57 protein-coding genes and 1 pseudogene (1 of these 58 cut by a window edge) are annotated in these 53479 nt (G+C 64.8%); 12 read left to right on the top strand and 46 right to left on the bottom strand.

All coding sequences use genetic code 11. The features are described from left to right. From AC1ZQA_RS00290 to AC1ZQA_RS00280, 3 genes and pseudogenes are all read right to left on the bottom strand, one after another. A protein-coding gene (locus tag AC1ZQA_RS00290; protein WP_482677860.1) for a thiol-disulfide oxidoreductase DCC family protein crosses the window boundary here: on the bottom strand, positions 1–291 show its 5' portion. The gene continues 123 nt to the left of window position 1, outside the view; the window shows 291 of its 414 coding nt (coding positions 1–291); it begins with the start codon at positions 289–291; its stop codon lies beyond the left edge, outside the window. Positions 292–362: 71 nt separating this feature from the next. Then, positions 363–683: an antibiotic biosynthesis monooxygenase family protein gene (locus tag AC1ZQA_RS00285; RefSeq protein WP_482677859.1), complete on the bottom strand. Its 321-nt coding sequence runs from the start codon at positions 681–683 to the stop codon at positions 363–365. A gap of 211 nt (positions 684–894) precedes the next feature. Continuing rightward, a pseudogene (locus AC1ZQA_RS00280) lies at positions 895–1278 on the bottom strand (SDR family oxidoreductase); the annotation flags it as partial. Between the two features lie 330 nt (positions 1279–1608). On the opposite strand from AC1ZQA_RS00280, the gene AC1ZQA_RS00275 reads away from it, so the two are divergent. Together AC1ZQA_RS00275 and AC1ZQA_RS00270 are read left to right on the top strand one after the other, a co-directional pair. Next, the gene (locus AC1ZQA_RS00275) at positions 1609–3423 is read left to right on the top strand and encodes a diguanylate cyclase domain-containing protein (protein WP_482677858.1); all 1815 of its coding nucleotides are present in this window, start codon (positions 1609–1611) and stop codon (positions 3421–3423) included. 95 nt (positions 3424–3518) lie between these two features. After that, on the top strand, positions 3519–3875 hold the full coding sequence (locus tag AC1ZQA_RS00270; protein WP_482677857.1) for a c-type cytochrome: 357 nt from the start codon (positions 3519–3521) through the stop codon (positions 3873–3875). Between the two features lie 8 nt (positions 3876–3883). On the opposite strand, the gene AC1ZQA_RS00265 is transcribed toward AC1ZQA_RS00270, so the two are convergent. Genes AC1ZQA_RS00265 through AC1ZQA_RS00250 form a run of 4 tightly spaced genes read right to left on the bottom strand, consistent with a single transcriptional unit; the run spans position 3884 to position 6503 of the window. Then, a complete protein-coding gene (locus AC1ZQA_RS00265) occupies positions 3884–4321 on the bottom strand; it encodes an ExbD/TolR family protein (protein ID WP_482677856.1) in 438 nt (145 codons plus the stop codon). A 12-nt stretch (positions 4322–4333) separates the two neighbouring features. Beyond that, a complete protein-coding gene (locus AC1ZQA_RS00260; RefSeq protein WP_482677855.1) occupies positions 4334–4987 on the bottom strand; it encodes a MotA/TolQ/ExbB proton channel family protein in 654 nt (217 codons plus the stop codon). An 8-nt stretch (positions 4988–4995) separates the two neighbouring features. Beyond that, positions 4996–5820: a 4-hydroxy-tetrahydrodipicolinate reductase gene (gene dapB, locus AC1ZQA_RS00255; protein WP_482677854.1), complete on the bottom strand. Its 825-nt coding sequence runs from the start codon at positions 5818–5820 to the stop codon at positions 4996–4998. 14 nt (positions 5821–5834) lie between these two features. Continuing rightward, the gene (locus AC1ZQA_RS00250; protein WP_482677853.1) at positions 5835–6503 is read right to left on the bottom strand and encodes an outer membrane protein assembly factor BamE; all 669 of its coding nucleotides are present in this window, start codon (positions 6501–6503) and stop codon (positions 5835–5837) included. A gap of 75 nt (positions 6504–6578) precedes the next feature. On the opposite strand from AC1ZQA_RS00250, the gene fur reads away from it, so the two are divergent. Further along, positions 6579–7073, top strand: a complete 495-nt coding sequence (gene fur, locus AC1ZQA_RS00245) for a ferric iron uptake transcriptional regulator (RefSeq protein WP_482677852.1) — start codon at positions 6579–6581, stop codon at positions 7071–7073. Positions 7074–7084: 11 nt separating this feature from the next. On the opposite strand, the gene hprK is transcribed toward fur, so the two are convergent. From hprK to AC1ZQA_RS00135, 22 genes are all read right to left on the bottom strand, one after another. Further along, a complete protein-coding gene (gene hprK / locus AC1ZQA_RS00240) occupies positions 7085–8038 on the bottom strand; it encodes an HPr(Ser) kinase/phosphatase (protein ID WP_482677851.1) in 954 nt (317 codons plus the stop codon). Between the two features lie 63 nt (positions 8039–8101). Continuing rightward, the gene (gene ptsN / locus AC1ZQA_RS00235) at positions 8102–8572 is read right to left on the bottom strand and encodes a PTS IIA-like nitrogen regulatory protein PtsN (protein WP_482677850.1); all 471 of its coding nucleotides are present in this window, start codon (positions 8570–8572) and stop codon (positions 8102–8104) included. Between the two features lie 132 nt (positions 8573–8704). Beyond that, positions 8705–9037 carry an HPF/RaiA family ribosome-associated protein gene (gene hpf / locus AC1ZQA_RS00230; protein ID WP_482677849.1) on the bottom strand — a complete coding sequence of 111 codons (333 nt, stop codon included), beginning with the start codon at positions 9035–9037 and terminating at the stop codon, positions 8705–8707. A 357-nt stretch (positions 9038–9394) separates the two neighbouring features. After that, complete coding sequence (locus AC1ZQA_RS00225) at positions 9395–10429, bottom strand: substrate-binding domain-containing protein (protein WP_482677848.1); 1035 nt, start codon at positions 10427–10429, stop codon at positions 9395–9397. Positions 10430–10460: 31 nt separating this feature from the next. After that, complete coding sequence (gene tetH, locus AC1ZQA_RS00220) at positions 10461–11045, bottom strand: thiosulfate dehydrogenase (protein ID WP_482679358.1); 585 nt, start codon at positions 11043–11045, stop codon at positions 10461–10463. A gap of 62 nt (positions 11046–11107) precedes the next feature. Then, positions 11108–11656 carry a hypothetical protein gene (locus AC1ZQA_RS00215; RefSeq protein WP_482677032.1) on the bottom strand — a complete coding sequence of 183 codons (549 nt, stop codon included), beginning with the start codon at positions 11654–11656 and terminating at the stop codon, positions 11108–11110. Beyond that, positions 11653–13248: an IS66 family transposase gene (tnpC, locus tag AC1ZQA_RS00210; RefSeq protein WP_482676861.1), complete on the bottom strand. Its 1596-nt coding sequence runs from the start codon at positions 13246–13248 to the stop codon at positions 11653–11655. The genes AC1ZQA_RS00215 and tnpC (AC1ZQA_RS00210) overlap by 4 nt, the downstream gene beginning before the upstream one ends. Positions 13249–13310: 62 nt before the next feature. Further along, entirely contained in the window at positions 13311–13658 is a 348-nt protein-coding gene (tnpB, locus tag AC1ZQA_RS00205) for an IS66 family insertion sequence element accessory protein TnpB (protein WP_482676862.1), read from the bottom strand. Then, the gene (tnpA, locus tag AC1ZQA_RS00200; RefSeq protein WP_482676863.1) at positions 13658–13996 is read right to left on the bottom strand and encodes an IS66 family insertion sequence element accessory protein TnpA; all 339 of its coding nucleotides are present in this window, start codon (positions 13994–13996) and stop codon (positions 13658–13660) included. Before tnpA (AC1ZQA_RS00200) ends, tnpB (AC1ZQA_RS00205) begins: the two co-directional genes overlap by 1 nt. A gap of 75 nt (positions 13997–14071) precedes the next feature. After that, positions 14072–14305, bottom strand: a complete 234-nt coding sequence (locus AC1ZQA_RS00195; protein WP_482677847.1) for a hypothetical protein — start codon at positions 14303–14305, stop codon at positions 14072–14074. A gap of 121 nt (positions 14306–14426) precedes the next feature. Beyond that, positions 14427–14759, bottom strand: coding sequence for a DMT family transporter (locus AC1ZQA_RS00190; protein ID WP_482677846.1), 333 nt, complete (start codon positions 14757–14759; stop codon positions 14427–14429). 42 nt (positions 14760–14801) lie between these two features. Continuing rightward, on the bottom strand, positions 14802–15848 hold the full coding sequence (locus AC1ZQA_RS00185; protein WP_482677845.1) for a sensor domain-containing diguanylate cyclase: 1047 nt from the start codon (positions 15846–15848) through the stop codon (positions 14802–14804). Between the two features lie 73 nt (positions 15849–15921). After that, complete coding sequence (locus AC1ZQA_RS00180; protein ID WP_482677844.1) at positions 15922–16998, bottom strand: diguanylate cyclase; 1077 nt, start codon at positions 16996–16998, stop codon at positions 15922–15924. A 187-nt stretch (positions 16999–17185) separates the two neighbouring features. Further along, a complete protein-coding gene (gene gloA, locus AC1ZQA_RS00175; RefSeq protein WP_482677843.1) occupies positions 17186–17575 on the bottom strand; it encodes a lactoylglutathione lyase in 390 nt (129 codons plus the stop codon). Positions 17576–17672: 97 nt separating this feature from the next. After that, positions 17673–18584, bottom strand: coding sequence for a M48 family metallopeptidase (locus AC1ZQA_RS00170; RefSeq protein ID WP_482677842.1), 912 nt, complete (start codon positions 18582–18584; stop codon positions 17673–17675). After that, positions 18571–19308: a lysophospholipid acyltransferase family protein gene (locus AC1ZQA_RS00165; protein ID WP_482677841.1), complete on the bottom strand. Its 738-nt coding sequence runs from the start codon at positions 19306–19308 to the stop codon at positions 18571–18573. Before AC1ZQA_RS00165 ends, AC1ZQA_RS00170 begins: the two co-directional genes overlap by 14 nt. Before the next feature lie 11 nt (positions 19309–19319). Further along, positions 19320–19883, bottom strand: a complete 564-nt coding sequence (gene gmhB / locus AC1ZQA_RS00160; RefSeq protein WP_482677840.1) for a D-glycero-beta-D-manno-heptose 1,7-bisphosphate 7-phosphatase — start codon at positions 19881–19883, stop codon at positions 19320–19322. 20 nt (positions 19884–19903) lie between these two features. After that, on the bottom strand, positions 19904–22030 hold the full coding sequence (gene glyS / locus AC1ZQA_RS00155) for a glycine--tRNA ligase subunit beta (RefSeq protein ID WP_482677839.1): 2127 nt from the start codon (positions 22028–22030) through the stop codon (positions 19904–19906). Between the two features lie 90 nt (positions 22031–22120). After that, entirely contained in the window at positions 22121–23065 is a 945-nt protein-coding gene (gene glyQ, locus AC1ZQA_RS00150; RefSeq protein WP_482677838.1) for a glycine--tRNA ligase subunit alpha, read from the bottom strand. 60 nt (positions 23066–23125) lie between these two features. Next, complete coding sequence (locus AC1ZQA_RS00145) at positions 23126–25708, bottom strand: penicillin-binding protein 1A (RefSeq protein ID WP_482677837.1); 2583 nt, start codon at positions 25706–25708, stop codon at positions 23126–23128. Positions 25709–25822: 114 nt separating this feature from the next. After that, the gene (locus tag AC1ZQA_RS00140) at positions 25823–26374 is read right to left on the bottom strand and encodes a hypothetical protein (protein ID WP_482677836.1); all 552 of its coding nucleotides are present in this window, start codon (positions 26372–26374) and stop codon (positions 25823–25825) included. Positions 26375–26411: 37 nt separating this feature from the next. Further along, positions 26412–26819 carry a hypothetical protein gene (locus AC1ZQA_RS00135; RefSeq protein WP_482677835.1) on the bottom strand — a complete coding sequence of 136 codons (408 nt, stop codon included), beginning with the start codon at positions 26817–26819 and terminating at the stop codon, positions 26412–26414. A 235-nt stretch (positions 26820–27054) separates the two neighbouring features. Here AC1ZQA_RS00135 and AC1ZQA_RS00130 point away from each other — a divergent pair, with 235 nt between their 5' ends. Then, a complete protein-coding gene (locus AC1ZQA_RS00130) occupies positions 27055–28080 on the top strand; it encodes a YncE family protein (protein WP_482677834.1) in 1026 nt (341 codons plus the stop codon). A gap of 10 nt (positions 28081–28090) precedes the next feature. Further along, the gene (locus tag AC1ZQA_RS00125) at positions 28091–29155 is read left to right on the top strand and encodes a sterol desaturase family protein (RefSeq protein ID WP_482679357.1); all 1065 of its coding nucleotides are present in this window, start codon (positions 28091–28093) and stop codon (positions 29153–29155) included. Between the two features lie 19 nt (positions 29156–29174). Here AC1ZQA_RS00125 and AC1ZQA_RS00120 read toward each other — a convergent pair whose 3' ends face one another. After that, on the bottom strand, positions 29175–30152 hold the full coding sequence (locus tag AC1ZQA_RS00120; protein WP_482677833.1) for a cation diffusion facilitator family transporter: 978 nt from the start codon (positions 30150–30152) through the stop codon (positions 29175–29177). After that, positions 30153–30476 carry a DUF1840 domain-containing protein gene (locus AC1ZQA_RS00115; protein WP_482677832.1) on the bottom strand — a complete coding sequence of 108 codons (324 nt, stop codon included), beginning with the start codon at positions 30474–30476 and terminating at the stop codon, positions 30153–30155. It lies immediately after the preceding gene. A gap of 367 nt (positions 30477–30843) precedes the next feature. Here AC1ZQA_RS00115 and AC1ZQA_RS00110 point away from each other — a divergent pair, with 367 nt between their 5' ends. From AC1ZQA_RS00110 to AC1ZQA_RS00095, 4 genes are all read left to right on the top strand, one after another. Further along, positions 30844–32481 (top strand): cytochrome ubiquinol oxidase subunit I, encoded by a 1638-nt coding sequence (locus tag AC1ZQA_RS00110; protein WP_482677831.1) that lies wholly within the window; start codon positions 30844–30846, stop codon positions 32479–32481. Positions 32482–32487: 6 nt separating this feature from the next. Beyond that, a complete protein-coding gene (cydB, locus tag AC1ZQA_RS00105) occupies positions 32488–33621 on the top strand; it encodes a cytochrome d ubiquinol oxidase subunit II (RefSeq protein ID WP_482677830.1) in 1134 nt (377 codons plus the stop codon). A gap of 14 nt (positions 33622–33635) precedes the next feature. After that, complete coding sequence (locus AC1ZQA_RS00100) at positions 33636–33845, top strand: hypothetical protein (protein WP_482677829.1); 210 nt, start codon at positions 33636–33638, stop codon at positions 33843–33845. A gap of 84 nt (positions 33846–33929) precedes the next feature. Then, positions 33930–34151, top strand: coding sequence for a hypothetical protein (locus AC1ZQA_RS00095; RefSeq protein WP_482677828.1), 222 nt, complete (start codon positions 33930–33932; stop codon positions 34149–34151). Here the strand turns inward: AC1ZQA_RS00095 and AC1ZQA_RS00090 are convergent. From AC1ZQA_RS00090 to AC1ZQA_RS00075, 4 genes are all read right to left on the bottom strand, one after another. Next, complete coding sequence (locus tag AC1ZQA_RS00090; RefSeq protein ID WP_482677827.1) at positions 34143–34850, bottom strand: MgtC/SapB family protein; 708 nt, start codon at positions 34848–34850, stop codon at positions 34143–34145. The genes AC1ZQA_RS00095 and AC1ZQA_RS00090 overlap by 9 nt on opposite strands. Positions 34851–34865: 15 nt before the next feature. Further along, positions 34866–35957: a carbohydrate porin gene (locus tag AC1ZQA_RS00085; RefSeq protein ID WP_482677826.1), complete on the bottom strand. Its 1092-nt coding sequence runs from the start codon at positions 35955–35957 to the stop codon at positions 34866–34868. A 153-nt stretch (positions 35958–36110) separates the two neighbouring features. Next, a complete protein-coding gene (locus tag AC1ZQA_RS00080) occupies positions 36111–36308 on the bottom strand; it encodes a hypothetical protein (protein WP_427944404.1) in 198 nt (65 codons plus the stop codon). A 3-nt stretch (positions 36309–36311) separates the two neighbouring features. Then, on the bottom strand, positions 36312–37694 hold the full coding sequence (locus tag AC1ZQA_RS00075) for an NRAMP family divalent metal transporter (protein ID WP_482677825.1): 1383 nt from the start codon (positions 37692–37694) through the stop codon (positions 36312–36314). Between the two features lie 733 nt (positions 37695–38427). Here AC1ZQA_RS00075 and AC1ZQA_RS00070 point away from each other — a divergent pair. After that, the gene (locus AC1ZQA_RS00070; RefSeq protein ID WP_482677102.1) at positions 38428–39885 is read left to right on the top strand and encodes an IS5 family transposase; all 1458 of its coding nucleotides are present in this window, start codon (positions 38428–38430) and stop codon (positions 39883–39885) included. Positions 39886–40141: 256 nt separating this feature from the next. On the opposite strand, the gene AC1ZQA_RS00065 is transcribed toward AC1ZQA_RS00070, so the two are convergent. The 7 genes from AC1ZQA_RS00065 to AC1ZQA_RS00035 all read right to left on the bottom strand — a co-directional run bounded on the left by AC1ZQA_RS00065 (position 40142) and on the right by AC1ZQA_RS00035 (position 45602). Then, a complete protein-coding gene (locus tag AC1ZQA_RS00065) occupies positions 40142–40336 on the bottom strand; it encodes an alpha/beta hydrolase (RefSeq protein ID WP_482679356.1) in 195 nt (64 codons plus the stop codon). A gap of 45 nt (positions 40337–40381) precedes the next feature. Continuing rightward, positions 40382–40930: a hypothetical protein gene (locus tag AC1ZQA_RS00060; RefSeq protein WP_482676860.1), complete on the bottom strand. Its 549-nt coding sequence runs from the start codon at positions 40928–40930 to the stop codon at positions 40382–40384. Beyond that, positions 40927–42522, bottom strand: a complete 1596-nt coding sequence (tnpC, locus tag AC1ZQA_RS00055) for an IS66 family transposase (protein WP_482676861.1) — start codon at positions 42520–42522, stop codon at positions 40927–40929. The genes AC1ZQA_RS00060 and tnpC (AC1ZQA_RS00055) overlap by 4 nt, the downstream gene beginning before the upstream one ends. Positions 42523–42584: 62 nt before the next feature. Next, positions 42585–42932 (bottom strand): IS66 family insertion sequence element accessory protein TnpB, encoded by a 348-nt coding sequence (gene tnpB, locus AC1ZQA_RS00050; RefSeq protein WP_482676862.1) that lies wholly within the window; start codon positions 42930–42932, stop codon positions 42585–42587. Next, entirely contained in the window at positions 42932–43270 is a 339-nt protein-coding gene (gene tnpA / locus AC1ZQA_RS00045) for an IS66 family insertion sequence element accessory protein TnpA (RefSeq protein ID WP_482676863.1), read from the bottom strand. Before tnpA (AC1ZQA_RS00045) ends, tnpB (AC1ZQA_RS00050) begins: the two co-directional genes overlap by 1 nt. Positions 43271–43345: 75 nt before the next feature. After that, entirely contained in the window at positions 43346–43990 is a 645-nt protein-coding gene (locus AC1ZQA_RS00040) for an HNH endonuclease (RefSeq protein ID WP_482677824.1), read from the bottom strand. Positions 43991–44702: 712 nt separating this feature from the next. Further along, a complete protein-coding gene (locus AC1ZQA_RS00035) occupies positions 44703–45602 on the bottom strand; it encodes a LysR family transcriptional regulator ArgP (RefSeq protein ID WP_482677823.1) in 900 nt (299 codons plus the stop codon). A gap of 72 nt (positions 45603–45674) precedes the next feature. Between AC1ZQA_RS00035 and AC1ZQA_RS00030 the strand changes: the two genes are divergently transcribed. Both AC1ZQA_RS00030 and AC1ZQA_RS00025 read left to right on the top strand, forming a co-directional pair. Further along, a complete protein-coding gene (locus AC1ZQA_RS00030) occupies positions 45675–46325 on the top strand; it encodes a LysE/ArgO family amino acid transporter (protein ID WP_482677822.1) in 651 nt (216 codons plus the stop codon). Between the two features lie 9 nt (positions 46326–46334). Continuing rightward, positions 46335–47000, top strand: coding sequence for an FMN-binding negative transcriptional regulator (locus AC1ZQA_RS00025; protein ID WP_482677821.1), 666 nt, complete (start codon positions 46335–46337; stop codon positions 46998–47000). 73 nt (positions 47001–47073) lie between these two features. Here AC1ZQA_RS00025 and AC1ZQA_RS00020 read toward each other — a convergent pair whose 3' ends face one another. The 4 genes from AC1ZQA_RS00020 to dnaA form a co-directional block, all read right to left on the bottom strand. After that, positions 47074–47658, bottom strand: coding sequence for an RBBP9/YdeN family alpha/beta hydrolase (locus AC1ZQA_RS00020; RefSeq protein ID WP_482679355.1), 585 nt, complete (start codon positions 47656–47658; stop codon positions 47074–47076). A gap of 355 nt (positions 47659–48013) precedes the next feature. Then, positions 48014–50497, bottom strand: a complete 2484-nt coding sequence (gene gyrB / locus AC1ZQA_RS00015; RefSeq protein ID WP_482677820.1) for a DNA topoisomerase (ATP-hydrolyzing) subunit B — start codon at positions 50495–50497, stop codon at positions 48014–48016. A gap of 75 nt (positions 50498–50572) precedes the next feature. Beyond that, positions 50573–51688, bottom strand: a complete 1116-nt coding sequence (dnaN, locus tag AC1ZQA_RS00010; protein ID WP_482679354.1) for a DNA polymerase III subunit beta — start codon at positions 51686–51688, stop codon at positions 50573–50575. 277 nt (positions 51689–51965) lie between these two features. Beyond that, a complete protein-coding gene (gene dnaA, locus AC1ZQA_RS00005; RefSeq protein WP_482677819.1) occupies positions 51966–53429 on the bottom strand; it encodes a chromosomal replication initiator protein DnaA in 1464 nt (487 codons plus the stop codon). Positions 53430–53479 lie beyond the last annotated feature (50 nt).

Here is a 53479-nt window from a genome sequence, read left to right as displayed (position 1 = left end):
GCCGAGCCAGCGCCACCCCGGCATGGTCAGCCACAGTGCGACAAAGGCCTGCGCACCACTGAGCATCTGGCCGTCTGGCTTGCGCACATGAAAACGCGCCAGGTAGCGCGACCGGTCCTCTGGGCACAGCGGCACTGTGGCGTCGCTGACGTCCAGCCAGTCCACGGGCGCGGACAGGGTCAGCGACCGGTACAGACCCACTTCGCGACGGCACAGCGGGCAGGCGCCATCGAACAGGACGGTCAGTCGCTCGCCTGGCTCGGGCGGGGTTTGCGTGGGGGGCGGTTGCATGGCGGCGGGGTGGTATACCTCAGGATCAGGCGTGAGCTTGCCATGTCCGGAACTGGCCCGCAGGGCGGGGTTCAGATGCCCTTGCCTGCGGCCATGATGACCTCGTGCTGCTCGATGCCGCCGCCCTCGCCGAAGGCTTCCCTGGGCAGCGGGTTGGGTTGTTGATGTGTGCGCTTGAAATCGTCGCTGCGGACCCAGTTCTGGAAGTCCTCGCGGCTTTCCCAGTGCGTCAGAATGACATAGAGGCCATCGTCCTGCGCCGGGCGCAGCACTTCCATGCGCACAAAACCCGGCTGCCTTTCCACCTCGCCAGCGCGCTGGCGGAAGCGTTCCTCAAAGGCTGCACGAAATTCCGCATGCACCGGCACACGATTGGCAACGACATATTGCATGGCAGGAGTCCTGGTGGGGTGTGAGCGCTCCGCACGGCCGCTCCGAGGGAGCGCTCAACTCCCTCGGGGAGTCGCGCACAGCGCGGAGGGTCATCAGTGAGAGCAGAAGGAAATCAGGTCGACCTGAGTCATCGTAGACCGAACGCAGCGATCAGGCGCTGCGTCAATTCAGCCTGCTTGGGCTTGTTGTCGGCGTGCAGTGGCGCGTGACCGGCTGCGCGACGGCGATGCCGTAGAGCACACCCTTGAGGTTGACGTCGATCATGCGGTCCCAGTCGGCGATCTTGCGGCGCTCCAGCGGGGAATGCGGCATCAGCCCGGCGTTGTTGAGCATCACGTCGATGCGGCCGAAAGTCCGCACCGCGGCGTCCACCAGCGCCTGTACCTGGGCGGCATCGGTCACGTCGGTGGTGACGGCCAATGCTTGCGCGCCGTTGGTTTTCAGCTCGGTGGCAAGCGCCTCGATGCGCTCGCTGCGCCGCGCGCCCAGCACCACCCGCGCGCCCTGCGCCGCGAGCAGCCGCGCCGTGGCTTCGCCCAGGCCGCTGCTGGCGCCAGTGATGACGATGACTTCGTCTTGGATGGGGTGTTGCATGATCTGAGATCTCCGTGGGGTATTGCAGCTTGGTGAAGGTTCATTGTGGAGCCAGTTCGCTGAACCTGCACGACGCGATGACGCCGCCGTCTTGCGCCCCAGCACCAGCGCGCCGTCTGTAGCCAGCGTGGGCACGCAGGGATTGGCCGTGTACATCAGGCACGGGGTCGATGATGAGATCGAGGCGCCGGGCGCTGCCGGTCGTGGTCGAGGCCCTGCGGTATCGCCCCCCTGCAGAGAGGGATTGAGGCCGTCCGGGGCGCTCCCTACACTGGGTTCGCCCTTGCCGTCTCCGTCAGCCGTGGAACCCATTGCCGTCAGGCTCACACCATGTCCCGTCAGCCACTGCCTCCTCGTCGACGCGACTCGTTGCGCGGCCTGGTCATGGCGCTGGCGGCCCTGCTTCTGGCGCTGCTGACATCGGGGCGCGTCTGGGCCGCCTTGGCCCCCGATGCGACGGCGGCCCCGCTGGTGGTTCTGGTGCCACAGGATCTCGTCCATCAGGGCCTGAAGCAGTCGCTGCAGATCGTTCAGGAGCCCGGACGAAGGCTGGAACCCAGCGCGGTGGCGCAGTTGCCAGATACGCAGTTCCAGTGGGTGAAGGATGGCAATCTGGGCATCAGCGACAGCGCCCAGTGGGTGCGCATCCGGCTGTTTCGCAGCATGCTGTCGCCCGAGCATCTGGTGCTGCAATTGGGACGGCCCGTCTGGCGCGAGGCCGAGGCCTATCTTCTGCCCTCCGACCCAGCGCACCCCGACAGCATGCGTGCGGCGGGCATCGGTCGGCTCAGTGCCCTGCATTCCCGTTACACCGCCTATGCATTCGAGCCGCCCGAAGGCGCCAGCACCCTGCTGATCCGCGTGGCGCAATACGGCGCGCTCACGCCGGAATTCCACTTGTGGGACGCAGCAGCCTTCCGCCATCACGCGGTGGACGACGCGCTGCTTCAAGGCCTGTTCTACGGCATGACCGTGGCGCTGCTGATCTACAACGCCTTTCTGTTTCTCAGCACCCGCGACAAGGCCTACTTCGCCTACATCCTGTGGCAGGCCGCCACCGTGTTATACATCCTGACGCTCTCCGGCGTGGGGCAGCACCAGTTCTGGCCCAGTTCCAGCCCCTGGAACAGCATCGGGCTGATCGGCGGACTGTCGCTGATGTGCGCCGGCGGGCTGTATTTCATCCGCGCCTACCTGCTGCTGCCGCGCACCGCGCCGCGCACCGATCTGGCGCTGCAGATCGTGCAGTGGCTGGCGATCACCCTGGCTGTGGCCGCGCTGCTGCCGGCCAGCGGCTGGATGCTGGTTCCGGCGCAGATCATCGCGGCGGCATCGCTGTTTCTGATCGCCCTGGCCGCTGCGGTGCGGTGGCGGCAGCGTTTCATTCCGGCAATGATCCTGTTGCTCAGCCTGTGCCCGTTGCTGCTCGTGGGATTTGCCAACATCGGCCGCACCCTGGGCTGGCTGCCGGAGACCTTTCTCACCTCCGACGCGCTGCAGTGGGTGATGGTGTTTCTCGCGCTGGTCCTCACCTACGGCCTGTCCGTGCGCGTGGCGCAGCTGCGCGAACGCGCGACCAAGCTGCAGGACTTGCTGCTCAAGGATCCGCTCACCGGCCTGCTCAACCGCAACGGACTGTTCGACGCTGGCCAGCGTGCGCTCGACCGCACCCACGACAGCCATGCCTACTCTGCCGTGCTGTGGATCGACCTCGATGGCCTCAAGCGCATCAATGATCACTTCGGCCATGCCGCGGGAGACGCGCTGATCCAGGCCACCGCTGCGCGCCTGCGCGAAGCCTTCGGCCCCGACGCGGTCTGCGCCCGGCTGGGCGGCGACGAGTTCGCCATCGTCCTGCCCAATCTGCCGTCACCGCGCTTGGCCGAAGACCTGGCGCGGCATGTGCTGGAGCGCCTGCGCGCGCCCTACGCGCTGTCGGGGCAGGAGTTCCGCGCCTCGGGCAGCATCGGCGTGGCGCTGTACCCGCAGCACGCGCAGACCCTGGAAGAGTTGCTGCGCCTGGCCGATGTGGCGATGTACCGCGCCAAGGAACTCGGGCGCGACACCTCTGTGCTCTGGGAGCCCGAGATGGACGCCGATGTGCAGGCCTCGCTGTTCCAGTTCACCCGACCGGCACGGTCCTGAACCACCCGACCGGTGCCCCTGCGCGCGACAGGGGTGTTATGGACAAGCAGTGCGCGGCCCCTGCACACTGCGCGCACAGAACCAGGGAGACATCGATGACCTCGACCATGCAACGGATGCGACGTCTCGTCGGCAGCGGGATGTTGTTGGGCTTGTTGGCCTTGCCCTCCATGGCCCATGCGGCAGACGGCCTGCCTCACGAATTTCAAGGGGCCAATCTGGTGAAAGGGCAGCAGTACTACACCGACCTCAAATGCGCCGCCTGTCATGCCGAGCGCATGATGGGCTCCACCTCGGCGATGTACACCCGCCCGGACCGCAAGGTGCACAACCCCAAGCAATTGCTGGCATTCACGCAGATGTGCGTCACCCAGCTCAACCACGACCTGTTTCCGGAAGAGGTCAAGGACATCGCCGCCTACCTCAACCAGACCTACTACAAGTTCAAGTAGGGGAACGCTCAGCGCGCGGCAGACGCCGCGCCTGTGGGCGGCTGGGTGATCAGGCCAATGCGGCTCAGCCCCGCACTCTGCGCGGCGCCCATGACGCGGGCGACATCCCCATAGGGCACGGCGGCATCGGCGCTGATGTGCACCTCGGTCTTGGCCGACTGTTGTGCACTGGCGGCGAAGCGTGCCGCGAGTTGCGCCAGGGTGATGGCCTGACCGGCGAGGTAGAGCTGCCCGTCCTTGCGCAAGCCCACGTCGAGCACGGTGGGTGTCTGTTGTGACGGCGGGGCATCGACCTTGGGCAGATCGAGCTTGAGGCTGCCGGTGAGCAGCGGCGCGGTGATGATGAAAATCACCAGCAGCACCAGCATGACGTCGATCAGCGGCGTCATGTTGATGTCGCTCATCGCCTCGCCGTCATCCCCCTGATCGAAACTGCCGAAGCTCATGGTGCACCGAACTCAAGTCACCGGGCTGGTGGCCAGCAGACGCTGCAGATCGTGGGCGAAGCCTTCGAGCGCGCCCTGCACCCGACGGGCGCGCTTGCTCAGCGCGTTGTAGGCCAGCACGGCCGGAATGGCCACGGCCAGACCGGCGGCGGTCATGATGAGGGTTTCACCCACGGGGCCTGCCACCTTGTCCACGCTGATCTGGCCACTGGCGGCAATGGCGGTGAGGGCGTGATAGATGCCCCAGACCGTGCCGAACAGACCGACGAAGGGCGCGGTGCTGCCTACACTGGCCAGCAGCACATGCCCGGCCTGCAACCGACGCTGCGCCGCCTGCAGTGCGTCGCGCAGCTCGCGGGTGACGCGGTCTTCGTGCGACTGCCAGCGGTGCACCGTGTCGGGCCGCGCCAACCGCGATGCGGTGTCGGCCAGCAGGCTGGCCAGCCCGTCCTTGTCGGCCGCCTGCACGGCGGCAGCCGCCTGCAGCGCCGAAGGCGCGCCCCAGTAAGCGGAAATGCCAGCGGGCACGCGGCGCACGGCGCGCCACAGCAGCGCCGCCTTCCACAGAATGACGAACCAGCTCGCCAGCGACATGACCAGCAGCACCAGCGCGACCAGATGACTGAGCGCGTCGCCCTGCTGCCAGAATTGTGCAAGCCCTCCCATGCGCGCAATCAGTCCTTGATGCCCAGCACGTCCTGCATGTCGTACAGGCCCTGCGCACGGGAGGCAAGAAACCGCACGGCGCGCAGGCTGCCCTGGGCATAGGTGGCGCGGCTGCTCGATTTATGGGTGATCTCGATGCGCTCGCCCGTGCCGGCGAACAGCACGGTGTGGTCGCCGACGATGTCGCCGCCGCGCACGGTGGCGAAACCGATGGTGGACGGGTCGCGCTCGCCGGTGATGCCCTCGCGGCCATAGACGGCGCACTGCTTCAGATCGCGGCCCAGCGCACCCGCCACGATCTCGCCCATTTTCAGCGCGGTGCCCGACGGCGCGTCCACCTTGTGCCGATGATGGGCTTCGATGATCTCGATGTCATAGCCCTGCGCCAGCGCACGCGCGGCCTGATCGAGCAGCTTGAACACCACGTTGACACCGATGCTCATGTTCGGCGCCATGACGATGCCGATGCGCTGCGACGCCGCGCGGATGCGCGCAAGCTGCGCGTCGTCGAAACCCGTGGTGCCGATGACCATGGCCACGCCCGCTGCCTCGCATGCGGCCAGATGCGCCATGGTGCCCTCGGGCCGGGTGAAGTCGATGAAATAACGCGCGTGCTGCAGGGCGGCGTACAGATCGGAGCGGATGGGCACGCCGGTGTGCGCCCCGGCAAAGGCCCCGGCGTCCTGCCCCAGCGCCGGGCTGCCGGGCATGTCGAGCGCCGCAGTGACGCTGCAGTCCGGCGCGGCCAGCACGGCTTCGATCAACGTGCGGCCCATGCGGCCACTGGCGCCGGCAATGGCGATGCGGTGCGTCTCAGCTTGCGAAGTGCTCATGGCGAGGGCGGCGTTCAGTTGCCGACGGGTGCGGAGGCTGCGGGAGCTGCGTTCTGCAGCGCGGCGATTTCGGCGGGCGGCGCGTACACCGTCAGATTGCCTGGCTGCGACGCAGGCGCGGCGGGACGCTTGGTCTCTGCGAACTTCTTGTCCGCCGCGGCAACTTCCGCCTGCAGCTGCGCCTCGGTCAACGACTTGGGTTTCTTGCCGCCGTCCCGCAGGGAGTTGATCTGGGCAACGAATTCCTGCTCGGAAGGCAGCGGGTCGCCGTCTGCGCGCTCCATCTTGCCGTCCTTGTCGAAATACACGGTGAAACGGCGCACGATGGGGGCTTGATAGCCCTGGCGCAGGCTGAACACATATTCCCAGCGGTTCTGGTTGAAAATGGTCTTGAGCAGCGGCGTGCCCATGATGGCCTGCACCTGTTCCTTGCTCATGCCGGGCTTGAGCTCCGCCGCCATTTCGCGCGAAACGAAGTTGCCCTGAATCACATCGGCGCGATAGGGCTTGAAGATCGAGGTCAGATCGTGCTGGGTTGCCGTGCTGCTGCAACCGCCCAGCAGCGCCAGACTGCACAGCGCAGCAACTGCAATGGCGGGTCGCCAGCCCACCCAGGAAAACGGCAGCAAAAATGGCCGCGTGGCAGCTTGTTCGGGGGAGTGCAAAACTGGGGAAAACCGCATCGGGTCTCTCGCGTCGTCAACGCGGCCGGGGTCGTTTAACATCGGCGCATTCTACTGAATACGGCCCTCTTCCCCATGGCTCAGAGCAACGCACAAGGTTTGCGCAATACCGGCCTGAAAGTCACACAGCCACGCCTGCGCATCCTGGAAATTTTCCAGAAAGGCACGCAGCGCCACATGACGGCGGAAGACGTGTACCGCGTGTTGCTCGACGAGCAGCAGGACATCGGTCTGGCCACGGTGTACCGCGTGCTGACCCAGTTCGAGCAGGCCGGCATCTTGCTGCGCAGCAACTTCGAGTCGGGCAAGTCGGTGTTCGAGATCAACGAGGGCAAGCACCACGACCATCTGGTGTGCCTGGACTGCGGGCGGGTGGTCGAGTTCTTCGATGCGGAAATCGAGCGGCGACAGAAAAAGATCGCCAGCGAACACGGCTTCGAATTGCAGGAGCACTCGTTGTCGCTCTATGCGAGCTGTGCCAAGAGGGCCGAGTGCCCGCACTACAACAAGGCCGATCACACTCCGCTGGCCGCGCGCACACACGGGCACGGGCACGGGCACGGCGAGTAGCCTTCCGCCTTTCAGTCGTCGCCGTCCTGCATGGCCTGACGCTGACGTTCCTGAAATTCGCGCAGGGTGTCGATGCCCCGCAACTGCAGAATGGTGTTGCGCACGGCGGATTCCACCAGCACCCCGAGGTTGCGCCCGGCTTCCACCGGAATCATCACCTTGCGGATGGGCACGCCGAGCACATCCTCTTCCAGGTTGCCTGCAGGCAGGCGGTCGAAGTTGCGATCGAGCACGTCGCGACGAATGAGATGGCAGATGAGCTTGAGCCGCATCTTGCGGCGCACCGCAGTTTCGCCAAAGATGGTCTTGATGTCGAGCAGCCCGATGCCGCGCACTTCCAGCAGGTTCTGCAGCAGCGGCGGGCAGCGGCCTTCGATGGTGTTCTGCGCCACGCGCAGCAGATCGACGCAGTCGTCGGCCACCAGACCGTGACCGCGGGTGATCAGATCCAGACCGAGTTCGCTCTTGCCCAGACCGGATTCACCGGTGATCAGCACGCCCAGCCCGAGGATGTCCATGAACACGCCATGCTGGGTGATGCGGTTGGCGAAATGCTTGGACAGAAACGCGCGCAGCACGTCGATGGTGAAGGCCGCGGTCTCGGCGGTCTGGAACAGCGGCACCTGGGCGGCATTGCATTCATCGACCAAGCCGGGCGGCGGCTCCTTGCCGTCGGCCAGCACCAGCGCCGGCGGCTCCAGACCGATGATGCGGCGAATGCGTCGCAGCCGGTCTTCCGCCGTGGAGTTGTTCAGGTAATCCACCTCGCGCCAGCCCAGAATCTGCACGCGAAACGGGTGGATGTAGTTGAGGTAGCCGACCAGATCGGCGCCGGAGGTGGCGCCTTCGACCGCGGCCAGGTCGAAACGGCGCTCGGGATTGTTCTGCCCGGCAATCCACTGCCACATCAACTGCGGCGCATTGGCGTCGAAAAGACGCTCGGCGGCGAGTGTGGAGGCTTTCAACTCGGGGTGGCTCGGGCGAGGCCAAGAGGCACCGCGGCACGCGCGGCGATCGGGCGCAGCATCTCAGGCGGCTGAATGCAGCGGCGCCCACTCGCTGACTCGGCGGTGCAGCGCTGCCGCGTCGGTCTCGCCGAGGAGCTGCGCACGCAGGTCGGCATCGGAAAGCATTTCGGCGATGGTCGACAGCAGTTCCAGGTGTTTGGCCGTGGCGTTTTCGGGAACCAGCAGCACCACGAGCAGTGACACCGGTTGATTGTCCGGCGCCTCGAACGCGATGGGCTGGCGCAGGCGAATGACCGCGGCGCTGGGCTGCTTCAGGCCCTTGATGCGCCCATGGGGAATGGCCACCCCCTGTCCCAGTCCGGTGGAGCCCAGCCGCTCGCGTGCAAACAGGTTGTCGGTAATTTGCGCGCGGTTCAGGCCGAGGCTGTGTTCGAACAGCAGTCCGGCATATTCGAATGCGCGCTTTTTGCTGCTGACGTCGACATCGAGCTGCACATGCGCGGGCGGCAGGATCTGGGCAAGGCGGTTCATGGGATCACGCGGGGACCATCGAGGCGACGCAGTGTAAACGGGTTTTGCGGCAGATCGGCGCAGGCACAGACCGCCCGGAGACAGCCGGGCCGGTCTGCGCCTGCGCTGAAAAGCGAAGGAACGCGCCAGCGCTCAACTGGCCAGATGCTTGCCCGCGGTGGCCTGATGGTCACGCAGTCGGTTCTTGTGCTCGACCACCTGACGGTCGAGCTTGTCCACCAGGGTGTCGATGGCGGCGTACAGGTCTTCATGCTGACTTTCCGCAAAAATCGACTTGCCCTTGACCATCAGATTGCATTCGGCGTGCTGGCGCTTTTCCTTTTCCTTGAGTTTTTCCACACTGAGTAGCACGTTGACATTGACCACCTGATCGAAATGTCGCACCACGCGATCGAGCTTGGTCTCGACGTAGCTGCGCAGGGAGGGGGTGACATCCAAATGGTGGCCGCTGATGGTCAGATTCATAGTGAGGCTCCTGATTTTCGGAAAAATGGACATGGCAAGGCGCAGCGCCGTGCCGACAGGCTGTGATGGTGTGGGACCTCCTCTGTTGTTGCCGTCCGACGGGACCCGGAAGGCGTGTGTTGTGATGGAATTGTCAGGTTCAGTGTGCTACTGCCCCCCACCAAAATCAAGCCCTGACCTGACCAGATCAGCGGGCTTTTTGATCTGCACCGCCAAAACGTGCAATGGTTCACAGCGGCTCACCCGGCACCTGCCTTGCGAGGACGAAAAAAATCGCCCGGCCTTGCGGCGGGGCGAATGAAGAGCCAAACGAAGGCATCACGCAACGGCGCTGCCCAGACGCAGCGAAGCGGTCGATCAGGCGGCGGGCTTGGCGGCCGCGGGCTTGAAACCATAGCCCTCGAATATCTTGAGCGCCGTGGGCGAACCCAGGAACTCCGCCCACATCAGCCCGGCCTGCGGATGGGCCGCGCCCTTGACCACGGCTGCGGCATAGACCGCGGTGGTGTTCTGGTCAGCGGGAATGTCCACATTGCTGATTGGGTGACCGACTTTTTCCTGGAAGATGGCCTCGGACTTCCAGGTCACCCCGGCCTGCGCCAGGCCTTGCATCATGAACAACGGCGTCTGACGGTGGTGGATGTGGGTGAGGATGGTCTCGCCATTCTTCACCTTGGTGTTGTAGACCGACTGCTCCAGCGCCTCGCCGCCTGCCTTGCGCAGAGAAGCCTCGATCTGCCGCGCCACGCCTTCCCATTGCGGGTTGGGCATGGACAGCGTCACCCCCGGCTTGCCCAGATCGGCCAGGCCGGTGATGTGCGCCGGGTTGCCCTTGGGCACCATGATGGTGAGGTCGTTGCTCACATAGGGAATGGCCTTGCCGGTGAGCACGCCGTCATGGATGCCGGCCTCGATCTTTTTCAGCCCGGCGGCGAACACATCGGGCTTGACCGTCCAGGTCATGTTGCCCACTGTGATCACGCCGCCTTCGTGCATCTGCTTGAGCAGAATGCCCGGGGGCAGGGTTTCGTAGAACACCCGGCCCTTGTAGTCTGGATGTTCCTTCTCGAAGGCCTGCACCAGCGGCGCCATGGCGAAGTAGTAATTTCCGGCGACGAAGATCACCAGCTTGGGGTGATCGAGGTTGCCGTGAAAGTCGGGCAGGTCGTTCACCTCGGGGACGGTGAATTCCAGCCCTTTGTCGAGCGCAGGATTGTTCGCGCCGTGCTGCCATGGCGGAAAGATGGTTTCCTTGTACTGTGGGGGCTGCACCTTGCCGTTCCAGCCACTGTCGGTCGGTTGGGCCTGTTGGGCCTGGGCCAGGACGGGCAGCGCCAGCAGCAGGGCGGCGAGCAAGGGGGTGCGCAGCAGCGCGCGGGAGGTGCGGGGCATGGAGGTCTCCAGTCTTGATGGGGTGTGCGAATCAGGCGGTGTAGCGGTAGCCTGCGTCCTCGAGTTCCACCAGCGTGGCGACGATGCCAGGGGTGAGCACCACGCCGGGGATGAGGTGATTGGTGAATTCAGCGGCCATTTCGCCGTGGGTCTTCTTGTCCGGGTTGACGCCCTTGGCATGCAGATGCCCGGTCAGCTCCCAGATCGCGTTGTGGCAGGCCAGGAAGACCGCGCCACGCTCCTGCAGCACGGTGATGCTGTTGTTCGCCGGGGAGTACACGCCCTTGGAATCTTCCACGGCCTTGGGATCGGCATCGGCAGCAGGCGAGGTCTTGATCCACACGTTCGTCTTGGCCTTGCCCTTGGTCAGGCTGCCCAACTGATATTTGGCCCAGAGCGCGTCATCGAACAGCGCCAGGTGCGCCGGGCCGTGGGTGGCTGAGAGCGCCAGAAAATCCGGGTGCCTGAACGACCAGATCTGCGCGTTCATGGAATTGCGCATCAGGTTGAGCCAGGGGCCTTCGAGCTGGGTGTTGTCCCACACCTGCCTGGGCTTGCCGCCGTAGGTCAGCAGCAGATCGAGCGCCGCGCTGTCCCATTCGTCGGGATGCTCCAGGGTAAGCGTTCAGCCAGCGGCGTGATTGCGCTCGAGCTATTGGGTGGGTAGATGCAGCAGCATCAGGCAGCAGTCTTCACGCGTCGGGCAGTGCGCCGCTGCACCGCCTTGGTGGTGTGCGATGGGCATACTGCTGCGACGCACTCGGTGAGGTTCACCGCTGCCAGAAGCATGAACTTGATCGCATCGGTTTTCACGTCCAGCAGGTCGTGATCCTGCAGGCGGCTGTAGACGAACGCCAGCAGGTTGGGCTCGGCGTGGGAGTCGATCTGCTGCTGCAGCGCCTGCGCCTGCTGCAGCGTGGTCAAGCCGTCGAGGAAGAGCATCTTCGCCACGAGGCGGTCGAGGCAGCGATCTTGCAGATCCTCGCAGACCATCGGCCATGCATGTCCGCTGATCTTCATCGCCTGGTACACCACGAAGAGGATGTTGAGGATAATCTCGACCTGCTCCAGCCTGGCGCCCAGGCGCGGCAGGACCAGCACACTGGCAAGCAGCGTGGGCTGGTGCGCATGGATCTCGTCGGCGAGCGCCTCGCGCGCGCGCAGATCCATGCGGTCGACGGTGAGGATCGCCTGGGCAACAATGCGCGTGGAGATCCGCTGCGTCATCGGGGCGCGGCCCTGTCCAGGTCCGAGCACAGCGGGTCCTGCCCGAAGTGCTGCGTCCACAGCCTGGGGGTGAGTTCGACCACCCGGGACTGGGGATGTCGGCCCACGCGCTGCAACACGTCGACCAGATAGGTGTACGGGTCGATACCCTGCAGCACGCAGGTGGCGATGAGGCTTTGCAGGATGCCCACATGGCGTGCGCCGACCTCGCTCCAGCAGAACAGCCAGTTGCGCCGCCCCATCGGGATCGGACGCAGCGCGCGCTCGATGTGGTTCGTGTCGATGGGCACCGCCGGGTCATCGATGAACACTGACAGCGCTGCCCGTCGCTCTCGCACGTAGGCCAGCGCTTTGGTCAACGGATTGCTCGGCAGCAGGCCCTGCTGCGCGAACTGCTGCTCGACCCAGGCGAAGAACGCCTGCACCCGCGCCCGGCTGTGGGTGGCGCGATGCGCCAGCTTGGCCGCACCCTCCCACCCGGCGGCGCGGATCTCGGCCTCGATACGGTACAGCGCGGTGATGTGCTGCAAGGCTTGCGTGGCCGCCCGCGGCTCGGCGTCTTGCGCCTCGAAGAACAGGCGCCGCGCGTGCGCCCAGCACTGCGCGTGGGTGACTCCGGTCTGCCTCGCATAGCGGGCATAGGCCGCGTAGCCATCGCTCAGCAGCACCGTGCCACTGGGCAACTGTCCAAGAACTTGGCTCACATGCTCATGGCGGCGCGAGGCGAAGTGGGGGAAGCACACCTCGTCGTGCTCGCCATACACCGGCCAGAAGTACGTGCCCTTCATCTTCCCCGGCCCGGCGCGGCCGGCCTTGATCGGGGTCTCGTCCATCGTGATCACATGCCCGCCCAGGATCGAGGCCAGCTGCGCATCCACGATGGGCTCGAGCAGCGCCGCAGTCTGCTGCATGAGCTGGGTCAACCAGGCCCGGCTGAGCTTGAAGCCGGCATCGGCCAGCCGCTGATGCTGGCGGTACAGCGGCAGGTGGTAGCGGAACTTGTCCACCGCCATGCCGGCGACGAAACTCACGTCGGCGCGGCTGCCCTCGAACACGCTGGCCGGCGCCGGCGCGCAGTGCAGGGTCGCGGTGTCGAGCCGCTTGATCACCGGGCGCACGTACTTGAGCGCCACATAGGCGCCCGGGCGCTGCGCCAGGCGGTAGCTGACCTTCTCGCCGATGACCTCGTACTCCTCGGCACGCAACCCCTGCGCCTGGGCGCACGGCAGGTGGATGACCTGCACCTCGACCCGCTCGGCGTCGAAGAACGCCGTCGCGTCCTGGTCGCCAGCACAATCTGTCGTGCGTGCGCGCCGCGTGTGCCCGGCCACTTGGCGTCCAGCCTCGGGGGCTTGTGGCGGGATCGGCAGATCACCCAGAATCTGGCCGAGATGAAGTTGCTGCGCATCGGCCACGCTCTGCAGCCGTTCGCTCTTGCTGCCGAAGATCTGTCGCCTGAACCACGCCAGTTGCCGCTGCTGCTCAACGATGGTCTGCGCTTGCGATTGCAGCAACCGCACGAGAGCCTCAACCGCCATGCCCGCCACGATCTGGGCGGTATAGGTCTGCACTTGAGCGGGGTCTGCACGCATGAAAGCATTGTGCCCATGGCAAAGCCCGAAGGGAATCGGGCTTTGCCACATTGCAAAACCCGTTATCGCCACTCCACGTGTCGATGCCGCTTGAACTGCCGCGTCACCTGCAGCCCCTCGAGCAGGAGCTTGAGCGCGGTGAAGTCGATCTCGGCGCTGCGCTGCCCGCCCCAGTCGCGCACAAAGCGGCCGGCCTCCAGCCGTTTGCTCCACACGCACCAGCCGCTGCGATCGAAGTACAGCACCTTGATCTGGTCAGCCCGACGGTTCGCGAACACGAACAGATGCCCGCCCAGCGGGTCGACCTCAAAGCCCTGGCGCGCCAGCGCGTACAGCCCGTCGTAGGACTTGCGCATGTCGGCAGGCTGCCCATACAAGAAGACCCGGATGCGCCCCTCAGGAAAGAACATCAGCGGCGCACCAGATGCAGGCTCATGCCGCCGCCCAGGTCCAGCCGCAACTCCATGGGCGCATGCATGCCGCCGGTACCGACTTCGCCCAACTCGATGAACCCCGCGGCACGCTGCTCCATACGCCCAGTCTTGGCCGTCACGGGCGCAGCCTTCACCTTGCCCGACAGCCGCTCACGCCAGCGCCGATAGCTGCTCACACACACTCGCTCCTGCCGACAAAAGCTCTTGAGCGTCAGCCCCGAGGCCGGGAAACGCTCAATCACGTCGCGCCAGCACGCCTCGTCCAGGTGCCGCCGCCGCTTGACCTCGGCCACCTCTGCCGCGTCGTTCTCCATCTCGAATGTCTCCTCATCCCTGCGATGGGAAACATTCTTCGTGGGATCCGAAACGAACGAAAGAACGCCGCTGGCTTACCGGTTACGCTCCAGGATCATCTGCGTGGTCTTGAAGTCGCGCCGACGCGGCGCAGCGGCGAGCTTCTTGCCCAGCTCGGCCAGGGTGGTGGCGCCAGCGGGCAGCATGCGCGCCTGCGCCGAGGCGGCCTGCGCGGCGCGACTGCCGAGCGCGGTCAGGCCAAGGCCTGCGACCAGAGTGGACTGCAGCGCCAGGCGGCGCGAAGCGAGGGGGGAACCGGAGACTGACATGACTGAACTCCTGTAGGGGTGCGCAACACGCATACGCGTTAACCCTGAGCAGGATAGGACGTCAGCTCATACAAGACAAACGGATATTTGCAATAAGTTGAATCGAACGAATCGATCGATTTCAGTGTGCCACCGACCGGGAGAACAGGTGAATCACCAGCACGCCCGCAAGGATCAGCCCCAGGCCGATGAGCGCGGGCAGATCGAGCGTCTGGTGATACACAACTAAGCCGATCAGGGTGATGAGCACGATGCCCACGCCGGACCACACCGCATACGAAATGCTCATCGGGATGGTCTGCATGGTGCGCGACAGCAGGTAGAACGCCAGCGCATAGGCCACGACCACCACCAGCGAGGGCGCCAGCCGGGTGAACCCCTGCGTGGCCTTGAGCGCAGTGGTGCCGATCACTTCGGCGACGATGGTGCCGAACAGGAAGAGCCAGGATTGCATGTCCCCAGCATAGCGGGCGGGCATGTCAACACAGACCCTCGTTCAAGGTTCAGGTCGAGGCCGGAGCTGCTGCCTGCGCTGGAGTTTCTGCGCGTACATCGCCTGATCCGCGCGTTTGAGCAGGCCGGCCATGTCTGTCGAGCCCGGATGACACACCGCAATGCCGATGCTGGGGCCGGGATAGTCCAGCGCGCCGTGATCCAGCAGGTATTGGCCGCGCGTCAGTTCGAACAGACGCTCGCGCAGTGCCGACTCGTGATGCACCGCCTCGGGATCGACGCAGATGGCGACGACGAATTCATCGCCGCCGTAGCGTGCGAGCACGTCGCTGGCGCGCAGACCGCCTTTGAGCCGCAGGCCAACCTGACGCAAAAAGTCATCTCCGGCAAGATGACCATGATCGTCATTGATCTGCTTGAACCTGTCGAGATCGATGAACGCCAGCATCACGCGCCGCTGCTGCCGCTCTGCCTGGGCGAGCAGTCGGGGCAGGTGCTCTTCGAGCCCCCGGCGGTTGAGCAGGCCGGTGAGCGGGTCGAGCAGACTGGCATGCGACAGGCGGGCGTTCTCCTGCTGCAGCAGCGCGATCAGGCGCTCGCGTTCGATCTGCCGGGCGATGATGCTGGCGAACAGTTTGAGGGTCTGCAGCGCCTTGGGCGACAGATCCACGGCCTGGCGGCCCGCGGCACACAGCGTGCCATACAGATCCCCGCCCGCCACTTCGATCGGCGCGCTGGCATAGGTTTCGATGCCCAGGGCCCGTGCCGCAGCGCTGTCGCCCCAGGTTTGGGAGACCGCGTTGTTGACCAGGCGGTCTTGCTCCAGCGCCCTCTTGCACAGCGTGTCCTCCCAGTCCACCTGCGCGCCCTCGGGGATGTGCAACTGGTCGGTGTTCGTGGCATAGAGCACGGTCTGGGTCTGACGCGCTGGGTCGATGGCGGTGAAGTAAGTGCTTTCAAGCCCGGTGATGGTCTGCAGCAGTTTCAGCAACGGCCGCACCAGCCCTTCCAGATCGACCGCCTGCAGCAGTGTGGTGGAAAGCTGGTCGAACAAGGCCTCGTCAGAGGGCGCGGGAGAGGAGGGCGGCATGGGCAAGGCGTTGGTGCGGCAATGGAACAGGAGAGACGGCGGAGGGCGATGCGACGCGCAGCGCCTTGCGCCATCAGGGATCGACCCCCGCGGCTTCGGCCACGCGGTTGCGACCGAGGTCCTTGGCGCGGTAGAGCGCCACGTCGGCGGCATTGATCCAGTCGCGCAGCGCGCCATGCTCGGGCAACGCCACGGCCAGGCCGATGCTGCTGCTCAGGCGCAGTTGCGGTGCGCTGGAAAAGCGCAGTTGCTCGATCTGCGCGCGGATGCGTTCGGCGATGGCACGCGCGGTCCGCGCGTCGGCCTGGTCGACCAGCACGGCAAACTCGTCGCCGCCGTAGCGACCGGCGCTGTCTTCGTTGCGCACGCTGGCCAGAATGACTTGGCCCACCGCACTGATGACCTCATCGCCCACGGTATGACCGAAATGGTCGTTGACCGATTTGAAATGGTCGATGTCGATCAGCAGCAGACAGGCGGGTCTGTCCGCTGACTGCAGGGATTGCAGCGCCTGCGTGGCGCGCTCGATCCAGTGATCGCGCGAGTGCAGCCCGGTCTGGCTGTCGGTGCGACGCAGCTCGGCAAGCTGCCAGTTCTGCCGGGCCGTGGTGCGCATGAGGCGCGCGCCGCGGTAGGTATTCACCCAGGTGTAGACAAACACCAGCGGCAACACGCACAGCTCCACAAGCACGGTGCTGTGCGGATGCAACTCGGGGCGAACCAGCAGGGTGACCAGGGCCGCGGCGCCGATCAGAACGATGAGGGCATGGAGCCAAAGCCTCCGGATGAGGGTGTAGACCTTGTCGAACGTGGTGATGATGGTGAGGACCGCGCTGACCAGCAGGTTGAAGTGCATCAGCGGAACCCACATGCCGACGAACAGCGAGTCGACGAGCAGATTGCGCTTTTCCGCCGCGTAACGGTCGGCACTGAAACGGGCGTGAACATAGGCAAGGTGCGGCCAGAGCAGAAATGTGATCCCCAGCAGCGCCCAGAGCCAGGCGTTGGCGCGGTGCTCGAACAACACACTGCCCACGGCAAGCCCGGCCAGCGCCATGCCGAGCACACGGGCGGGATAGACCAGGCGGTAGAACGATGCCCGCGTGACCGGGGCAACCGGCGCGGTGGATTGCGGTGCGGGCAGATGCATGCGGTGTGTCGTCAGAAGCTGCTTATGGCAGCACTGAATAAGTCCTTGTGATGATGCGCGCCGGTGTGCGGGATGGGATGCAAGGCGCACACCAAGACAATGGCCGAAGCGATGGCGAGGATGTGCAACGCCGCAGACCACCCGCAGATCGGATGCGCAGCGCGCAATGGACTTGGTCAGTGTTGCCTCATAGCGTGCCGTGTTGAATCAGCTCGATCTTGTAGCCGTCCGGGTCTTGCACAAAGGCGATGATGGTGCTGCCCCCGGCCACCGGCCCGGCCTCGCGGGTGACGGTGCCGCCGGCCGCCTTGATGCGGGCGCAGGCGGCAGCGGCGTCGTCCACGCCCAGCGCAATATGGCCGTAGGCCGTGCCCAGGTCGTAGCGATCGACGCCGTAGTTATAGGTCAGTTCCAGCTCGGCCTGCGCCGGATTGGGCTCGAAGCCGAGGAAAGCCAGGCTGTATTTCTGTTCGGGCCGGTCGGTGGTGCGCAGCAGGTTCATGCCGATGACCCGGGTGTAGAAGTCGATGGAGCGCTGCAGATTGCCGACGCGCAGCATGGTGTGAAGAAATCGCATGAAGTCATCCTCTTGAAAACCGAAAAAACACAAGGCCGCACCAGCGGCCGAACCCCTGGTTTTGTAACACCGCAGCCCGAACATTGCCGGGCAGGGTTCACGTCCAGGGTGGCAATGTGGACTGCTTGAGGTGAAGCCGGGCCTGGCGATAGTCGGGGTAGAGCTGGCCGACATGCGCCCAGAAGCGCGGGCTGTGGTTCATTTCGCGCAGATGCGCCACCTCGTGCGCCACCACATAGTCCACCAGTTGCGGACTGAAGTGCAGCAGACGCCAGTGCAGGCGAATGCTGCCGTCGCTCTTGGCGCTGCCCCAGCGCGTGGTGGCGGCGCTGAGCTTGACGGCGGTCACTCGCACGCCAAGCTGTGCAGCGAAGTGCGCCACGCGGGCATGGAACAGCGCCAGCGCCTGCCGCTGCAGCCAGGCCGCCACGCTGTCGCGCACCTGCTGCGCGTCGCTGTCGGGCGGCAGCGGCAGATGCAGCTCGGCGCGGGGCTCGTCCCAGTGCAACTGGACGGCGCCGCGCAGCCGCAGGGTGAGGTGCTGGCCGAGATAGGGGATGCGGCCGCCATCGACCCAGTCGATGCGTGCAGCCTGCAAGGCCTGCAGCCGCTGCTCGCGCTGGCGCAGCTTGCGCACGACCCAGGCCGCATGCTGCTGCAGGAACTGGGAGATGGAGGCCGCGCTGGCCAGACGCGGCGCCAACAGGCTCACGCCACGATCGTCCACCCGCAGCGCCAGGGTGCGGCGGGCGGCGCGGCGCAGCGTCCAGTCGAAGCGATGGATGCCGTCGTCGTACTGCTGCGCGGGGGAGGCAGCGGGCACGCGTGCAGGGGGCGGGCTGTGCTCCGTGGGGAAGGGCGCGCAGCCAGAAGGCGCGGGCGGCGCAGTGGGCCTGGCAGGCGCAACGGCCCCTGGCGCGGCAGTGGGCAGTGGGTCGGCCCAGTCGAACAGGCCGAGCTGCGCTGCGCCTTGCAGCGGGGCGCGCACCGAACGGTCAGGGCTGGGCATGCGCGTAGGCCTGCGGGTCGAGACGGCGCATCTCGGCCTCAATCCATTGCTCCACCTCGGCCATCATTTCTGCGGGCTGGCGACCTTCTGGAGAAATGGGCTTGCCAATGGACACATCGATCACGCCCGGGGTCTTGATGAACGCCTGGCGCGGCCAGCAGCGCGCCGACGTCACCGCGATGGGCACCACCCAGGCGCCGGTGGCTATGGCCAACCGCGTGCCGCCGGTCTTGTAGACGCCCTGCTGGCCGCGCGCTGTGCGCGTGCCTTCGGGGAACATGATGATCCAGTTGCCTTGCTTGAGAATTCGGGCGCCCTGCCTTTCCACGCGGCTGAAGGCTTCGGTGCGCTTGCTGCGGTCGATGTGCACCATGTCCAGCCGCCCGAGCGCCCAGCCGAAAAACGGCACGTACAGCAATTCGCGCTTGAACACATACGCCAGCGGGCGCGGCATGATGAGTGGCAGCGCCAGGGTCTCCCATGCCGACTGGTGCTTGGACAACAGCACCACCGGGCCGTCCGGCAGATGGTCCAGGCCGATGACATTGCTGCGGATGCCGCAAATCAAGCGCGCGCCTCCGTACGCGAGATGCACCCAGCCCATGGTGAAGCGGTACAGCGGCGTGCCGCGAATGAAAATGGACAGGATGACCACGACCACCGCATAGGGCACCACGGTGACCACCAGCCAGGCCATGTACAGCAGGGAACGGAGAAAGCGCATGGCCGATCGCATCACGCCTTGTCGACTGCGGCCCTGGGCTGCTCGAGCAGCCAGGTGGCGAAGGCGGCCAGATCGTCATGCACCCGCGTGCCTGCGGGCAGATTGCCCAGGTCGGCGATGCGCTCACCCTTGCCGGTGCGCACCAGATGCAGGCTGCAGCCCAGCGGCTGCGCGGCCTGCAGGTCGCGCACGCTGTCGCCGACCGCAGGCACGCCGTCGAGCGTCTGCAATTCGTAGCGCCGGGCGATGTCCTGGAACAACCCAGGCTTGGGCTTGCGGCAGGTGCAGTGATCTTCCGGCGCATGCGGGCAGAAAAAGATGGCGTCGATGCGCCCACCCGCTGCCGCCAGCATCTTGTGCATCTTGCGGTGGATGGCATTGAGCGTGGTCATGTCGAACAGCCCGCGGCCGATGCCCGACTGGTTGCTCGCCACCACCACATGCCAGCCCTCGTGGTTCAGCCGGGCGATGGCCTCCAGGCTGCCGGGAATCGGCACCCATTCATCGGGCGACTTGATGAAGTCGTCGCTGTCGTGGTTGATGACGCCGTCGCGGTCGAGGATGAGCAGTTTCATGGGGGCATTGTCCCGCAGGTTCAGGCCGCCAGCCGAGACAGGTCGGCGACCTGGTTCATCGCCGCCTGCAAGCGCGCGAGCAGCGCCAGGCGGTTGGCGCGCAGCAGCGGGTCGTCGGCGTAGACCATCACGCTGTCGAAGAACGCATCGACCGGCGCCTTGAGCGCCGCCAGCGCCTTGAGCGCGGCGGTGTAGTCGCCCCGCGCGTAGGCCGCGTCGGCCTGCGGCGCGATGGTCTGCAGCGCCTGCGCCAGCGCCTGCTCGGCGGGTTCGACCAGACGGGTGGGGTCGAGCGCGTCGGCGTTGGCCGCGACCTCGGATTTTTTCAGGATATTGCCCACCCGCTTGTTCGCCGCGGCCAGCGCCTGCGCCTCGGGCAGAGCGGAGAACGCGCGCACCGCGTCGAGGCGGCGCGGAACGTCGGCGAGGAACTGCGGCTGCAGCGCCAGCACCGCCTCGACCTCGAGCGCGGTGTATCCCTGCTCGCGCAGCCAGTTGGCCAGACGCTCGCGCACAAACACGGCCACCTCCGCGGTCGGGTGCTGGTAGCCCGGCACGCCTTGGAACGCGGCGTTGCCGATGGCCAGCAGCGCGGACAGCGGCAGCGCGCGCAGCGCCTCCTCGCGTTCGAGCAGCATGCGCACGATGCCCAGCGCGTGACGGCGCAGCGCAAACGGGTCTTTGTCGCCGCTGGGGCGCTCGCCGATGCCGAACAGCCCGACCAGGGTGTCGAGCTTGTCAGCCAGCGCCAGCGCCAGCCCGACTTCGCTGCGCGGCAGATCGTCGCCTGCAAAGCGCGGGCGGTAATGGTCTTCGATCGCCTGCGCCACCAGCGGGTCTTCGCCGTCGTGCAGCGCGTAGTAGCGACCCATGATGCCCTGCAGTTCCGGAAACTCGCCGACCATCTCGGTCAGCAGATCGGCCTTGGCCAGTAGCGCGGCGCGCTCGGCCAGCGTCACCGGACGGCTGGGCGCGATCTCCGCAGCAATCGCCCCGGCCATCGCCCGCACCCGCCGCATGCGCTCGCCCTGCGAGCCGAGCTTGGCGTGATAGACCACCTTGTCCAGACCGTGCACGCGGCTCTCCAGCGTGCGTTTGCGATCCTGTTCGAAAAAGAACTGCGCATCGGCCAGACGCGGGCGCACCACGCGTTCGTTGCCGGCGATCACCGCGCTCGGGTCCGCGGGACTGACGTTGCTGACCACGAGGAACTGGTGGGTCAGCCTGCCCGCCGCGTCGAGCAGCGGAAAGTATTTCTGGTTGGCCTTCATCGTCAGGATCAGGCATTCCTGCGGCACCGCGAGAAACGCCGGATCGAACTGGCACAGCAGCACGTTCGGGCGCTCGACCAGCGCGGTGACTTCGTCGAGCAGCGCGGCATCGTCGATCGGCTGCAGACCTTCGCCGGCGCGCGCGGCAGCCGCCTGCAGCTGCGCGGCGATCTCGGCGCGGCGCGCGTCGAAACCGGCGATCACCGCGCCCTGGGTGCGCAGCACCTCGGCGTAGCTGTCGGCGTCGGGCAGGACGAGGGGATCGCTGAGCGCCTCGAAGCGGTGGCCGTGGGTGTGGCGGCCTGCGGTGAGCCCGAGCGCCTGCACCGGCACCACCTCGGCGCCGTGCAGCGCCACCAGACCGTGCGCCGGGCGCACGAATTTCACCGTGCTCCAGCCGTCGGCCAGTTGATACGCCATGACCTTGGGAATGGGCAGCCTGGCCAGGGTGTCGTGCAGCGCGGTCTGCAGGCCCTCGGCCAGCGTGAGGCCCACAGCCACGGTGTCGATGAACAGCGACTGCGCCTTGCCGTCGCCTTCGCGCCGCAGCCGCGCTGCGGCGCTGGCGTCCAGACCGAGACTGGCGAGCTTTTTCAGCAGCGCGGGCGTGGGCGCGCCGCTGGCATCCAGGCCGACCGAGACGGGCATGAGCTTTTGCGCCACGGCGCGGTCGGCGGCCTTGGCGGCGACAGAGGTGATGTGCGCAGCCAGCCGACGCGGGCTGGCGTAGGGCGTGACCACCGCATCGGCTTCGGCCAGGCCCTGGGCCTGCAGGCGCTCGGCCAGGCCGTCGGCAAATGCGCGGCCCAGGGCGGGCAGGGCCTTGGGCGGGAGTTCCTCGGTAAAGAGTTCGACAAGCAGATTGGATGCGGTCATGGTGCGGAATGTGAAAACCGGGGCGGCGGCGTTGAACGGGTGCGACACGAAGGGCGCGGGCGGCGCGGGGTGGCTTTGTCGCCCTGCAGCTCAGGCTGCCTTTTTCTGCGCCAGTTGCGCGTTGACCTCGTCGGCCCAGTCCTTCGGCGCGAGCGGAAAACCCAGGCGGGCGCGGCTGTCGAGGTATTCCTGCGCCACGCCGCGCGCCAGGTTGCGGATGCGGCCGATGTAGGCGGCGCGTTCGGTCACCGAGATGGCGCCGCGGGCGTCGAGCAGGTTGAAGCTGTGCGCGCACTTGAGGACCTGCTCGTAGGCGGGCAGGGCGAGCTGCGCAGCCATCAGCGCCCTGGCCTGCCTTTCATGCGCGGCAAAGGCATGCAACAAAAACTCCACATCGCTGTGCTCGAAGTTGTAGGTGCTCTGCTCCACCTCGTTCTGGTGAAACACGTCGCCGTATTTCAGCAAGGTCCGCTTTCCGGCCACCTCGGTTTCGGTCCAGACCAGGTCGTACACGCTCTGCACGCCTTGCAGATACATGGCCAGGCGCTCTAGGCCGTAGGTGATCTCGCCGGTCAGCGGCTTGCAGTCGATGCCGCCGACCTGCTGGAAATAAGTGAACTGGGTGACTTCCATGCCGTTGAGCCAGACCTCCCAGCCCAGGCCCCAGGCGCCCAGCGTGGGGTTCTCCCAATCGTCCTCGACGAAGCGGATGTCGTTGGTCTTGAGGTCGAAGCCCAGTGCCTGCAGGCTGCCGAGGTAGAGCTCCAGGATATTGCCGGGCGCGGGCTTGAGCACCACCTGGAACTGGTAGTAGTGCTGCAGGCGGTTGGGGTTGTCGCCATAGCGGCCGTCCTTGGGTCGGCGGCTGGGCTGCACGTACGCGGCGCGCCACGGCTCGGGGCCGATGGCGCGCAGAAAGGTGGCGGTGTGGCTGGTGCCCGCGCCCACTTCCATGTCGTAGGGCTGCAGGATGGCGCAGCCCTGGTTGGCCCAGTAGGTCTGCAGGGTCAGGATGATGTCTTGAAAGGTGCGCATGGAATCCGCCTTGGAGAAGGCGACATTGTAGAAAGCACCCGGGCGACCGGACGGCGCGCGCTATGGATTCGCGCCCAGACTGGGAAGGATGGCGCCCGGCGACAGCGCAGGCTGTTGCGGCACCGGCTGGGCGATGGCCGCTGGATGGGTGCCCGGCCCCTGGCCGCGCACACTGACCGTGGACGTGCCCACTGCCAACCCACCCGGCCCGACCAGCAGGCCGCCGCTGCCGGTGGTGACGCCTGGGTTGACGCCACCTGCGGCCTGCGGCGATGACGCGGCCGACAGCGGCAACTGCGCGTCGATCGCCAGCGGCGGGAAGTTCTGCAGGAAATAGCCGGTCACGGCATTGGGCGAACTGGACGCAAAGCCGGTGGCCGGGTTGACCTGCGCCGTGATGATCCCGGGCGGCACCGGCCAGGGCACGTCGGGCTTGCCGGCCAGCGCCACGCGCATGTAGTCCATCCAGATGGGCAGCGCGGCCTTGGCGCCCTGCTCGCCGCGGTAGAGATTGCGCTGGGTGTTGTAGCCCATCCAGGTGATGGCGACCAGATCGGGGTTGAAACCGTCGAACCAGGCGTCATGGAAGTCCTGCGAGGTGCCGGTCTTGCCCGCCAGATCGGTGCGCCCGAGCGCGAGTGCCGCCGCGCCGGTGCCATGCTGGATGACCGCCTGCATGAGCTGGTTGCTGAGGAAGGCATTGGCCGCGCTGATGATGCGCGGCGCGTTCTTTCCGGCGATCACGGGCTTGTGCGCATAGATCTCGGCGCCGTGGGCATCGACGATGCGCTTGATCAGGTAGGGCTCGACCAGCGAGCCGCCGTTGGCGAACACGGCGTAGGCCGTGGCCATCTGCAGCGGGGTGAAGCTGCCGGCTCCGAGCACCATGGTGGGGTAGGGTGGAATCTGGTCGAGCGGCAGACCAAAGCGCGACGCGAACTGGCGCGCATAGGGAATGCCGACCGCCAGCACCACCTTGACCGCGCAGACATTGTCGGAATGCGCCAGCGCCAGCGTGGCGGGAACGGCGCCGAGCCGCTCGTTGTCGTAGTTGTGCGGCGTCCACAGCGGCTGACCCGGGCCGGGATTGATGGTGATGGGTGAATCGTCGATGATGGTGGTCGGCGCCAGGCCCTCGTCGATGGCCGCGGAATAGATGAACGGCTTGAAGCTGGACCCCGGCTGGCGGAAGGCCTGGTTCACATGGTCGAACTTCTCATGGTTGTAGTCGAAGCCGCCCACCCAGGCGCGCACCGCTCCATCCTTCGGATCGACCGACACCAGCGCCGACTGCACGTCGGGCATCTGCGCGATGCGCCAGCCCTTGGCCAGCTTCTGCAGCCAGACCACGGCGCCCCGGTCGATGCGCTGCTTCTCCGTGGCCTTGGGCGACAGCCCGGCGGCAGCGAACTTGAGCGCATCCCCGCTGAGTTCCACCGTATTGCCCGATTCCAGCACGGCCTCGACCAGCTTGGGGCTGGCATGCAGCACCACGGCGGGATGCAGGCTGCCCGCGCTCGCATAGGGCTTGAGCGCCCTGGTCGCCACGCCCAGGGCGTCGGCGTCGTGCTGCGGCAGGTCGATCTGTGCCTGCGGTCCGCGCCAGCCGTGGCGCTGGTCATAGGCCAGCACGCCGCTGCGCACCGCGTTCACCGCAGCGGCCTGATCGCGGTCGTGCAGGGTGGTGTAGACCTTGTAGCCATCGGTATAGGCCGACTCGCCGAAGCGGGCCACCATGATTTCGCGCACCTGCTCGGCGGCGTAGTCGGCGTCCACCTTGAAGCGCAGCAGGCCCTGGCCGGACACCACGTTCAGCGGCGCCTGCATCGCGTCGTCATACTGCGCCTTGGTGATGTTGCCCAGCGCCAGCATGCGGCCGAGCACGTAATGCTGGCGAATGAGCGCCGCCTTGATATTGGTCTGCGGGTTGAAGGCCGACGGCGCCTTGGGCAAGCCAGCGAGCACCGCAATCTGCGCCAGCGTGAGCTGGTCGAGCGACTTGCCGTAATACACCTGCGCGGCCGCGGCCACGCCGTAGGCGCGCTGGCCGAGATAGACCTGATTGAGATAACGTTCGAGGATCTGGTCCTTGCTCAGCTCGTGCTCGATCTTGTAGGCCATCAGCGCTTCGGTGAACTTGCGCAGCGGCGTTTTTTGCGGGCTGAGATAAAAGTCGCGCGCCACCTGCATGGTGATGGTGGATGCGCCCTGCACTGCCGAGCCATGCATCAGATCGGCGAGCGCCGCGCGGAGGACGCCCGTCCAATCGACCGCGCCGTGGTCGTAGAACTGGGCGTCTTCGGCAGCGAGAAAGGCCTCGCGGACCTGCAGGGGAATCTGTGCGAAAGGCACCACGGTACGGCGCTGCACACCGAATTCACCAATCAGCGTGCCCTCGCTGGAATACACCCGCAGCGGCAGGTCCGGGCGGTAATCGGTCAGCTCGCTCAGCGCGGGCAGCCGTGGATAGAGCATGGTCACGGCAAACACCAGCATCAGCACGACAGCGACGCCGAGCAACACCACGCCGAGCAGGAATTTGAGCCACAGAGGGCGCGCACGCGCGCTGCCCCCAGGCCGCTTGCCGCTGCCCGCGGGCGGTTTGGGGGAGCCCGCAGGCGCGGTGTCAGCAGAGGTCCTCATGGTCGCGGGGCATGATAGCCGCCGCATTCGTCACAACACCTGCCATCCTGTGACCAGTTGTGACTCTGCGTAACGGCGCGCACGCGGGGTGGCGCGCGCCACCCGACAACCGTCTCACTGCGCCGGCGGGTAGGTCTGCGGATAGGCGGGTTGCTGGGGATATTGCGGTGCCTGCTGATAGGACGGCTGCGCCGGATAGGCAGGCGGGGGAGGCGGCGGCACATAGCGCGGTGCGGCGTAGCCCGGCACCTGCGCGCCGCGTGCATACATGCATTGCTGATAGGCGATGTTGTAGGCGCGCTGCGCGCTGCCCTGGGTGTCGCCATAGCTGCCGGCGCCACCCGCGCTGCCCGCAAGCAGGCCGATGCCCGCTCCGACACCGGCGCCCTGGCTGTTGCCACCGATGAGTGCACCGGCTGCTGCGCCAATGCCGGTGGCGATCGCCGCCGAGGACAGCCCCGAGTTGCTCGCCCCGGTCTGGTACTGCGCCGATTGTTGTTGCGCGTACTGACGGCAGCCCGCGTCGATGGCCTGGAACTGCTCGAACGGCATGCCCGGCGCCGGCATGACCGCGATGGTCGGCCCAAGTGGCGCGGTGGCGCAGCCGCCGAGCACCAGGGCGCCAAGCGCAGCGGGAAGCAGAAAAAGCGGGCGGGAAAGTCGCATGATGTGGCCTCAGAGAAGAATTGCAGGATTTGGTGAGTTATTTCTTGGCCGGGGATGGCGGCGGCGGGGGCGTGGCGGGAACGGTCGTCCAGCCCCCGGGGCATACCGAGACGTACGGGTAATAACCAGCCGGACTTTGGCAGTAATACCAGAACGACTGCGGCGCCGGGCCCGGCGGGAGTGACTGCACCACGACCGGCTGGCGTTCCACCACGACGGGCGGGCTCCAGGTGCTCCAGCCGTAGGCCGGGAACGGGTCGTCCCAGCGCTCATACCAGCCACCGCCCCAGCCGGGATACCAGGGTGCGCCGTAAGCACCGTAGTAGACCGGCAAACCGACGCCGACGCTCCAGTACACCCGCGCCTGGGCAAAACCCGGCAGCGCCAGCAGCCCGGCAGCGGCCAACGCAAGAAAGGCGCGCTTGAATGAAATGTTCTGTCGCATGGCAAACCTCGTCGATTCGACACACCGGGCTCGCGCGGAGTTCCGGCAACACGGTGAAGAAGGTAACGCAAGACACCGGCTTCTGCCGACAACGGAATCGTGTCAATCCTGCAAATTCTGATGGATGATTGTGTGCCGTCTGTTTCCGGTCAACAACTTTTCTCGGGCGCACGTTAAAGTTGCGGCCGCAACGCAGCGCAAAGGCGTCGCGGACGTTCCAACTCCTGGTGACCTGATGCGTCAATTCCTCATTGTTTTCATGGCCTTGCTGCTGCATGTCGGGTTCGCCCAGGCGCAGTCCAGGGACGACGTGGTGGTGGTACTCGACTCGGGCGACGCCCGCATCACCCTGATCAACCAGGCCACGCGCCAGGCCATCGGCAGTTTTGCCACCGGCAAGGAGCCGCATCACCTGATGGCCACGCCGAACAACCAGGATCTGATCGTCGCCAACGCGGTGAGCAACGACCTGATGCTGCTCGACCCCAAAACCGGCAAGCCCATCGGCAGTGTGCCCGACATCCCGGATCCGTACCAGATCGGCTTTTCGCCGGATCACCGCTGGTTCGTGGTGAACTGCCTGCGACTGAACCGGGTGGACATCTACAGCTATGACCAGGGCAAGTTCCAGCTCGCCAGGCGCATCCCCCTCAAGGCCCTGCCCAGCCACATGGCCTTCACCGCCGACAGCAAGACGGTCTACATCAGCCTGCAGGAAACCAATGCGGTGGCCGCGATCGACCTGCCCACGCAAACCGTGCTGTGGACCATGAAGGTCGGCGAAACCCCGGCCGGGCTGTGGCTGACCCCGGGCGACAAGACCCTGCTGGTGGCACTGACCGGCAGCGACGCGGTGGTCGCGGTCGATCCGCGCACCCGCACCGTCATCAAGCGCATCGTCACCGGCAAGGCGGCGCACAACTTCCGCTCGCTGGCCGACGGCAGGCATGTGCTGGTGAGCAACCGCGTGTCCAACACCATCAGCATCCTCGACATGGACACCCTCACCAAGGTCGGCGACATCACCGGCCTGCGCCCCGGGCCGGACGACATGGAACTGTCCGCAGACCGTCGCTGGCTGTGGGTGACCTTTCGCTTCGCCCGCTCGGTGGGCGTGATCGACATGACCACGCGCAAACTGGTCGATGTCATCCCCGTGGGCAAGTCGCCGCACGGCATCTACTTCTACAACCGCGCGCCGTTCTACGACAACCTGCCGCCGCTGTCCAACCTGGCGCAGCGCGTGGCGACCGTGCGCTGAACGCATGGCCATGATCAACCCGTTCGACTGGATCAGCCACGTCACCAGCCTGCTGGTCGGCGAGGTGCAGACCTGGGTGTTCGTCACCCTGGTGCAGCCTGTGCTCTATCACTTTCACCTCATGGTCGACGACGACTTCGCCTATGACGGGGTGCTGTGGTTCCTCGCCGGGGCGCTGCAGATCGCCGTGGTCTATGCGGTGCTGCGGCCGCTGGAGGCGCTGCGCCCGCTGGAGGTCTGGCCCAACCGCCGCGCGGTACGGGTGGACGTGCTCTACACCTTCATCAACCGCCTCGGGCTGATCAATCTGGTGCTGTTCTTCACCCTGCAGCCGCAGTTCGACAGCCTGCAGGAATGGCTGCGGCTGCGCGGCATCGACAACATCAACCTCGACACCCTGTGGCCCGGCGTCACCGACCGGCCGCTGGTGGCGTTCCTGATCTATTTTGTCGTGCTCGACTTCGCCGGCTACTGGTATCACCGTGCGCAGCACCAGATCCAGTGGTGGTGGGAACTGCACGCGGTACACCACAGCCAGCGCCAGCTCAGCCTGTGGGCCGACGACCGCAACCACCTGCTCGACGACGTGCTGCAGGCGGCGTATTTCGCCGCACTGGCGCTGCTGATCGGCGTGCCGCCGACGCAATTCGTCGCGCTGTCGCTGGTGTCGGGGGCACTGCAAAGCCTGCAGCATGCCAACACCCGGATGTCGTTCGGCTGGCTGGGCGAGCGGCTCCTGGTGAGCCCACGCTTTCACCGCCTGCACCACGCCATCGGCTACGGCCACGAACTCGGCCACCAGAACAACGCGCGGCTCTATGGCTGCAATTTCGGCGTGCTGCTGCCGTGGTGGGACGTGCTGTTCCGCTCGGCCGACTTCACCACTGCGCTGCAACCCACCGGGGTGCGCGCCCAGCTCCCCGCGCCGGACGGCCAGGGCGAAGACTACGGCGACGGCTTCTGGGCGCAGCAATGGCTTGCACTGCGGCGCATGGCGCGGCGCATGGCCCAGAGCACCATGGCGCGCAATGCGGATTCGCACCGCAAACCATCCTCCGGCGGCCGGGCAGCCTGACCGCGCTGCGCCGCGCGGCTCAACCGGGGAGGCAATGCGTCTGCCCAGGGGCGATGCAGGCGTCGACCTCGATCTGCACCGTGGCGTGCTCGACGCCCAGCGCGTCATGCAGGCGGCGATGCACCGCGCGCAAGGTGGCCTCCGATTCGGCCTGCGCGGCCAGGCGCACATGCAGGGTCACAACGGGTTCGGCGCCGTCGAGTGACCACACATGCACATGATGGGCGCTGGCCACGCCCGGCACGTCGGCCAGCGCGCAGCGCACCTGACTGGCGTTCACGCCCGGAGGGGCGCCCTCGAGCAACACATGCGCGCTGTCGCGGGTGAGATGCCAGCCCGAACGCAGGATGAGCGCCGACACCAGCAGCGACAGCAGCGGATCGGCCACGGTCCAGTTGAACCCCAGAATCAGCCCTGCCGCCAGTATGGCCGCAGCCGAACCCAGCAGATCGGACAGCACATGCAACCGCGCGCCGCGTTCGTTCAGCGATTCGCCCCCGGTCAGCGCGATGAGCGCGCCCAGATTGGCCAGACCGCCCACGGCGGCAATGACCAGCATCCAGCCGCCCTGCACGGTCTCGGGCTGCCACAGGCGATGCAGGGCCTCAGCGATCAGCCCAACGGTCAACAGCAGCAGCACCAATCCATTGACGAAGGCCGCCAGCGTCTGCCAGCGGCCGTTGCCATAGGTCAGCCGCGCATTCGGCGGGCGGGCGCTCAGGCGTATGGCCACCAGCGCCAACAGCAACGCGGTGCTGTCCGCAGCCATGTGCACCGCGTCGGACAGCAGCGCCAGCGAGTTCACCCACCAACCGCCGACCGCCTCGATGAGGGTGAAAATCAGCAGCACGGCCAGTGCCCAGCCCAGCCGATGCGCGCTGGCGCCGTGGGTCGGGTCATGGCCGTGATGCCCCGCATGATGGGCGTGCCCGTGATCGTGATGCGGATCGTGAGAATGCCCTGCATGCGCGCCGGGCGGGTGGTCATGTGACTGCATTCACACGCCCCACACCACCGGCGTATCCGCTTGCTGGCAACGCTTGAGCATCTGGATGAAGGGCCAGGCGCGTTGCTTCAGGCCAATGGGCTGCGCTGCAGACACCACCTGTCCGTCGGCTGCGGCCGATTCCATGGCCGCGTTGCGCGCCTGCTCCTCCGCCTCCACCGCCGCCTCCAGCGCGGCAATCGCGGCGGGCATTTCCGACGGTTCGATGATGCCCTGCGGTCCCGCCGACTTGCCGATGATGGACAGAATGCGTTCGGCCGGGCCGACATTCATGAACAAATCGCTGTCGGCCTTGGATTGAAATTTGTAAATCATGGATGGCTCCATTCAGGAGACGCCACTGCGCCGTCTCTGCGTCGCATTGTGCCCACTCAAGCGGCACGGCGCCATGCGGAGATCCAGCCAGAGCGGCTGTTCGCTCGCGTTGCGGAGCAGCAAGATCAACCGAAAAAGCGTCCCTGCACCGAAAAAACCCGGCACGGCGACTTGCTGCGACGCTTTGTCGCATGCCTTTGCCACCAAAGAGCAACATCTCCGCCTAGGGAATACCCCGACATTGCGCCAAATCAAAAAAATGAGATAAGTCGGCGCCTATTCTCGTGTCGTGTTCTTCGCGGCAGGCGCGCCATTTTGCGTCGCTCGCGGGCGAAGACCCACGCATCGATACAACAGGAGCGCCAAAATGATCGACACCCTCGTCGTGGATCTATCGCGGTGGCAGTTTGCCTCCACCGCGCTATACCACTTCCTCTTTGTCCCCCTCACCCTGGGCATCAGCTTCATGATCGCGGCGATGGAGACGGTCTACGTCACCACCGGCAAGACCATCTACCGCGACATGACCCAGTTCTGGGGCAAGCTGTTTCTCATCAACTTCGCCCTGGGCGTGGCCACCGGCCTGACCATGGAGTTCGAGTTCGGCACCAACTGGTCGTTCTACTCCAGCTTCGTCGGCGACATTTTCGGCGCTCCGCTGGCCATTGAAGGACTGATGGCCTTCTTCATGGAGTCCACCTTCATCGGCATGATGATTTTCGGCTGGAAGCGCCTGTCCAAGGGGCAGCACCTGCTGGTGACTTACCTCGTGGCCATCGGCTCCAACCTCTCCGCGCTGTGGATTCTGGTGGCCAACGGCTTCATGCAAGACCCGCAGGGCGCCGCGTTCAACCCGGTGACCATGCGCATGGAGCTGACCAACTTCGGCGCGCTGATCTTCAGCCATGACGCGCAGGCCAAGTTCGTGCACACCAGCATCGCGGGCTACGTGACCGCGGCAATCTTCGTCGCCGGCGTGAGCGCCTGGTACATGGTGCGCAACCGTCACATGGAACTCGCCCGCCGGTCCTTCCGCATGGCCGCGCTGTTCGGCGTGCTGTCCACTGCCGGTGTGATCACCCTGGGCGATGCGCTGGGCTTTGTCGGTGGGCATGCCCAGCCGTCCAAGCTCGCCGCCATGGAAGCCATGTGGCAAACCGAGCAGGCCCCGGCGCCCTTCAATGTGGTGGCCTGGCCGTCGCAGAGCGAGCAGAAGAACGTCTGGTCCATCCAGGTTCCCTATGTGCTCACCCCGCTGCTGACCCACACCATGTCGCAGGTGGTTCCGGGCATCGATCAGATCGAAGCCGACGCGGCAAAGCGCATCAAGAACGGCATTCCGGCGGTCGAGGCGCTCAAGGCGCTGAGCAAGAACCCGAAGGACGCTGCCGCCCTGGCGCAATTCAAGGCGCATGAAAAGGATCTCGGCTACGGCTTCCTGCTGACCCGCTACGCGCCGGATCAAGACGTCTCCAAGGCCACCGATGCCGACATCGCCAAGGCCGCCAAGGACACGATTCCGCAGGTCAACGTGATTTTCTGGACCTTCCGCATCATGGTCGGCTTTGGTCTGCTGATGCTCGCGTACTTCATCTACGCAACCATGCTGAGCATCAGTGGCAAGCTGGAGAAACCGCAAAACCGCTGGTTCCTCAAGCTGGCCCCCTGGATGATTCCCGTGCCCTTCCTGGCCTGTGAAATGGGCTGGATCGTGGCCGAAGTGGGCCGTCAGCCGTGGACCGTGTTCGGCATGCTGCCCACCTGGATGTCCGCATCCAGCCACAGCGTGGGCTACATGATCTTCTCGCTGGTGGGCTTCGTCTCGCTCTATTCCATCTTCATCGCGGTCGAGATGTTCCTGATGGTCAAGGCGATCAAGCAAGGACCGGAAGAGCACGGCACGCCGTCCACTCCCGTCATTCCCCAGAGCCGCAAACCCCAACCGTCGTTTGGTGGTGGTTTCGCCCCCAACCCGGCCGCTCCCATGAGCGCCCACAAGGAGTAAACAATCATGGACTTGTATCTCATTCTTCAGGTCTTGTGGTGGGTCCTGCTCGGCGTGCTGTTCGTCGGGCTGGGCACCATGGTCGGCATGGACATGGGCGTGGGCACGCTGCTGCGCTTCATCGGCAAGACCGATACCGAGCGCCGCACCATGCTCAACGCCATCGGCCCGCACTGGGACGGCAACCAGGTGTGGTTCATCCTGGGCGGTGGCGCGATCTTCGCGGCCTATCCGCTGATCTACGCCACCTCGTTCTCTGGCCTGTATGTGGTCATCCTGCTGCTGCTGTGGAGCATGATCGTGCGCCCGCTGGGGTTTGAGTACCGCAGCAAGCTGCCCTCGCCGGCCTGGCGCAACGCCTGGGACTGGACGCTGCTGCTCAGTGGCGCGCTGCCGATGATCATCTTCGGCGCCGCCATGGGCAACATGCTGATGGGCGTGCCCTTCCACTTCGAGTGGAATCTGCGCTCGATCTACACCGGCAGCTTCATCACCCTGTTCAACCCGTTCTCGGTCCTGGCCGGTCTGCTGTCGCTGTCGCTGTCGGTCTACATGGGCGGTGTGATGATGATGGGCCGCGCGCCCGAGCCGATCGCCGGCCGTGCCCGCGCCGCAGCAAGCTACGCGGCTTTGGCTGCCATCGTGCTGTTCGCGGTGCTGGGCGTCTGGGTCAGCATGATCAACGGCTACAAGATCGTCAGCTTCCCCGGCGCCGGTGTGCCGCAAACCCCGCTGCAGCAAACGGTTGAACTGGTGCCCGGCGGCTGGCTGTCCAACTACAAGTCCTATCCCATCCTCTGGGCGGTTCCACTGCTTGGCTTTGCCGGTCTGCTTTTCGGCTGGATGAGCGTGCGCAGCAACAAGCACACCCTGGCCTGGTGGCTGGGCGCGGTGTCGTGGATCGGCGTGGTCGGCACCATCGGCGTGTCCATGTTCCCCTTCCTCATGCCTTCGAGCTCCGATCCCTCGCAAAGCCTGACGCTGTGGAACTCCATCTCCAGTCAGACCACCCTGCTGTGGATGACCGGCTGGACCGTGGTGTTCGTGCCCATCATCTTCTGGTACACCAGCTGGGCGTTCTACGTCATGCGCGGCAAGGTCGATCCCCGCGAAATCGAGGCCGACCCGCACGCTTACTGAACAAGGACTCCATCATGAAGAACCTTCTCTACTTCCTGCTGTTTCTGACGATTGCGATGATCGCCATTGTCATCGGCGTGATCATCGGCGACTACGCGTCCTGGTACTTCGCCTGGATCGTCGGCACCGCGATGATCGTGCTGATCTCTGCGGCATCCGGCGCGTTTTTTGACGCGCAGGAAGACGACCGCCGCAATGGCGGAGCACCCCGCGGCGGTCACTGAACACCGCCACTGCGAAGGCGCTTTTCTCACCGAGCCTTCACCACGGGCCAGGGCGACCTGGCCCTTTTTCATGGACGCCATGCAATGAAAAGGCTGCTGCCTCTTGTGCTGTTCCTGCTGCTCGGTGCCGCGGTCATCGCCGCAGGCATTCTCCTCGGCAGCAATGCTTCCTGGTACTTCGCCTGGATATTCGGCACCGCGTTTTTCGTGTTGCTGCTGGCCGGGGCCGTGATCTGGTTCGAACGCCAGGACGCTGCCCGCTCGGATGCACCCTCGAGCAGCCCGGCCAGCGACCGCTCACTCTGACGTGCTCGGGCTCCAGAATGCCTGGTGGACCTGCGGCAGTCTGGACAAGCCCCCGACGATAGCATCGAGCGCCTCGCCATCCACCGAGGTGGCCATCAACGTCGCTTCGATTTCCACCTCCTCCTGCCCGAAGGCGTGCTGTTGCAATTCACGGATCGGGTAACCCGCAGCCTCCAGGGCCTGCTCGACGCGTTCCAGCGTCTTTTGGCGCTCGGCCTGCGCTGCAATCACATAGACGGTGTAAGTGGCTTCGACCGCCTCCGTGTCCAGAGGCTGGCGGTTCATGGCATTGACCAGTGGGCGCAACAGCGTGTTGGCCGCCAGCACGAACAAGGCGCCCAGACTCGCCTCGAAAAACAACATCGCCCCGCATGCGGCCCCGATCGCGGCCGATCCCCACAGCGTTGCGGCGGTGTTGATCCCGCGCACATTGCCCTCCTCGCGCATGATCACGCCCGCCCCCAGAAAACCGATGCCCGAGACGACGTAGGAGATCACCCGCACCGAACCGCCGTGTCCGTCGAGACGGTCGGCCATGTTGACGAACAACGCCGCACCGACGGCCACCAGCACATTGGTGCGCAGCCCTGCCGTGCGCTGCCGGTACTGGCGTTCATAACCCACGATGCCGCCGAGCACAAAGGCCATCAGCAGGCTGGCGAGGATCTGCACGCGGGGATCATTCCACTGGACGCTCATGCCGTGTCTCCGGGTTCAAAAGGCCAGATGCAGCCGCAACCCGGCGACCAGCGCGCTGGGATTGCTGCCTCCCGGATGCCAGAAGCGCTGCACATCGGGCTGCAACGCCACGGTCGGGGACACTTGCCAGGAATACACGAGTTCCAGCACCGTTTCCGGTGCGGGCGCGCGCAGATTCACCCGGCTCACACCCATGCTGAACTGATCCTGCGGCCGGCTGGCAAACGGCGCGGTGACCAGAACACCCGCCGCCACGAACTGCGTCACCAGATTGACGCGCGCCGGGGACGTGCCGGCCAGAACAAAAGCGCCCCATTGCTGGGTGCCGCGTGTCCAGCGGGTTTCGCCCACCAGGTATCCACCCGAGGTGGTCGGACCGATCGCCGGATCGCTTTGGCCGTAGTGCCAGGCGCCGAGCTTGAGGTCTTGCGTCGGCTGATCGCCCTGGGTCGCCGCCCCGGACCATTGCACCTCGCCGATCCACAGCGCTCCCTGGTGCAGCGCCTGGGCAAGCCCCGGCGGGTTGCCCTGCCAGACCCCGGCGCGTGCCGTCCAGTCCGGGCCGAAGCGCACTTCCGCCATCGCCCCAAGCCCCGGGTTCGGAAATGACGGGTCGTTGAAATTGGCAGTGAGATTCGGCGCCAGGCCGAAAGAGCTGTTTTGCAGCAGATCCGAAACATCGCTGGCCTCGAAATACTGGTTGAGGTCCATGATGCCCGCGCGCACCGCGGCCGCGCCCAGTTGCTGGCGATAGGTCAGTTGGTACACGCGCAAGAAATTGGGCGCCCATTCGTTGTTCGGGTATTGGATCGCCCCGGTGCGGCTGGGCAGATTGCCATCCGAGCGCACCCCCTCGATGCTGAACTCGATCAGACCACCGGGCCACCAGTGGGCGGCGCCCGTGTCCAGGCTCCCGCCCCACTGCAACAGCGCAGAAGATGCCGCGCGGCTTTGCAACCCACCCCAAAGATTGGCCTGGCTGCCCAGATCGAGCCGGCCCGATGTGCTCAGCGCCCCGTCGTCCGCGCGGGCGGTGGGAAGCACCGCACTGCCGAGCACGATGGCCAGCAGAACGGCATACAGCAGGAACAGATGAAATTTGCGCATGATGCGTCCTTCCTTCCCGATTCTGGATCGGGATCGTGACAGTTCGGACTGCAGCGCCGTGCGCGCCGCGCGCACGGCTGCCTGCGTGCGACGCGACGCGACACACGGGTTGCAAACGAGAGGAGATGGGCGGGCGGTGCGCGCCGCGCAGGGTCAGCCGGCGGCGCCGTGCGCGAAGGCCCAGACGACCACTGCGGTCATCACCACCACATAGACCCGCAGCCCCCAGAACACGGCTTGCTGCCGGGTTGTGAGCTGCACGCGCTGCACCGGTGCCAGGGGCTTCTCCCAGCCCTCGCGCTCGATCAGGCGGCGGATGTCGGCAGGATCGAATTCATGCAGAGGCTTCATGGCTCATCCTCCGAGGGCATGGGGAAACAAGGTGGCCACACCGTAGAGGCCGTTGCAGACGATCAAGCCCACCATGATCGCGATGGACACCGCATTGCGCCGCGGCGAATTGACCTGGTCGCCCATGAGCTCGCGGTCGTTGAGCAACATGAGCAGGAACAGCATGGCCGCGGGCATGAACACCGTGGCAATCACCTGCACGCTCAGGTTCAGAAACCCCAGGGGCAGATTCGGCATCATCACCGCGATGGCCGCCACCGCCGTGCCGAGGATCGCGGGCAGATAAAAGCCGATGGCCTTGCGCGGGGGCGCGTTGATCGAGCGATCGATGTCAAAGGCTTCGCCGATCGCCCAGGCGCTGCTGGCCGTAATGACGATGGAGGCGATCAGCCCGGCTTCCATCAGCCCCAGCGCGAACAGGGCCATCATGCCGTCGCCCAGTTTGCGGCGAATGCCGTCGAGCACCTCGGTGGCGTCCAGGTTCTGCACATTGGGCACGCCCTTGAGGGTTTGCGCCGCCAGGATGATGATGGCCATGGCCACCAGCACCATGCCGGCCACCCCCAGCATCAGATCGCGGCGACCTGCGCGAATGTCTTGCGGCAACAGACCCTTGTCCACGACGCAGGACTGTTGGAAGAACAGCTGCCACGGTGCGATGGTGGTGCCGATGTTGGCCGAGATCAGGATCAGGAAGGTGATCGACAGGAAGCCGCCCGGCACGATCCAGCCGTGGCCGACGAAGGTCTGCGCGACCGCATGCCAGTTCGGGTGCGACAACAAGGCAAGCGGCACGAAGATCAGGTTGAACGCCGCGATGAACAGCGAAATGCGCTCCCAGGTCCAGTACCGCAGAAACACCAGGACATAGGTGATGAACAGCAGCGAGGCCGGCACTGTCAGCCACGCCGACAGCCCCAGAGCCTGGCCGCCCAGGCGGATGCCGATGAACTCGGTCATCAGGGTCAACACATTGGCCACCACCAGGTCGATCAGCGAGAACCATCCCCAGAAGGCGCCATAGCGCTTCCAGATCAGCTCGGCGTGGCCGCACCGGGTGACCGCCCCCAGGCGCACGGTCATCTCCTGCACCACATAGGCGACGAAACCCAGAAGAATCATCATGGGCAGGAAGATGCCCAGCCCGTAGGTGGCGCCGGTCTGCGCGTAGGTCACGACGCCGCCGGCGTCGTTGTCTCCGAGCATGACCAGCACACCCGGCCCGATCAGGGCCAAGCCGAGTGCGAGTCGGGTCCGCCAGTTCGGCACGGCCCGGCGCAAGGCATCCAGATACAGACGGTCGCGAAGGCGCTGTTCCAGGTTCTCTGGCAGCGGGGGGCAGTCCGGACACAGCTTGGGATCGAGGGTCGCGACTTCGGCGTTCATGGCCGACCTCCCCGTTTCACGGTGCTGTGGCCCTGGGTTTGAGCACGATGCGCCAGGACGATGCCAACCGAGGCCAGGCGCACATCCATCAGGCTGATCGACGCGGTATCCGTTCCGGGAACGGCGCTGCGAGATGCGGCAGGCGCCTGTGCGCTGCGGCGAGGCTGCAAGCGGGCCAAGAGATTCTGAAAGACAAAAAACATGACTTCCTCCGTTCGTGCTGGACGGAACAACACACGATGCACGCAAGCACAGCCAACGCGGCTTGCGCGACAACTCACACGAAGAGGGGGGAGCACAAGGATGAGGAACTCATCCAGAGGCTACCGCCAGCCTGAGGGCGGCGGCAGCGGGAACAGGTCTGCTGTCGAAAGCCTTCAGGCGTTCACTTCACTGATCGACAACTGTCACTGTCCATGGGGTGGGGTTGAGCCGGAATACGGCCGAAAACGAAAACTGCAAGAGCTTAATTGGCGTGTTTGAGCAAGGTCAAGTGCAGCCTCACCCGGCCACTCGGGACGTGGTGCGGTCATGCAACAGGCAGATCAGTGAGTCGGCACGTGCGCCGAACTGTCTTACCGCCCAAATTCAGGGCCTCGCTGAGGGGCAATGTAAGTAGTCCCCCCTGCAAAACCCCTGCACCCCGCATGAATGCACACTTTGTTGTGTTTTTCGGTGCACCGAATCCCTTGAGAAACGTTATGGTGGAGGCGATTTTCTGAGGGATTTCTGGATGGCAACGCCCGACTTTTTCCGCAGCCGCATCGACGCGATGATCAACCTGGGCGACCCGCTGGCGGTGCTGGCCACACGACTGCCCTGGGCGCAACTGGAGGCGGCCATTGCCGAGAAGTTTGCGCGCCAAGTGCGCGCAGGCACCGTGGTCGAAGGCATGGACCTGTTCGGCCCCAATCAGGCACTTGTGGGTGCAGGCGCCAGTGCTGCGGGTCGTCCACGGCTGCCCCTGCGGCTGATGATCAGCCTGCTGTATCTGAAGCACACCTTCAACGTCAGCGATGAGGAACTGGTCGTGCGCTGGAGCGAGAACGTGCTGTGGCAGTTCTTCTCGGGCCAGGCGTACTTTGAACACCGCCTGCCGTGCGACGCGACCCAGGTCGGGAGGTTTCGCCGCGCCTTGGGGGAAGACGGCCTGGAAGAACTCCTCAAGGCCACCATCGACACGGCTGTGGCCACCCGCGCCGTGCAGCCCCAGGAGCTGCAGCGGGTGATCGTCGACACCACCGTGCAGGAGAAGGCCATCGCCCACCCCACCGACAGCCGCCTGCTGGAGATCGCCCGCCACAAGGTGGTGCGCAGCGCCAAACAAGCAGGCATCCCCCTCAAGCAGACCTACGCCAAGGAAGGCAAGGCCTTGCGCTTCAAGGCGGCAGGCTATGCCCACGCCAAGCAATTGCGGCGTCTGCAGCGCGTGATCAAACGCCAGCGCACGATCCTGGGGATTGTGCTGCGCGCGGTGCAGCGCACGCTTCAGGCGGCGGACTTTGTCCCGTCTTCCCCCAAAGCGCTGGCTGCGCTCCAGGAGTGGATGGCCCGGGCTGAAGCCGTGCGCACGCAGCAACCCAAAGACAAGAACAAACTCTACGCCCTGCATGCCCCGGAGGTGGAGTGCATCGGCAAGGGCAAGGCGCGCAAGCCCTACGAGTTTGGGGTGAAGACGGCCGTGGTGGTCTCGCACCAGCAGGGGCTGATGCTGGGGGCGCGCACCTTCCCCGGCAATCCCTATGACGGCCACATCCTGCATGCGGCACTGGAACAGGCCACCATTCTGATGCAGGACTGGGCCGTGACCATCCAACATGTCGTCGTCGATCTGGGCTTTCGCGGGGTGGATGCCGACAACCCGGGCCGGCACATCCTGCACCGCGGCAAGTTCAAGCGCCTGACTGCACAGCAGCGCACCTGGCTGCGCCGCCGCTCGGCGGTAGAGCCGGCCATCGGACACTTGAAGGCCGATCACCGCCTGGATCGCTGCTGGCTCAAGGGGGCGCTGGGCGATGCGCTGCACGCCCTGAGCTGCGCGGCGGGCTACAACATCAAATGGCTGCTGCGCGCCATCGTCCGTCTGGGCCTGGGCCCGGTTTTTTTGCGCCTGCTGCGCCAGGCGCTGGGGGGTGCGCGGGCGATGGGCGCCTCACCGCCCGCCCGCGGCCCCGCTTGGGCACTGGCCTGAGACTGTGGGCTCGCCGCCCCAATCCCGACGCGGCTGTCTCATGGGGTGGCGTTCCGTCCGGTTGGGGAACGGAAAACGAATTTTGCAGGGGCGACTAAGTAGCGTGCCCGCGTTTTTGCTGGGTGAGAAGGCCTGCGCTCCAGCCAGCCTCAACAGCCGGTATGGGTTGGTTTCGCCAGCGACCGCTCCTGGCCGACAGTTGTCGCTCGATGCCGTTCGCTGGATTTCACCCAGGGAAAGCAGGGGAAGGTGGTTGCTACCTTGCCGAGCGGCGTATATCCGAGGCCGCCCCACAGACTTCCATCAAGAGGTCATGGCCTTCGAACCACGGCCCGAGACCGGCGGCGCTGTCGAGGTGCCCCCGTTCGCCGAGCAGGCGGTAATCTGCGCCCCATGCCCGGGCAAAATGTTGGCCGCGTTCTACTGAGACATAGGGTAAGCGTTCAGCCAGCGGCGTGATTGCGCTCGAGCTATTGGGTGGGTAGATGCAGCAGCATCAGGCAGCAGTCTTCACGCGTCGGGCAGTGCGCCGCTGCACCGCCTTGGTGGTGTGCGATGGGCATACTGCTGCGACGCACTCGGTGAGGTTCACCGCTGCCAGAAGCATGAACATGATCGCATCGGTTTTCACGTCCAGCAGGTCGTGATCCTGCAGGCGGCTGTAGACGAACGCCAGCAGGTTGGGCTCGGCGTGGGAGTCGATCTGCTGCTGCAGCGCCTGCGCCTGCTGCAGCGTGGTCAAGCCGTCGAGGAAGAGCATCTTCGCCACGAGGCGGTCGAGGCAGCGATCTTGCAGATCCTCGCAGACCATCGGCCATGCATGTCCGCTGATCTTCATCGCCTGGTACACCACGAAGAGGATGTTGAGGATAATCTCGACCTGCTCCAGCCTGGCGCCCAGGCGCGGCAGGACCAGCACACTGGCAAGCAGCGTGGGCTGGTGCGCATGGATCTCGTCGGCGAGCGCCTCGCGCGCGCGCAGATCCATGCGGTCGACGGTGAGGATCGCCTGGGCAACAATGCGCGTGGAGATCCGCTGCGTCATCGGGGCGCGGCCCTGTCCAGGTCCGAGCACAGCGGGTCCTGCCCGAAGTGCTGCGTCCACAGCCTGGGGGTGAGTTCGACCACCCGGGACTGGGGATGTCGGCCCACGCGCTGCAACACGTCGACCAGATAGGTGTACGGGTCGATACCCTGCAGCACGCAGGTGGCGATGAGGCTTTGCAGGATGCCCACATGGCGTGCGCCGACCTCGCTCCAGCAGAACAGCCAGTTGCGCCGCCCCATCGGGATCGGACGCAGCGCGCGCTCGATGTGGTTCGTGTCGATGGGCACCGCCGGGTCATCGATGAACACTGACAGCGCTGCCCGTCGCTCTCGCACGTAGGCCAGCGCTTTGGTCAACGGATTGCTCGGCAGCAGGCCCTGCTGCGCGAACTGCTGCTCGACCCAGGCGAAGAACGCCTGCACCCGCGCCCGGCTGTGGGTGGCGCGATGCGCCAGCTTGGCCGCACCCTCCCACCCGGCGGCGCGGATCTCGGCCTCGATACGGTACAGCGCGGTGATGTGCTGCAAGGCTTGCGTGGCCGCCCGCGGCTCGGCGTCTTGCGCCTCGAAGAACAGGCGCCGCGCGTGCGCCCAGCACTGCGCGTGGGTGACTCCGGTCTGCCTCGCATAGCGGGCATAGGCCGCGTAGCCATCGCTCAGCAGCACCGTGCCACTGGGCAACTGTCCAAGAACTTGGCTCACATGCTCATGGCGGCGCGAGGCGAAGTGGGGGAAGCACACCTCGTCGTGCTCGCCATACACCGGCCAGAAGTACGTGCCCTTCATCTTCCCCGGCCCGGCGCGGCCGGCCTTGATCGGGGTCTCGTCCATCGTGATCACATGCCCGCCCAGGATCGAGGCCAGCTGCGCATCCACGATGGGCTCGAGCAGCGCCGCAGTCTGCTGCATGAGCTGGGTCAACCAGGCCCGGCTGAGCTTGAAGCCGGCATCGGCCAGCCGCTGATGCTGGCGGTACAGCGGCAGGTGGTAGCGGAACTTGTCCACCGCCATGCCGGCGACGAAACTCACGTCGGCGCGGCTGCCCTCGAACACGCTGGCCGGCGCCGGCGCGCAGTGCAGGGTCGCGGTGTCGAGCCGCTTGATCACCGGGCGCACGTACTTGAGCGCCACATAGGCGCCCGGGCGCTGCGCCAGGCGGTAGCTGACCTTCTCGCCGATGACCTCGTACTCCTCGGCACGCAACCCCTGCGCCTGGGCGCACGGCAGGTGGATGACCTGCACCTCGACCCGCTCGGCGTCGAAGAACGCCGTCGCGTCCTGGTCGCCAGCACAATCTGTCGTGCGTGCGCGCCGCGTGTGCCCGGCCACTTGGCGTCCAGCCTCGGGGGCTTGTGGCGGGATCGGCAGATCACCCAGAATCTGGCCGAGATGAAGTTGCTGCGCATCGGCCACGCTCTGCAGCCGTTCGCTCTTGCTGCCGAAGATCTGTCGCCTGAACCACGCCAGTTGCCGCTGCTGCTCAACGATGGTCTGCGCTTGCGATTGCAGCAACCGCACGAGAGCCTCAACCGCCATGCCCGCCACGATCTGGGCGGTATAGGTCTGCACTTGAGCGGGGTCTGCACGCATGAAAGCATTGTGCCCATGGCAAAGCCCGAAGGGAATCGGGCTTTGCCACATTGCAAAACCCGTTATCGCCACTCCACGTGTCGATGCCGCTTGAACTGCCGCGTCACCTGCAGCCCCTCGAGCAGGAGCTTGAGCGCGGTGAAGTCGATCTCGGCGCTGCGCTGCCCGCCCCAGTCGCGCACAAAGCGGCCGGCCTCCAGCCGTTTGCTCCACACGCACCAGCCGCTGCGATCGAAGTACAGCACCTTGATCTGGTCAGCCCGACGGTTCGCGAACACGAACAGATGCCCGCCCAGCGGGTCGACCTCAAAGCCCTGGCGCGCCAGCGCGTACAGCCCGTCGTAGGACTTGCGCATGTCGGCAGGCTGCCCATACAAGAAGACCCGGATGCGCCCCTCAGGAAAGAACATCAGCGGCGCACCAGATGCAGGCTCATGCCGCCGCCCAGGTCCAGCCGCAACTCCATGGGCGCATGCATGCCGCCGGTACCGACTTCGCCCAACTCGATGAACCCCGCGGCACGCTGCTCCATACGCCCAGTCTTGGCCGTCACGGGCGCAGCCTTCACCTTGCCCGACAGCCGCTCACGCCAGCGCCGATAGCTGCTCACACACACTCGCTCCTGCCGACAAAAGCTCTTGAGCGTCAGCCCCGAGGCCGGGAAACGCTCAATCACGTCGCGCCAGCACGCCTCGTCCAGGTGCCGCCGCCGCTTGACCTCGGCCACCTCTGCCGCGTCGTTCTCCATCTCGAATGTCTCCTCATCCCTGCGATGGGAAACATTCTTCGTGGGATCCGAAACGAACGAAAGAACGCCGCTGGCTTACCGGTTACGGTAGCGACACTGGTCGCGCTCGAATGGTCGGGGGTCATGAGTGGGAGCAATCGCCCAAAGTCTCAATACTTCCATCGAGAGATCCCGTCGGATCAGCATCGCTCCATCGTCCTGAAAGGACATGAGCGCTAGGTCAAACAGCGCATCCACATGTGGCGCCAGCATGAGTCCGTTGGCGCCATCAAGACGTTCGCGGTTGTCGCTATCTCTCCACGCCTTGATGTGGCTCGCGCGAAGCAACCTTTTGTCTGCGACGCGTGTCACGCGGCACTCTGGGTTGCGCAGCAGAACCTGGCTGCGAAAGATGCCCTGGCCGACCCGCGCTTGCACAAGCTGTGTGCGTTCGGTCTCTGCGAGCTCAGGCGCTCGCCTCAGACTTTCGATGTCATCCAGCGCTTGCGTGCTGAGCGCCTCGCCATCGACGTCATCCATCAGCAGGGTCGCCTGATCGGTCATATCTAGCATCGCAAGCAGAAGCCTTCCAAGAGCCTCCGGGATCTCGGCCAGATAGACGCTCTGGTTTCCATTGCCAGTCGCTGCCTGGATCGGGGAGTACTTCGTCGGCAACAACGGACCGATGAGTGCGAGATGCTCCTTCGGTCGAATTGCGGTCCTGGCATCCAGAAAAGACACCTGCAAGAACCAGCCCACGTCTGACCAATTGCTGCCTGTGCTGCCAAACTCGACAGGCTTAGGCGCCGTTGTGGCGCCTGCGCGCACCACCCCGACGGCGCCCACGGAGCCTCGAGCATACGAAAAGACGACATCGCCAGGCTTTGCCCGCGCCATGTTGTCGTAGGACTGATTTCGGGCGCCGTTCGCGTTGGCCTTCGGCGACTATAGGTAGTCTCCGCGAACCTCTTGATCGCGAGTCTGCTTGTGATTGACCCACCAATACGCCACACGCCCCCCCTTGAAGGACATCATTGCCCGACCACTGCTCTGTCAGGGTGTTTCCCTGCCATGGTCGGCGATAGCCTACAGGAGTCGAACTGCCAAGCAATGCTCGTTTGCGACGACTGCATCGCTCCGGGTTCCGTTGATCCCGGAAGGCTTGTTTCACACCGGGATAGCGGCCAGGCTGATGCGGAAGGAGGTGATCTCAGCGACCGTTGCCCTGTGCATTACGCCACCAGCGCAGGTGGCGCCCGGCGCCTGCTTTTGGCCGCCCTCCGGTCGACGGCTCAGCGTCGGCACCTCGGCCAGTGCTGACATTGGGGTGGCGCATGGCAACGGCCGCAATGCCCCACGTTGCTGACGTCGGTGGCGGCGGGCAGGTCAGCGTCTGGTTCCGGCGATGACGAAATTGCGCAATCGACCCACTGCCGACATTCAAATTTCGGTTTCAGGATGCCTGCACCAACCCCGCCTTCGCCGCTGCCACCACCGCACGGGTCAAGTTGCCCAACAAGGTAAAGGCAATTCTGGTCTGCTGCCAGTACAGTGGCACGTCAATTGGGCAATCGGGTTTGAGTTCCACCAGGTGCCCGCTGGCCAGATGTTCATGGACCAATGCCTCGGGGTGCATAGCCCACCCCATACCACCCATGGCGGCCATCACAAAGGCCTGGGCCGAAGGAACCGTGTGCCGAGGCATCTCGATCCGGTGGCCACACTGTCGTTCCACCCACCGCTGTTGCAACTCGTCCTTGGTGCTGAACATCAAACTGGGGGCGTTGGCAAGACTGTCTGCATCAACACCCTGCGAGAAATGTTGCGCGATGAACGATGGACTCGCTGCGGCCACGTAGCGCATGGAGCCCAATGACTGGCTGTTGCACCCCGCTGGGGGCTCCTCGGTAGCGGTGACGGCACCCAACACCTGCCCACTTCGCAACCACTGCGCGGTATGTCCCTCGTCATCGACCGCCATCTGCAACAACGCCGGAGCCTTGGCCGAGAACTCGATCATCGCTGGCACAAACCAGGTCGCTAAGCTGTCCGCGTTCACAGCCACGGGCACATTGACCCTTGCGGACCCCTCCTGCGCTACGGCGGGCATGGCTTGTTGAAGTTCGTGCTCCAGCAGGCGCACACGGTCGCCGTGTTGGCACAACAGGCGTCCCGCTTCTGTGGCCTGGCACGGCTGACCACGCGTCACCAAAGCACACCCCACGCGCTCCTCCAGCAAACGGATGCGCTGCGACACCGCCGACGGCGTGACGTGCAGGATCTTGGCCGCACGCTCGAAACTGCCTTCGCGCACCACGGCGACCAGGGCGAACAACGATGGGTAGTCCAACATGATTTAGAAGCGCTAACTTAAGTGAAGAAAAAGTAGTTTGTCTAATTCTCCTTGGACTGGCAAGCTCGGGACATGAATTTCATCGGAACGTCTCCCACTTTGATTTGGCCAGTCTTGGCGCAAGGACTGGCCCTCAGCTCTGGCCTGATCGTGGCCATCGGCGCTCAAAACGCCTTCGTCCTGAGGCAAGGGCTGAGGCGCGAGCACGTTGGCAGTGTTGTACTGTTCTGCGCAGTCGCAGATGCGGTGTTGATCATGGCGGGCGTGTTTGGCATGGCGCAGGCATTGGGGGAGCGTCCACAGTTGGTGCGTGCAATGGCACTGGCCGGTGCCGCATTCCTGGCCTGGTACGGGTGGAAGGCGTTGCAACGCATGCGCCAGAGTGAGTCCTTGCAGGCGGCTCGTGGCGCCGAGGGTTTGAGTGTAGGCTCGGCTGTGGGGCAAGCCGCAGCGTTCACGCTGCTCAACCCGCATGTGTACTTGGACACGGTGCTGCTGTTGGGCAGCATGGGCGCCCAACAACCGGCACCGTTGCAGGGTTGGTTCGTGGCCGGTGCCATCATGGCCAGTACGTTGTGGTTCAGCCTGTTGGGGTTTGGTGCGCGCTGGCTGGCGCCCTGGTTTGCCCTTCCGCGAGCGTGGCAGGTGCTAGATGGGCTCATTGGCATCACGATGTGGCTGCTCTCAGCTCTGATGCTTCGCCATGCATTGGCCGGCCTTTAGGAGGTCCGTATGTACCTACCGAAATACCATTCAATGACCGACAAGGCAGCGCTGCAATCGCACATTGAGCAGCACCCTTTGGGCGCGTGGGTCTGTACTGTTGATGACCGTCTGGTTGCCAACCACATCCCGTTTTTCCTGGACCGAGAACATGGCGCCAACGGTCTTTTGCTGGGGCACGTTTCCCGTGCCAACTCGGTGTGGCGGGGATTGGCCCGGGGCGTGCCTTCGGTGGTCATGTTCATGGGGCCAAACGCCTACATCACACCGGCGTGGTACCCCGGCAAGCAGACCCACGGGCAGGTGGTGCCCACGTGGAATTACGTGACGGTTCACGCCCATGGTGTCGCTCGCGCCATTGAAGAGCCCGCCTGGATTCTGAACATGCTCGAAAGGCTGACCCACTCGCAAGAGTCAACTCGCAGTAATCCTTGGCGGGTGGCGGACGCCCCGGCCCACTACATTGAAAAGCAGTTGCGTGCCATTGTGGGCATTGAACTCACCATCGACCATCTGGAGGGTCGGAACAAGGTCAGCCAGGACGAAGACCGCGAGGATCGGCTCGGCACAGTGGAGGGATTGATGCAGACCTTCGACGCACCGGCCCAGGTACTGGGGGGCATGGTGCTTCGTGAGTTGAAAATCGAAGAAGAACATGACCGTGAGAGCCAATGACTGGTTTTGGCCGACAGTTGTCGCTCGATGCCGTTCGCTGGATTTCACACGAGGAAAGCAGGGGAAGGTGTTGCTACCTTGCCGAGCGGCGCACATCCGAGTCCGCCCCACAGACTTCCATCAAGAGGTCATGGCCTTCGAACCACGGCCCGAGACCGGCGGCGCTGCCGAGGTGCTCCCGTTCGCCGAGCAGGCGGTAATCTGCGCCCCATGCCCGGGCAAAATGTTGGCCGCGTTCTACTGAGACATAGGGATCGTTGGAACTGGCCGCAACGATGGACGGAAATCTGAGGCGATGGAGCGGCATTGGCGCGAACCCGACGGTCCCCGGAGGGTAATTCGGACCCTCGACGTCGCTGGGCGCGACAAGCAAGGCTCCAGCGACCAGATTGCTGTCATGCGCCTGGCTCCAATGCGCCACGAGGCAGCACGCGAGTGAGTGCGCCACGAGAACCTTTGGATGTGGATCCGCCACGATCCGCGCATGCAGACGGGCCATCCAGTCAGTCAGGTGCGGAGTGTCCCAGTCCCCTTGGACCACGCGCTGGTAACCATGCATCGTTTCCCAATGGGTATGCCAATGCAAGGGCCCCGAGTTGCCTAGCCCGGGCAACAGAAGAATGGTGAGGGATTCCGTGGGGAGCGCATGTTCAGCCACTCCGCTGGGCACGCTGTCTGGTTTCTCTGTAGCCAAGCTGAATCTCCATTCTTCTTGAGCCGTCGCCCAACGATCAATCAATCTGCTGGATCACGACAGGTCTGGATCCGCAATCAGCCGCCGAGCTTGCCACTGGCCGGGGTGACTATTTCCTGCCGAATTGTGGCCACCACCACGGGGGGCGACCGGCGCCTGTCTTGGCCGACTGCCAGTCTCCTGAGTGCGAATCAAACTCGTTGCCATAGGGTGGCATCTTGGCTGGTTCCAGGAAAATCGCGATTCTCACCAGAATTTTCAGCCAGAAACTGACGAGAATTTCAGCAAGAACTGACAAGAATTGAGGTTCCCGACAACCTCACACATCCAGATTCGCCGCTCGCAGGGCGTTGGTTTCGATGAAATCGCGGCGGGGTTCAACTTCGTCGCCCATCAGCATCGTGAACACGCGGTCGGCCTCAATGGCATCGTCGATCTGTACGCGCAGCAGGCGGCGCACCGACGGGTCCATGGTGGTTTCCCAAAGCTGTTCGGGGTTCATTTCTCCCAGGCCCTTGTAGCGTTGACGGCCGACGGTGTTTTCGGCCTGGCGGATGAGCCAGTCCATGGCTTCGCGGAAGCTGGCAACAGTGGCTTCCTTGGCGTTGTCGCCGTTGCCGCGTCGCACGGTCGAGCCTGCGGCGAGCAGGCCGTGGAAGGTCTGTGCGGCTTGGGACAGCACGGCATAGTCGGCCCCATGCACGAAGTCGGCATGGAGCACGGTGGACTTGAGGTTGCCATGATGGCGGCGCACGATGCGAAGAAGCGGCTTTTCTGTGCGTGGGTCGATTTCGGCCAGCACCTGGGGCGCTTCTCCATGGTCGGTGTGTGCGGCAAGATAGGCGGCGAGCGCCTCGGCGCTGGCTTGCGCAGCATGATCGAGATCGATCACGACGCCGTCGACGATGGCGCGCAGGGCCTGCTCGTCCATGAACACGGCAAGGCGGGCGATGACGGCTTCGGCCAGTCCATGCTGGCGCGCGAGTTGCTCGAGGGTATCGCCTGACAGGGGCACCGGGGTATCGGGGCGGTGGATCGCGGCGTCTTTCAGCGCCACGCGCAGCAGGTAGGCGTCAAGCTCTGTGCCGTCCTTGAGGTATTGCTCGTCCTTGCCGTGCTTGACCTTGTAGAGCGGCGGCTGGGCGATGTAGATGTGCCCGCGTTCAACAATCTCGGGCATCTGGCGGAAGAAGAAGGTCAGCAGCAGGGTGCGGATGTGCGCGCCGTCCACGTCGGCATCGGTCATGATGATGATCCGGTGATAGCGCAGCTTGTCGATATTGAAATCGTCCTTGCCGATGCTGGTGCCCATCGCGGTGATGAGGGTGAGGATTTCGTTGCTTGTCAGCAGCTTCTCGAAACGCGCTTTCTCGACGTTGAGAATCTTGCCGCGCAGCGGCAGGATGGCCTGGAACTTGCGGTCGCGGCCCTGCTTGGCCGAGCCTCCGGCGGAGTCGCCCTCCACCAGATACAGCTCGCACAGCGCGGGATCCTTTTCCTGACAGTCAGCCAGTTTTCCTGGCAGGCCCAGGCCGTCCATGACGCCCTTGCGGCGGGTCATTTCGCGTGCCTTGCGCGCGGCTTCGCGGGCGCGGGCGGCGTCGATGATCTTGCCGCAGATGATCTTGGCGTCGGCAGGCGTCTCGAGCAGATAATCGGACAGCGCCTTGGCCACCAGATCTTCGACCGGCCCGCGCACTTCGCTCGAGACCAGTTTGTCCTTGGTCTGGCTGCTGAACTTGGGGTCAGGCACTTTCACAGACAGGACGCAGGTGAGGCCTTCGCGCATGTCGTCGCCGCTGATCTCGACCTTGGCTTTTTTCGCCAGCTCGTTGTCGTCGATGTATTTATTGATCACCCGCGTCATCGCGGCGCGCAGGCCGGTGAGGTGGGTGCCGCCGTCGCGCTGCGGAATGTTGTTGGTGAAGCACTGCACGGTCTCGGCGTAGCCGTCATTCCATTGCATCGCGACTTCCACGCTGATGGTGCTGCCGACTTCAGACACCTTTTCCGCCTGGGCGTAAAAGATGTTGGGATGCAGCACGCTCTTGCCGCGATTGATGTATTCGACAAAGCCCTTCACCCCACCAGAGAAGGCGAAGTTCTCTTCCTTGCCTTGGCGCTCATCGACCAGCCGGATCTTGACGCCGTGGTTGAGAAAGGACAGTTCGCGCAGACGCTTGGCCAGCACTTCGTAATGGAAGTCGACCGTGGTGAAAATCTCGGCGTCTGGGAGGAAGTGCACTTCCGTGCCACGCTTGTCGGTCTTTCCAGTCACAGGAGCGACCGAGACTTCGACCCCGTCAATGATCTGCGTCTTCCGGTTCTGCAGGGCGCCGCGCGCGAACTCGAGGGTATGCACCTCGCCATCGCGCCGAACAACCAGCCGCAGCCACTGCGACAGCGCGTTCACGCAGCTCACGCCCACACCGTGCAGGCCACCAGACACCTTGTAGCTGTTCTGATTGAACTTGCCGCCAGCGTGCAGCTCGGTCAGTGCGATTTCCGCTGCGCTGCGTTTGGGCTCGTGCTTGTCATCCATCTTGACGCCCGTGGGAATGCCCCGGCCGTTGTCGGCCACGCTGATGGAGTTGTCGGAATGGATGGTGACGGTGATGTCATCGCAAAATCCGGCCAGCGCTTCGTCGATGGAGTTGTCCACGACTTCGAACACCAGGTGGTGCAGGCCGGTGCCGTCCGAGGTGTCGCCGATGTACATGCCGGGACGTTTGCGCACCGCTTCGAGTCCCTCCAGGATTTGAATGGAATTTTCGCTGTAGCTGTCGTTCTTCGGTTCGTTCATCAGAGACTTTCAATGCAGATTCCGTGGAAATCCATGGAAATAAAAGCAGATACGTAAATTTTTCGACTGTTCTGGTCAGATCCGCATGGGCATGACCACGTATTTGAAGTTGGGTTCATCGGGCATGGTGAACAGCGCGCTGCTGTTTCCATCCTGCAATTCGAGACGCACCTGCTCTGTGGGCATATTGGCCAACGCGTCGATGAGATAGGCGATGTTGAAGCCGATTTCGATGGAGTCCCCTCCATAATCGATGTCGATCTCTTCCTGCGCCTCTTCCTGCTCAGCGTTGATGGAGGTCAGGCGCAGCAGACCGGGCTCCAGGTTGACGCGCACGCCCTTGAACTTGTCATTGGTCAGAATGGCCACCCGCTGCAATGCCGATTGCAGCGTGGTGCGCTCGACCAGCAGCATGTTGCGGTGGCCTTTGGGCACCACGCGCTGATAGTCGGGGAACTTGCCTTCAATGAGTTTGCTGGTGAATTCCAGGCCGTCCATGGTCAACCGGGCCTGGTTGCTGGCCAGGGCAATGTCGATCATCGCCTCGTCGTCATCTCCAAGGAGACGAGAGAGTTCCAGCACGGTTTTACGCGGCAGAATGATTTCTCGGCGGTCCACGGCCGTTTCAATGGCGGCGGTTGCCAGGGTCATGCGGTGACCGTCTGTGGCCACCAGATGCATCTGTCGCCCCTCCGCGACCCACAGCATGCCATTGAGGTAGTAGCGGATGTCATGCTGGGCCATGGCGAAATGCGTCAGGCCAAGAAGACGCTTGAGCAACTTTTGCGGCAGGCGCAGCACCTGATCGCTGAAATCGGTTGCCGCGCGCACCAGTGGAAAGTCTTCTGCCGGCAGAGTTTGCAGGCTGAAACGACTTTTCCCGGCCCGCACGGTCATCTTTCCGTCTACCCATTCCAGCGTGACCGTTCCTGCCGCGGCTGCACGCAGGATGTCGAGCAGCTTGCGCATATTGACCGTCACGGCGGCGGCGTCCGCCCCTGTCTGAACAGCCTCCCCCCCCTGAAGTCGAATCTGGACTTCCATGTCGCTGGTGGTGAATCGCGTGCCTTGGGCATTGTGCTCAATGAGCACATTGGCAAGGATCGGCAGTGTTTGACGACGTTCGACGATGCCACCGCCTTGCCCCAACAGCTTGAGCAGTTCATCACGGGAAGAAGTCAATCTGTTCATTCTTTCTTTTCCTTTATTCAGAATAGAAATGATAGTAAGGGGTGGCTTGTGCTGTGGATAAGACACGAAGTGCTGAAAACATGCGGGCTGCAGCGGGCTGCATGTTTGTGGACAAGTGGCGGTCTGAGAAAGGATGGTCTGGAACAACTTGAAGGCTGATGTACAGAACGCCGAGTTGTCCAGAAATGCTCCACATGCTGTGCAATGACTTGTTCTTTTGCGGTGTCTTGAGCAGATTGGGGTCGCTCGTGAAAGGATCCGGCAGATTGGCAGGCGCTCAGGCCTTCAAGGTCTGCTCCAGGACGTGAAGCTGCTGGTTGAGTTCCTGCAGCTTGGTGCGCTCCAGGCCGATTTTCCTGACGGCGTGAAGCACCGTGGTGTGATCGCGCCCGCCGAAAAGTTCGCCGATTTCCGGCAGGCTCTTGTGCGTGAGTTCCTTGGCCAGATACATCGCGATCTGGCGCGGGCGTGCAATGCTGGCCGGGCGCTTTTTGGAATACATGTCCGCGACCTTGATCTTGTAGAAATCGGCCACGGTTTTCTGGATGTTCTCCACCGACACCTGACGGTTCTGCAGCGAGAGCAAATCCTTGAGCGCTTCCTTGGCCAGGCTGATGGAGACGTCCTGCCCGCTGAAGCGGGCGTAGGCCAGAATCTTGCGCAGCGCGCCCTCGAGCTCGCGCACGTTGGAGCGCACATTCTTGGCAACAAAGAATGCCACTTCTTCCGGCAGATGCATCAGCTCGGCATCGGCCTTGCGCAGCAGGATGGCCACGCGCATCTCCAGTTCGGGCGGCTCGATGGCGACCGTCAGCCCGGAGTCGAAGCGCGACACCAGGCGCTGATCCATTTCACGCAATTCCTTGGGGTAGGTATCGCTGGTGAGAATGATCTGGGAACGCTTGGTGATGAGGGCCTCGAAGGCGTAGAAAAACTCCTCCTGCGTCTTGTCCTTGCCGGCGAAGAACTGCACATCGTCGATCAGCAACAGATCCAGCGAGTGGTAATAGCGCTTGAATTCCTCGAAGGCCTTGCGCTGGTAGGCACGCACCACTTCACTGACGAACTGCTCGGCCTGCAGATACCGAATGCGGGCGCCCGGTTGCTGGGCGAGCAAGGCATTGCCGACCGCGTGCATCAAATGGGTCTTGCCCAGGCCGACTCCGCCGTAGATGAACAATGGGTTGTAGGAGCGTCCGGGGTTTTCCGCGACCTGAATGGCAGCAGCGCGGGCGAGCTGGTTCGCCTTGCCGGTGACCAGGGTTTCAAAACTCAGCATGGGATTGAGCCGAGAGCGCTCCAGCGCGTCGGCTTCCAACGTCTCTTTTGCTGCCTGAGTCTGGAGTGCATCTTGCGCCCCAGCGTGTGCGCCTTCTTGAGAGGTGCCATTGCGCTTGCCGTCGTGCGACGAGGCATGCGCTGCCTGCGCGCCGTCATGGCCTTGCTGCACGCCATGCGCGCTGCTGTGATGCACGGCGGCGCGGGCCGGTGCCTTCTGCACAATGAAATCAACCTGAACCGGGTGTCCCATGATGTGGCTGAGCGATTCGGTGATGCGGGCCGCGTACTGCGAGCGCAACCAATCGAGCTTGAAGCGATTGGGCACATGCAGAACGGCCGTGCTGCCATCTTCGCTCCAGACGGGGGCGGACAGGGGTTTGATCCACGCAGCAAATTGTTGATCGGGAATGACTGTCGCCAGGTGGGCGCAGCACTGCTGCCAGGAATGTTCGTGAGTCATGCAGAAACTGGGTGAAGAAAGAGGGAACCGATGGGAATGCTGGCGGTCGG

The sequence above is a fragment of the Thiomonas sp. DCM-2 genome (assembly GCF_056820905.1).
The sequence above is the reverse complement of the archived record's forward strand: the minus strand, read 5'-3'. Positions and strand labels throughout refer to the sequence as shown.

What these genes read in the sequence shown, in the direction of transcription:
- hpf (WP_482677849.1), bottom strand. Translation starts at nt 9,037, where the DNA reads ATGAATCTGACCATCAGCGGCCACCATTTGGATGTCACCCCCTCCCTG.
- AC1ZQA_RS00120 (WP_482677833.1), bottom strand. Translation starts at nt 30,152, where the DNA reads ATGCAGTCACATGACCACCCGCCCGGCGCGCATGCAGGGCATTCTCAC.
- AC1ZQA_RS00215 (WP_482677032.1), bottom strand. Translation starts at nt 11,656, where the DNA reads ATGACGCAGCGGATCTCCACGCGCATTGTTGCCCAGGCGATCCTCACC.
- AC1ZQA_RS00025 (WP_482677821.1), top strand. Translation starts at nt 46,335, where the DNA reads ATGTACCTACCGAAATACCATTCAATGACCGACAAGGCAGCGCTGCAA.
- tnpA (WP_482676863.1), bottom strand. Translation starts at nt 13,996, where the DNA reads ATGGAGAACGACGCGGCAGAGGTGGCCGAGGTCAAGCGGCGGCGGCAC.
- AC1ZQA_RS00075 (WP_482677825.1), bottom strand. Translation starts at nt 37,694, where the DNA reads ATGAACGCCGAAGTCGCGACCCTCGATCCCAAGCTGTGTCCGGACTGC.
- dnaN (WP_482679354.1), bottom strand. Translation starts at nt 51,688, where the DNA reads ATGAACAGATTGACTTCTTCCCGTGATGAACTGCTCAAGCTGTTGGGG.
- AC1ZQA_RS00225 (WP_482677848.1), bottom strand. Translation starts at nt 10,429, where the DNA reads ATGCCCCGCACCTCCCGCGCGCTGCTGCGCACCCCCTTGCTCGCCGCC.
- AC1ZQA_RS00090 (WP_482677827.1), bottom strand. Translation starts at nt 34,850, where the DNA reads ATGAGCGTCCAGTGGAATGATCCCCGCGTGCAGATCCTCGCCAGCCTG.
- AC1ZQA_RS00195 (WP_482677847.1), bottom strand. Translation starts at nt 14,305, where the DNA reads ATGTCAGTCTCCGGTTCCCCCCTCGCTTCGCGCCGCCTGGCGCTGCAG.
- dapB (WP_482677854.1), bottom strand. Translation starts at nt 5,820, where the DNA reads ATGAGCACTTCGCAAGCTGAGACGCACCGCATCGCCATTGCCGGCGCC.
- AC1ZQA_RS00115 (WP_482677832.1), bottom strand. Translation starts at nt 30,476, where the DNA reads ATGATTTACAAATTTCAATCCAAGGCCGACAGCGATTTGTTCATGAAT.
- tnpC (WP_482676861.1), bottom strand. Translation starts at nt 42,522, where the DNA reads ATGCGTGCAGACCCCGCTCAAGTGCAGACCTATACCGCCCAGATCGTG.
- AC1ZQA_RS00100 (WP_482677829.1), top strand. Translation starts at nt 33,636, where the DNA reads ATGAAGAACCTTCTCTACTTCCTGCTGTTTCTGACGATTGCGATGATC.
- fur (WP_482677852.1), top strand. Translation starts at nt 6,579, where the DNA reads ATGGCTCAGAGCAACGCACAAGGTTTGCGCAATACCGGCCTGAAAGTC.
- tnpB (WP_482676862.1), bottom strand. Translation starts at nt 42,932, where the DNA reads ATGTTCTTTCCTGAGGGGCGCATCCGGGTCTTCTTGTATGGGCAGCCT.
- AC1ZQA_RS00180 (WP_482677844.1), bottom strand. Translation starts at nt 16,998, where the DNA reads ATGCATCTGCCCGCACCGCAATCCACCGCGCCGGTTGCCCCGGTCACG.
- AC1ZQA_RS00080 (WP_427944404.1), bottom strand. Translation starts at nt 36,308, where the DNA reads ATGAAGCCTCTGCATGAATTCGATCCTGCCGACATCCGCCGCCTGATC.
- AC1ZQA_RS00085 (WP_482677826.1), bottom strand. Translation starts at nt 35,957, where the DNA reads ATGCGCAAATTTCATCTGTTCCTGCTGTATGCCGTTCTGCTGGCCATC.
- AC1ZQA_RS00285 (WP_482677859.1), bottom strand. Translation starts at nt 683, where the DNA reads ATGCAATATGTCGTTGCCAATCGTGTGCCGGTGCATGCGGAATTTCGT.
- glyQ (WP_482677838.1), bottom strand. Translation starts at nt 23,065, where the DNA reads ATGCGCACCTTTCAAGACATCATCCTGACCCTGCAGACCTACTGGGCC.
- AC1ZQA_RS00130 (WP_482677834.1), top strand. Translation starts at nt 27,055, where the DNA reads ATGCGTCAATTCCTCATTGTTTTCATGGCCTTGCTGCTGCATGTCGGG.
- gmhB (WP_482677840.1), bottom strand. Translation starts at nt 19,883, where the DNA reads ATGAAACTGCTCATCCTCGACCGCGACGGCGTCATCAACCACGACAGC.
- AC1ZQA_RS00170 (WP_482677842.1), bottom strand. Translation starts at nt 18,584, where the DNA reads ATGCCCAGCCCTGACCGTTCGGTGCGCGCCCCGCTGCAAGGCGCAGCG.
- AC1ZQA_RS00265 (WP_482677856.1), bottom strand. Translation starts at nt 4,321, where the DNA reads ATGAGCTTCGGCAGTTTCGATCAGGGGGATGACGGCGAGGCGATGAGC.
- AC1ZQA_RS00030 (WP_482677822.1), top strand. Translation starts at nt 45,675, where the DNA reads ATGAATTTCATCGGAACGTCTCCCACTTTGATTTGGCCAGTCTTGGCG.
- AC1ZQA_RS00190 (WP_482677846.1), bottom strand. Translation starts at nt 14,759, where the DNA reads ATGCAATCCTGGCTCTTCCTGTTCGGCACCATCGTCGCCGAAGTGATC.
- AC1ZQA_RS00260 (WP_482677855.1), bottom strand. Translation starts at nt 4,987, where the DNA reads ATGGGAGGGCTTGCACAATTCTGGCAGCAGGGCGACGCGCTCAGTCAT.
- tnpB (WP_482676862.1), bottom strand. Translation starts at nt 13,658, where the DNA reads ATGTTCTTTCCTGAGGGGCGCATCCGGGTCTTCTTGTATGGGCAGCCT.
- AC1ZQA_RS00110 (WP_482677831.1), top strand. Translation starts at nt 30,844, where the DNA reads ATGATCGACACCCTCGTCGTGGATCTATCGCGGTGGCAGTTTGCCTCC.
- AC1ZQA_RS00140 (WP_482677836.1), bottom strand. Translation starts at nt 26,374, where the DNA reads ATGCGACTTTCCCGCCCGCTTTTTCTGCTTCCCGCTGCGCTTGGCGCC.
- AC1ZQA_RS00185 (WP_482677845.1), bottom strand. Translation starts at nt 15,848, where the DNA reads ATGCCGCCCTCCTCTCCCGCGCCCTCTGACGAGGCCTTGTTCGACCAG.
- AC1ZQA_RS00060 (WP_482676860.1), bottom strand. Translation starts at nt 40,930, where the DNA reads ATGACGCAGCGGATCTCCACGCGCATTGTTGCCCAGGCGATCCTCACC.
- AC1ZQA_RS00275 (WP_482677858.1), top strand. Translation starts at nt 1,609, where the DNA reads ATGTCCCGTCAGCCACTGCCTCCTCGTCGACGCGACTCGTTGCGCGGC.
- AC1ZQA_RS00095 (WP_482677828.1), top strand. Translation starts at nt 33,930, where the DNA reads ATGAAAAGGCTGCTGCCTCTTGTGCTGTTCCTGCTGCTCGGTGCCGCG.
- AC1ZQA_RS00270 (WP_482677857.1), top strand. Translation starts at nt 3,519, where the DNA reads ATGACCTCGACCATGCAACGGATGCGACGTCTCGTCGGCAGCGGGATG.
- cydB (WP_482677830.1), top strand. Translation starts at nt 32,488, where the DNA reads ATGGACTTGTATCTCATTCTTCAGGTCTTGTGGTGGGTCCTGCTCGGC.
- AC1ZQA_RS00145 (WP_482677837.1), bottom strand. Translation starts at nt 25,708, where the DNA reads ATGAGGACCTCTGCTGACACCGCGCCTGCGGGCTCCCCCAAACCGCCC.
- AC1ZQA_RS00135 (WP_482677835.1), bottom strand. Translation starts at nt 26,819, where the DNA reads ATGCGACAGAACATTTCATTCAAGCGCGCCTTTCTTGCGTTGGCCGCT.
- gloA (WP_482677843.1), bottom strand. Translation starts at nt 17,575, where the DNA reads ATGCGATTTCTTCACACCATGCTGCGCGTCGGCAATCTGCAGCGCTCC.
- tnpA (WP_482676863.1), bottom strand. Translation starts at nt 43,270, where the DNA reads ATGGAGAACGACGCGGCAGAGGTGGCCGAGGTCAAGCGGCGGCGGCAC.
- AC1ZQA_RS00125 (WP_482679357.1), top strand. Translation starts at nt 28,091, where the DNA reads ATGATCAACCCGTTCGACTGGATCAGCCACGTCACCAGCCTGCTGGTC.
- AC1ZQA_RS00070 (WP_482677102.1), top strand. Translation starts at nt 38,428, where the DNA reads ATGGCAACGCCCGACTTTTTCCGCAGCCGCATCGACGCGATGATCAAC.
- tnpC (WP_482676861.1), bottom strand. Translation starts at nt 13,248, where the DNA reads ATGCGTGCAGACCCCGCTCAAGTGCAGACCTATACCGCCCAGATCGTG.
- ptsN (WP_482677850.1), bottom strand. Translation starts at nt 8,572, where the DNA reads ATGAACCGCCTTGCCCAGATCCTGCCGCCCGCGCATGTGCAGCTCGAT.
- AC1ZQA_RS00250 (WP_482677853.1), bottom strand. Translation starts at nt 6,503, where the DNA reads ATGCGGTTTTCCCCAGTTTTGCACTCCCCCGAACAAGCTGCCACGCGG.
- AC1ZQA_RS00165 (WP_482677841.1), bottom strand. Translation starts at nt 19,308, where the DNA reads ATGCGCTTTCTCCGTTCCCTGCTGTACATGGCCTGGCTGGTGGTCACC.
- gyrB (WP_482677820.1), bottom strand. Translation starts at nt 50,497, where the DNA reads ATGAACGAACCGAAGAACGACAGCTACAGCGAAAATTCCATTCAAATC.
- dnaA (WP_482677819.1), bottom strand. Translation starts at nt 53,429, where the DNA reads ATGACTCACGAACATTCCTGGCAGCAGTGCTGCGCCCACCTGGCGACA.
- AC1ZQA_RS00035 (WP_482677823.1), bottom strand. Translation starts at nt 45,602, where the DNA reads ATGTTGGACTACCCATCGTTGTTCGCCCTGGTCGCCGTGGTGCGCGAA.
- glyS (WP_482677839.1), bottom strand. Translation starts at nt 22,030, where the DNA reads ATGACCGCATCCAATCTGCTTGTCGAACTCTTTACCGAGGAACTCCCG.